Origin of the sequence: Pseudomonas sp. TWI628 (genome assembly GCF_039673865.1) — a bacterium.
Classification (GTDB): Bacteria; Pseudomonadota; Gammaproteobacteria; order Pseudomonadales; family Pseudomonadaceae; genus Aquipseudomonas.
The window spans coordinates 1-57,671 of record NZ_JBDJMM010000009.1 but is presented as its reverse complement, the minus strand read 5'-3'; the positions used below and the strand labels follow the sequence as shown (position 1 = coordinate 57,671).

46 protein-coding genes and 1 pseudogene (1 of these 47 running past the window's edge) are annotated in these 57,671 nt (G+C 63.4%); 12 read left to right on the top strand and 35 right to left on the bottom strand.

Translation table 11 applies throughout. The features are described from left to right. Positions 1-474, top strand: the end of a protein-coding gene (locus ABE528_RS08955) for a dienelactone hydrolase (RefSeq protein WP_152955034.1). The gene continues 561 nt to the left of window position 1, outside the view; the window shows 474 of its 1,035 coding nt (coding positions 562-1,035); its start codon lies off the left edge, out of view; the stop codon is at positions 472-474. Here ABE528_RS08955 and ABE528_RS08950 read toward each other — a convergent pair. From ABE528_RS08950 to ABE528_RS08940, 3 genes and pseudogenes are all read right to left on the bottom strand, one after another. Further along, a complete protein-coding gene (locus ABE528_RS08950; RefSeq protein ID WP_346652710.1) occupies positions 445-1,638 on the bottom strand; it encodes an MFS transporter in 1,194 nt (397 codons plus the stop codon). The two genes, ABE528_RS08955 and ABE528_RS08950, sit on opposite strands and share 30 nt — an antisense overlap. Positions 1,639-1,798: 160 nt before the next feature. Beyond that, on the bottom strand, positions 1,799-3,385 hold the full coding sequence (locus tag ABE528_RS08945; protein WP_152955030.1) for an ABC-F family ATPase: 1,587 nt from the start codon (positions 3,383-3,385) through the stop codon (positions 1,799-1,801). Positions 3,386-3,405: 20 nt separating this feature from the next. Then, positions 3,406-3,652: pseudogene (locus tag ABE528_RS08940) on the bottom strand (site-specific integrase); the annotation flags it as partial. A 151-nt stretch (positions 3,653-3,803) separates the two neighbouring features. Here ABE528_RS08940 and ABE528_RS08935 point away from each other — a divergent pair. Beyond that, complete coding sequence (locus ABE528_RS08935; protein ID WP_256669065.1) at positions 3,804-4,103, top strand: hypothetical protein; 300 nt, start codon at positions 3,804-3,806, stop codon at positions 4,101-4,103. 120 nt (positions 4,104-4,223) lie between these two features. On the opposite strand, the gene ABE528_RS08930 is transcribed toward ABE528_RS08935, so the two are convergent. Continuing rightward, complete coding sequence (locus ABE528_RS08930; protein ID WP_346652709.1) at positions 4,224-4,868, bottom strand: hypothetical protein; 645 nt, start codon at positions 4,866-4,868, stop codon at positions 4,224-4,226. A 212-nt stretch (positions 4,869-5,080) separates the two neighbouring features. Continuing rightward, on the bottom strand, positions 5,081-5,323 hold the full coding sequence (locus ABE528_RS08925; RefSeq protein ID WP_152954943.1) for a helix-hairpin-helix domain-containing protein: 243 nt from the start codon (positions 5,321-5,323) through the stop codon (positions 5,081-5,083). Positions 5,324-5,977: 654 nt separating this feature from the next. On the opposite strand from ABE528_RS08925, the gene ABE528_RS08920 reads away from it, so the two are divergent. Beyond that, on the top strand, positions 5,978-6,826 hold the full coding sequence (locus tag ABE528_RS08920) for a helix-turn-helix transcriptional regulator (protein WP_346652708.1): 849 nt from the start codon (positions 5,978-5,980) through the stop codon (positions 6,824-6,826). An 85-nt stretch (positions 6,827-6,911) separates the two neighbouring features. Further along, on the top strand, positions 6,912-8,306 hold the full coding sequence (locus tag ABE528_RS08915; protein ID WP_294337433.1) for an aspartate aminotransferase family protein: 1,395 nt from the start codon (positions 6,912-6,914) through the stop codon (positions 8,304-8,306). Positions 8,307-8,344: 38 nt separating this feature from the next. Here ABE528_RS08915 and ABE528_RS08910 read toward each other — a convergent pair whose 3' ends face one another. From ABE528_RS08910 to ABE528_RS08900, 3 genes are all read right to left on the bottom strand, one after another. Beyond that, the gene (locus ABE528_RS08910) at positions 8,345-10,345 is read right to left on the bottom strand and encodes a U32 family peptidase (RefSeq protein ID WP_346652707.1); all 2,001 of its coding nucleotides are present in this window, start codon (positions 10,343-10,345) and stop codon (positions 8,345-8,347) included. 108 nt (positions 10,346-10,453) lie between these two features. Beyond that, complete coding sequence (locus ABE528_RS08905) at positions 10,454-12,550, bottom strand: TonB-dependent receptor (protein WP_346652706.1); 2,097 nt, start codon at positions 12,548-12,550, stop codon at positions 10,454-10,456. A 59-nt stretch (positions 12,551-12,609) separates the two neighbouring features. Further along, positions 12,610-12,969 carry a Rid family hydrolase gene (locus ABE528_RS08900; RefSeq protein WP_152954937.1) on the bottom strand — a complete coding sequence of 120 codons (360 nt, stop codon included), beginning with the start codon at positions 12,967-12,969 and terminating at the stop codon, positions 12,610-12,612. A gap of 140 nt (positions 12,970-13,109) precedes the next feature. On the opposite strand from ABE528_RS08900, the gene ABE528_RS08895 reads away from it, so the two are divergent. Next, positions 13,110-13,805 (top strand): tRNA (adenine(22)-N(1))-methyltransferase TrmK, encoded by a 696-nt coding sequence (locus tag ABE528_RS08895; RefSeq protein ID WP_152954936.1) that lies wholly within the window; start codon positions 13,110-13,112, stop codon positions 13,803-13,805. Between the two features lies 1 nt (position 13,806). On the opposite strand, the gene ABE528_RS08890 is transcribed toward ABE528_RS08895, so the two are convergent. Next, positions 13,807-14,067: a DUF2790 domain-containing protein gene (locus ABE528_RS08890; protein ID WP_152954935.1), complete on the bottom strand. Its 261-nt coding sequence runs from the start codon at positions 14,065-14,067 to the stop codon at positions 13,807-13,809. A gap of 123 nt (positions 14,068-14,190) precedes the next feature. Here ABE528_RS08890 and ABE528_RS08885 point away from each other — a divergent pair, with 123 nt between their 5' ends. Next, complete coding sequence (locus tag ABE528_RS08885; RefSeq protein WP_152954934.1) at positions 14,191-15,123, top strand: LysR family transcriptional regulator; 933 nt, start codon at positions 14,191-14,193, stop codon at positions 15,121-15,123. A gap of 1 nt (position 15,124) precedes the next feature. Here the strand turns inward: ABE528_RS08885 and ABE528_RS08880 are convergent, their stop codons facing one another. From ABE528_RS08880 to ABE528_RS08770, 23 genes are all read right to left on the bottom strand, one after another. Next, positions 15,125-15,676 (bottom strand): YbhB/YbcL family Raf kinase inhibitor-like protein, encoded by a 552-nt coding sequence (locus tag ABE528_RS08880; RefSeq protein WP_346652705.1) that lies wholly within the window; start codon positions 15,674-15,676, stop codon positions 15,125-15,127. A 48-nt stretch (positions 15,677-15,724) separates the two neighbouring features. After that, positions 15,725-16,030 (bottom strand): hypothetical protein, encoded by a 306-nt coding sequence (locus ABE528_RS08875; RefSeq protein WP_152954932.1) that lies wholly within the window; start codon positions 16,028-16,030, stop codon positions 15,725-15,727. A gap of 112 nt (positions 16,031-16,142) precedes the next feature. Beyond that, positions 16,143-17,441, bottom strand: a complete 1,299-nt coding sequence (locus ABE528_RS08870) for an MFS transporter (RefSeq protein WP_346652704.1) — start codon at positions 17,439-17,441, stop codon at positions 16,143-16,145. A gap of 321 nt (positions 17,442-17,762) precedes the next feature. Beyond that, positions 17,763-18,395, bottom strand: coding sequence for a hypothetical protein (locus ABE528_RS08865; RefSeq protein ID WP_346652703.1), 633 nt, complete (start codon positions 18,393-18,395; stop codon positions 17,763-17,765). 114 nt (positions 18,396-18,509) lie between these two features. Continuing rightward, positions 18,510-19,652 carry an HlyD family secretion protein gene (locus ABE528_RS08860; protein ID WP_346652702.1) on the bottom strand — a complete coding sequence of 381 codons (1,143 nt, stop codon included), beginning with the start codon at positions 19,650-19,652 and terminating at the stop codon, positions 18,510-18,512. Further along, positions 19,649-21,298, bottom strand: coding sequence for an MFS transporter (locus ABE528_RS08855; RefSeq protein ID WP_152954928.1), 1,650 nt, complete (start codon positions 21,296-21,298; stop codon positions 19,649-19,651). The genes ABE528_RS08860 and ABE528_RS08855 overlap by 4 nt, the downstream gene beginning before the upstream one ends. A gap of 88 nt (positions 21,299-21,386) precedes the next feature. After that, complete coding sequence (locus tag ABE528_RS08850) at positions 21,387-23,141, bottom strand: L-lactate permease (protein WP_346652701.1); 1,755 nt, start codon at positions 23,139-23,141, stop codon at positions 21,387-21,389. Positions 23,142-23,323: 182 nt separating this feature from the next. Continuing rightward, the gene (gene uvrA / locus ABE528_RS08845; protein ID WP_346652700.1) at positions 23,324-25,831 is read right to left on the bottom strand and encodes an excinuclease ABC subunit UvrA; all 2,508 of its coding nucleotides are present in this window, start codon (positions 25,829-25,831) and stop codon (positions 23,324-23,326) included. Between the two features lie 88 nt (positions 25,832-25,919). Continuing rightward, positions 25,920-27,017, bottom strand: a complete 1,098-nt coding sequence (gene tssA, locus ABE528_RS08840) for a type VI secretion system protein TssA (protein ID WP_152954925.1) — start codon at positions 27,015-27,017, stop codon at positions 25,920-25,922. Between the two features lie 93 nt (positions 27,018-27,110). Next, positions 27,111-27,629: a type VI secretion system tube protein Hcp gene (locus ABE528_RS08835; RefSeq protein ID WP_085679560.1), complete on the bottom strand. Its 519-nt coding sequence runs from the start codon at positions 27,627-27,629 to the stop codon at positions 27,111-27,113. Positions 27,630-27,773: 144 nt separating this feature from the next. Continuing rightward, complete coding sequence (gene tssM, locus ABE528_RS08830) at positions 27,774-30,266, bottom strand: type VI secretion system membrane subunit TssM (RefSeq protein WP_152954924.1); 2,493 nt, start codon at positions 30,264-30,266, stop codon at positions 27,774-27,776. Further along, entirely contained in the window at positions 30,263-31,171 is a 909-nt protein-coding gene (tagF, locus tag ABE528_RS08825) for a type VI secretion system-associated protein TagF (RefSeq protein ID WP_346652699.1), read from the bottom strand. The genes tssM and tagF overlap by 4 nt, the downstream gene beginning before the upstream one ends. Next, a complete protein-coding gene (locus ABE528_RS08820) occupies positions 31,168-34,968 on the bottom strand; it encodes a type VI secretion protein IcmF/TssM N-terminal domain-containing protein (RefSeq protein ID WP_346652698.1) in 3,801 nt (1,266 codons plus the stop codon). Before ABE528_RS08820 ends, tagF begins: the two co-directional genes overlap by 4 nt. Positions 34,969-34,998: 30 nt before the next feature. After that, positions 34,999-35,715 carry a type IVB secretion system protein IcmH/DotU gene (gene icmH, locus ABE528_RS08815; protein WP_346652697.1) on the bottom strand — a complete coding sequence of 239 codons (717 nt, stop codon included), beginning with the start codon at positions 35,713-35,715 and terminating at the stop codon, positions 34,999-35,001. After that, positions 35,712-37,055 carry a type VI secretion system baseplate subunit TssK gene (tssK, locus tag ABE528_RS08810; RefSeq protein WP_152954920.1) on the bottom strand — a complete coding sequence of 448 codons (1,344 nt, stop codon included), beginning with the start codon at positions 37,053-37,055 and terminating at the stop codon, positions 35,712-35,714. The genes icmH and tssK overlap by 4 nt, the downstream gene beginning before the upstream one ends. Beyond that, the gene (gene tssJ / locus ABE528_RS08805; protein WP_346652696.1) at positions 37,052-37,774 is read right to left on the bottom strand and encodes a type VI secretion system lipoprotein TssJ; all 723 of its coding nucleotides are present in this window, start codon (positions 37,772-37,774) and stop codon (positions 37,052-37,054) included. The genes tssK and tssJ overlap by 4 nt, the downstream gene beginning before the upstream one ends. A 24-nt stretch (positions 37,775-37,798) precedes the next feature. After that, positions 37,799-40,396, bottom strand: coding sequence for a type VI secretion system ATPase TssH (gene tssH, locus ABE528_RS08800; protein WP_346652695.1), 2,598 nt, complete (start codon positions 40,394-40,396; stop codon positions 37,799-37,801). After that, positions 40,393-41,463 carry a type VI secretion system baseplate subunit TssG gene (gene tssG / locus ABE528_RS08795; protein WP_346652694.1) on the bottom strand — a complete coding sequence of 357 codons (1,071 nt, stop codon included), beginning with the start codon at positions 41,461-41,463 and terminating at the stop codon, positions 40,393-40,395. Before tssG ends, tssH begins: the two co-directional genes overlap by 4 nt. Beyond that, complete coding sequence (gene tssF, locus ABE528_RS08790) at positions 41,427-43,247, bottom strand: type VI secretion system baseplate subunit TssF (protein ID WP_152954916.1); 1,821 nt, start codon at positions 43,245-43,247, stop codon at positions 41,427-41,429. The genes tssG and tssF overlap by 37 nt, the downstream gene beginning before the upstream one ends. Further along, positions 43,247-43,729, bottom strand: coding sequence for a type VI secretion system baseplate subunit TssE (tssE, locus tag ABE528_RS08785; RefSeq protein WP_110638565.1), 483 nt, complete (start codon positions 43,727-43,729; stop codon positions 43,247-43,249). Before tssE ends, tssF begins: the two co-directional genes overlap by 1 nt. A 26-nt stretch (positions 43,730-43,755) precedes the next feature. Next, complete coding sequence (gene tssC, locus ABE528_RS08780; RefSeq protein ID WP_060511716.1) at positions 43,756-45,258, bottom strand: type VI secretion system contractile sheath large subunit; 1,503 nt, start codon at positions 45,256-45,258, stop codon at positions 43,756-43,758. 14 nt (positions 45,259-45,272) lie between these two features. Further along, positions 45,273-45,812, bottom strand: a complete 540-nt coding sequence (gene tssB / locus ABE528_RS08775; RefSeq protein ID WP_060511758.1) for a type VI secretion system contractile sheath small subunit — start codon at positions 45,810-45,812, stop codon at positions 45,273-45,275. Positions 45,813-45,877: 65 nt separating this feature from the next. Continuing rightward, positions 45,878-46,627: a hypothetical protein gene (locus tag ABE528_RS08770; protein WP_027917412.1), complete on the bottom strand. Its 750-nt coding sequence runs from the start codon at positions 46,625-46,627 to the stop codon at positions 45,878-45,880. 636 nt (positions 46,628-47,263) lie between these two features. Here ABE528_RS08770 and tri1 point away from each other — a divergent pair. Both tri1 and ABE528_RS08760 read left to right on the top strand, forming a co-directional pair. Continuing rightward, complete coding sequence (gene tri1 / locus ABE528_RS08765) at positions 47,264-48,379, top strand: ADP-ribosylarginine hydrolase Tri1 (RefSeq protein WP_346652693.1); 1,116 nt, start codon at positions 47,264-47,266, stop codon at positions 48,377-48,379. A gap of 96 nt (positions 48,380-48,475) precedes the next feature. Further along, complete coding sequence (locus ABE528_RS08760) at positions 48,476-49,177, top strand: hypothetical protein (RefSeq protein ID WP_346652692.1); 702 nt, start codon at positions 48,476-48,478, stop codon at positions 49,175-49,177. 30 nt (positions 49,178-49,207) lie between these two features. Here ABE528_RS08760 and ABE528_RS08755 read toward each other — a convergent pair whose 3' ends face one another. The 3 genes from ABE528_RS08755 to ABE528_RS08745 are packed head-to-tail and all read right to left on the bottom strand — an operon-like array spanning position 49,208 to position 51,550. Next, positions 49,208-49,750, bottom strand: a complete 543-nt coding sequence (locus ABE528_RS08755; RefSeq protein ID WP_346652691.1) for a hypothetical protein — start codon at positions 49,748-49,750, stop codon at positions 49,208-49,210. Then, on the bottom strand, positions 49,737-50,081 hold the full coding sequence (locus tag ABE528_RS08750; RefSeq protein WP_178120033.1) for a hypothetical protein: 345 nt from the start codon (positions 50,079-50,081) through the stop codon (positions 49,737-49,739). The genes ABE528_RS08755 and ABE528_RS08750 overlap by 14 nt, the downstream gene beginning before the upstream one ends. Positions 50,082-50,089: 8 nt before the next feature. Beyond that, positions 50,090-51,550, bottom strand: a complete 1,461-nt coding sequence (locus ABE528_RS08745; RefSeq protein WP_346652690.1) for a DUF6861 domain-containing protein — start codon at positions 51,548-51,550, stop codon at positions 50,090-50,092. Positions 51,551-52,265: 715 nt separating this feature from the next. Here ABE528_RS08745 and ABE528_RS08740 point away from each other — a divergent pair. From ABE528_RS08740 to ABE528_RS08725, 4 genes are all read left to right on the top strand, one after another. Then, entirely contained in the window at positions 52,266-54,119 is a 1,854-nt protein-coding gene (locus ABE528_RS08740) for a type VI secretion system Vgr family protein (RefSeq protein ID WP_346652689.1), read from the top strand. An 11-nt stretch (positions 54,120-54,130) separates the two neighbouring features. Beyond that, positions 54,131-54,718: a hypothetical protein gene (locus ABE528_RS08735; protein ID WP_346652778.1), complete on the top strand. Its 588-nt coding sequence runs from the start codon at positions 54,131-54,133 to the stop codon at positions 54,716-54,718. 39 nt (positions 54,719-54,757) lie between these two features. After that, complete coding sequence (locus ABE528_RS08730; RefSeq protein WP_346652688.1) at positions 54,758-55,219, top strand: DUF1795 domain-containing protein; 462 nt, start codon at positions 54,758-54,760, stop codon at positions 55,217-55,219. Between the two features lie 4 nt (positions 55,220-55,223). Then, positions 55,224-57,671: DUF6531 domain-containing protein (locus ABE528_RS08725; protein ID WP_346652687.1), on the top strand; the 2,448-nt coding region annotated here is incomplete at its 3' end.

Here is a 57,671-nt window from a genome sequence, read left to right as displayed (position 1 = left end):
CTGGAGCGCCCAGGTGACGCCGATGCCTGCAAGACCCACGGCGTGCTGATTGCCGACCGCAGCGAACTGGCGCCCAAGGCCGACTCCCGGGTGGGCGCGGTGATGCTGATGGCGCCGCTGAGCCTGATGTTCGGCCGCCATGCCCTGGCCGGGGTGAAGGTGCCGGCGCTGATCTACAGTGGCGACAGCGACCAGCTGGTTGCGGTGGACCGCAATGCCGAGGAACTGGCGCGCAAGCTGCCGGTCACCCCGGACTACCGTTTGCTGGCTGGAGCCGGGCACTTCGTGTTCATGGCTCGCTGTGACGAAGAGCAGCATGCGCGCATGCCAGCACTGTGCGAGGACGCCGATGGCGTCGACCGGCGCCACATCCACCATTCGCTGCAGCGCGACACGGCGGCCTTCTTCACCCAGGCCCTGGGCGCACCGGAGCACGCCGAGCGTTCAGCCGCGGTGGCTGCGCCGCGCCAGTAGCAGGGTCAGGCCGACGCCGACCAAGGCCAGCAGGGCCGCGACGCAGAAAATCGAGGCATACCCCAGGTGCACCGCCACCGCGCCCATCACCGGGCCGGCGATGGCCAGTGCCATGTCGAAGAACACGGCATAAGCCCCGAGCCCGGCACCGCGGCTGCTGCTCGGCACCTGCTTGATCGCTTCGACACCCAATGCCGGGTACACCAGCGACAGGCCAAAGCCGGTCAGGCCAGCGCCGACCAGCGCCCAGGGCGGCGAGGGCGCCAGCCACAGCAGGCTCAGGCCGAGCACTTCGGTGGCCATGCAGGCCATGGCCACGTTGTAGCCACCGAAGCGGTTGACCGCATTGACGAACAACAGCCGCGAAATGATGAAGCACAGGCCGAAGGCACTCAGGCACCAGGCCGCACCGACCCAGCCGCGCTCCAGGTAATAAAGGGTGACGAAGGTGGTCAGGGTGCCGTAGCCGATCGACGCCAGGGTCAGCCCCAGGCCGCAGGGGGCGACGCGGCCGAAGGCCGACCAGAACGGCAGCCGCTCGCCGCGCGTCACCACCACGTCGGGGCGTTTGCGCAGCACCAGCAAGGCCAGCAGCGCGAGCAGCAGCAGGGCAGGGCCGAGTACGCTGAAATCCAGGCCGGCGACTGCCAGCACACCGACCGGCGCACCGATGGCGATGGCGCCGTACGAGGCGATGCCATTCCACGAGATCACCCGCGCGGTGTGTTCCGGGCCCACCTGGCTGATGCCCCAGCTCAAGGTGGCGACGCCGATCAGCCCCTGGGCCAGGCCCAGCAATACCCGGCCGCCGAGCAGCAAGGCCAGGCTCAGCAGCGGCACTTGCAGCGACCAGGCCGAAAGCAGCGTCAGCACCCCGCAACCGGCGATCCCCAGCAAGCCGTAGCCAATCGCTTTTTTGCCCCCCAGGGTATCGGCCACGCGCCCGGCAAACGGGCGGCTGAGCAGGGTCGAAAGGTACTGCAGGCCGATGGTCACCCCGGCAATCACCGCACCAAAGCCCAGCTGGTCGTGCACGTAGCTGGGCAGCACCGCAATCGGCAGGCCGATGCAGAGAAAGGCAATGAAGGTGTAGAAGACGATCGACAGGATCTGCAGGGTAATACTGTAAGTACTGCTGGCGGGGGCGGGCTGTTGCGCAGTCATGGGCTCTTTCGCGGGCGGGCGGTTGGGCGTGCCCTAATCATGGGCGCTGCGCGAAGGAAATGAAAGCAGGCTAACGAATTATTCGTCGGGGAGTGCCACTCTGTGGGATTGCTGATGGCTGCTTCGCGGGCAAGCCCGCGAAGCAGCCATCTCAGTTACCTCAGACCAAAACGCCCTGGCTACGCAGGTAGTCGTCATAAGTGCCGCTGAAGTCCACCACACCATCAGCGCTCAGCTCGATGATGCGGGTTGCCAGCGACGACACGAACTCACGGTCATGGCTGACGAACAGCAGGGTGCCCGGGTAATTCTCCAGCGCCAGGTTCAGCGCTTCGATCGATTCCATGTCCAGGTGGTTGGTCGGCTCGTCCATCACCAGCACGTTCGGCTTCTGCAGGATCAGCTTGCCGAACAGCATGCGGCCTTGCTCACCACCGGAAATCACCTTCACCGACTTGAGGATCTCGTCGTTGGAGAACAGCATGCGCCCCAGGGTGCCGCGGATCACCTGCTCGCCGCTGGTCCACTGGCCCATCCAGTCGAACAGGGTCATGTCGTCTTCGAAGTCGTGGGCGTGGTCCTGGGCGTAGTAGCCCACTTCAGCGCTGTCGGTCCACTTCACCGAACCTGCATCCGGGGTCATCTCGCCGACCAGGGTGCGCAGCAGGGTGGTCTTGCCGATACCGTTGGGGCCGATGATCGCCACGCGCTCGCCCGCTTCGACGGTGATGTCGAAGTTCTTGAACAGCACCTTGTCATCGAAGGCTTTCGCCATCTTCTCGACGACCACCGCCTGGCGGTGCAGTTTCTTGGCCTGCTCGAAGCGAATGAACGGGCTGACACGGCTCGAAGGCTTGACCTCGGCCAGCTGGATCTTGTCGATCTGCTTGGCTCGCGAAGTCGCCTGCTTGGCCTTGGAGGCGTTGGCCGAGAAGCGGCTGACGAAGGTCTGCAGTTCGGCGATCTGGGCTTTCTTCTTGGCGTTGTCCGACAGCAGCTGCTCGCGCGACTGGGTGGCCGCGGTCATGTACTCGTCGTAGTTGCCCGGGAACAGGCGCAGCTCACCGTAGTCCAGGTCGGCCATGTGCGTGCACACGCTGTTGAGGAAGTGCCGGTCGTGGGAAATGATGATCATGGTGCTGTTACGCGCCGTGAGGATGGTTTCCAGCCAACGGATGGTGTTGATGTCCAGGTGGTTGGTCGGTTCGTCGAGCAGCAGCACGTCCGGGTCCGAGAACAGCGCCTGGGCCAGCAATACACGCAGCTTCCAGCCCGGCGCCACTTCGCTCATCGGGCCAAAGTGCTGTTCCAGCGGAATACCCAGGCCCAGCAGCAGTTCACCGGCGCGGGATTCGGCGGTGTAGCCGTCCATTTCGGCGAATTCGGTTTCCAGCTCGGCGACGGCCATGCCGTCTTCCTCGGTCATTTCCGGCAGCGAGTAGATGCGGTCGCGCTCTGCCTTGACCTTCCACAGCTGGCCGTGGCCCATGATCACGGTGTCGATCACGGTGAATTCTTCGTAGGCGAACTGGTCCTGGCGCAGTTTACCCAGGCGGGTGTTCGGCTCGAGCATGACCTGGCCGCCAGACGGCTCCAGGTCGCCGCCGAGGATCTTCATGAAGGTCGACTTGCCGCAACCGTTGGCACCGATCAGGCCGTAGCGGTTGCCGTTGTTGAATTTGACCGAGACGTTTTCGAACAGCGGCTTGGAGCCGAACTGCATGGTGATGTTGGCGGTGGAGATCAAGGAGCTTACCTATCAATAACTTACGTGGCTTCTTCGCAGCTTCGGACCCATTTCGGACCAATCTGGAGCGTTTCTGGCTCCTGCCAGTCGTTAGACGAGTTGATCCTGCGCGCATACCTCGATGAGAGCATCTGCACGCGTTACCCGAGCTGTTGGGCGGTAAATGCGGGGGTTGAGACCAGACATTGAGCGTATTGTCGCATAGGTGTGGCGGCAGTTATACGGGGGGCGGTATCTGATCCCCGATCCTTTGAGGATCGGGCGCCACAGTGGGGGGCGTTCGCCGCACGTGGGTAAAAGATAAATGGAGCTTTTGTCCGTGACCGGTGGTCAAGCTAGTTGGATAGGCCTAATTACAAATGAGTGGCCTGCCCGACCTGGTTTCACCAACAAGCCACCGGCGGTGGAGGAGAGCACCATGCGAAGACGAGGCGGCGTGTACTGGGCTTGGTCAGACCCCACAGTTCATCACCGATCCCACGAAGAAACCCTGCACGGCGGTACCCTTATCGATGTCCAGGTGAGGCTTTCGCGCACCGGCGGCACCCAACTTTTTATAGGCGTCTACGCACACTCCGGCATGGCACTGCATGAAGAGGCTTATGATTCCAGGCCAGGCGAATCGGTGTACCGGTCGTTAGCCTGGGGTATTGGTCGAGCACGTCGAATTGCTGATGAATGTGCCCCTACTGCGCCTGCTAACGCCGCTTCGCACTAAAGTGCTCTGAAGCTTGAGGTGGCAAAGGATACGAACCTTGGCCGAACTGTTCGGATGTGTTCGCCGTGAAATACTCAGCGCCCATGAGATCGAGCGCCGCCCGCGCGGCGCTCGATCTTGCTAGCTTTTGCAGGCCACCTGCGGAGGCGCGGAGGGATTCAGCCTCATGGGAAATATGATTGAGTTTCCAGCCAGGGGCCTCAGCTCGGAAACCGCCACGATGCAAACCAGCCCCTGCCCGCCATCGCTCCTTTTTCCGCTGCCTACACCTACCACCGCTTCGTAGTCTTTCCCTGGCTCCAGCTTGTAAACAGCTGCCTGGTCACTGCAAGCCCTGTAGGTGCTGCCGTAGCTACCGATGGTCGCGCCCAGGGTTGCGATTTGGAACGGTAGATCAGCCCTGACGCGATACTCGGATACGACCTCTTTATAGACACCTTCGCCCATCCGAATAGAGGGGATGTATTCGATCAGTGCGGAAGCGGCTCGCTCGGGCATACCAAGGCTTACCGACTGCTGAGGGTACTGGGGGTAGTTGCTATTCGCCCCGCCGTTCTCTGCGAAACGTCCGGCCTCGGCCATCTTGTGACGAGTGGCCGGGGCACAACTGCCCATGATGCTATCGCCATAAACATCGGAGTTGGTGATTACGCGAAGGCGCGCCACCCCCTCTGATGTAGCAGGCTCCTCATAGGGAACTGAGGGGATACCGGAGCAACCGGCAAGGGTTAAAGCGAAAAGGGTCAGGAAAGGGGCAGCCCGCATGAACACGTCCTTGTAAGCGAAAGCTCAAAAAAAACCCGACTCGATGGTCGGGTTATCCATGTCACTCCTCTACGTGCAGGAATGACAGAAGGCAGAAATAATTGGCTATGTGGCTATTTGATGTCAAGCGGCATTTTCTCTCCCCCGGTACAAAGCTCGCTGAGCTTTGCTCAACAGAGCCTGTGACAACCCAAGCGCTGAGTGAAGATGCGCTATGCGTCATGTGAGCCTTTCGCAAGTTCGACGGCGGCGATGATGGCTGCTCTTGCTTGAGGGCTATTTTTCCAGCATGTCGAGCCCACGGCGGCAGATGCCCGAGCCAGGATGTCGGTAACGCTGGCCGTGCTCAGATCGGACAATGACTCGATACCCATCTGTTCAAGCCTGGCAATGACTGTTGGACCTACGCCCTTGAGGGTTAATAGTGCAGCGCGTTCCTTCGGTGAAAATGGCATCCATGCAGTCCTTTTCTGAGTAGTGAACTGTCCGAAGATTGCCCTAAGTTGGGTGGCGCCGCCACAAGGCCTGGGGTTACGGGTACAGGCCGACTGATACCAGGTCGATACCCAACTAGACTTTGAGAGTAGGGGGAGGTGAGGTGAGTTATGCGCTACTCGAAAATCAGACCGTTCCTGTGGTGGGCTGGCGCCCTGCAGTTTTTTGCGATCGTGGCGGCTATCGAGCACAGGGCATGGGACGTTGTGTTCATTTGCCTGATGGTGATTGCAGTCGGGGTCTGGTTCGCCAGAGACGCTCAACGGCTGGAGGCTCACAAGCAGCCAGGCATCAGGTAGGCTTCGTTGCGCAAAGTCGATTGAAAACATCGTTCAATGTGGAACGGGAATTGCTCCCTCCCTGTAAAACCGGGGAATTGGGGGGGCACTGCGATGACTCAGAACGATTACCGCTACATGATCTTCGTTGTGGTTGCTGTACTGGTCCTGACTGCATTGGCGTCCTGGGTGTTTCTTGAGGCCATCAGCTGAGCCCATCCTGGGGGCCTGCCTTACCCTGAAGCGGGCCTGGGGCTCACCCCGAAGGGTGATGGTCTGTATCCAGGCCCCATGCAAGAATCCCAGCCACAACAACCCTGGCATGGGATCACGACAATGAGCAAAGACCGGCTGAAATCGCCCGACTGGTACGCGCAGATGGCCCGTGTCGTCGACGCCCAGGGCTCGCCGGGCTTCGTCGAGGCGCTGTTCGCCGCACTCAAGCTGATTGCCCCGTGCCAGGCCATCACCGTGTTCCTCTACCCGCGCAAGGGGTTGCCGTCGGCGCTGTTCGAAAAGGACGAGGAAGGCCCCTGGCTGCCGGAAGGCAATATCCACAAGTACCTCGAAGGCTACTACTTGCTGTGCCCGTTCTATCGCGCCTGCATGGACGGTATCGCCCCTGGTTGCTACCGCCTCAGCGATGTCGCCCCCGACCACTTCAAGCGCAGCGAGTACTACCTGGCGTTCTACCAGCACGCCCACCTGGAAGACGAACTCAACTTCATCGTGCCGCTCGACGAGCACCTGACCATCGCCGTGGCCCTGGCCAGCACCCGCCGCCTCGACCGCCAGCAGGTCAATGACCTCAAGTGCGTGGCGCCGTGGGTGGTGGCCACGGTACGGCGGCAGTGGAGCCACCTCGATGTCGATGCCCTGGGCGGGCGCTTCGAGAGCGCCCTGGGCCGGCAGATCAACGCTGCGCTGAACAACTTCGGCTCATCGTTGCTCACCGAGCGCGAGTGCCGCATTGCCCAGTACCTGCTGCGTGGCCACTCGACACGCTCCCTGGCCGAGCGCCTGGGCATCAGCGAGGACACGATCAAGACCCACCGCAAGAACCTCTACACCAAGCTCGATATCGCCAAGCAGTCCGAGCTGTTTTCGCTGTTCATCGACTCGCTCGCCCAGGCCCAGGAAGGCCTGAGCAAGGACCCGCTGGAAAGCTACCTGCGAAGGCGCTGAACGCGCCGTTTCAACCCATCCGATTTTTACTGTCAGCGGTCTGGCAGGGCCAACTGCACGCCGCGTTTTACCCCGGAGAACAACAATGAACGCACCGTTCCAAGCCAAGCTGCAAGCCCAGCGCGATACCCGTGACTATCAGGCCGGCGATGCCGCCCACCACATCCACGCCTTCCTTGACCAGAAGGCGCTGAACGCCGAGGGCCCACGGGTGATGGTCGGTGGCGAGCGCCTGCACCTGTGGGACAGCGACGGCAAGCGCTACCTGGATGGCATGTCGGGCCTGTGGTGCACCCAGCTCGGCTACGGCCGCAAGGACCTGACCGCCGCCGCCGCCGCGCAGATGGACCAGCTGGCCTACTACAACATGTTCTTCCACACCACCCACCCGGCGGTGATCGAGCTGTCCGAGCTGCTGTTCAGCCTGCTGCCGGGCCACTACAGCCACGCCATCTACACCAACTCCGGTTCCGAAGCCAACGAGGTGCTGATCCGCACCGTGCGCCGCTACTGGCAGGTGGTTGGCCAGCCGAACAAGAAGATCATGATCGGCCGCTGGAACGGTTACCACGGCTCGACCCTGGCCGCCACCGCGCTGGGCGGCATGAAGTTCATGCACGAAATGGGTGGGATGATCCCGGATGTCGCGCACATCGACGAGCCGTACTGGTATGCCGCCGGTGGTGACCTGACCCCGGCCGAGTTCGGCCGCCGCTGCGCCCTGCAGCTGGAAGAGAAGATCCTCGAACTGGGTGCCGAGAACGTCGCCGGCTTCATCGCCGAGCCGTTCCAGGGCGCAGGCGGCATGATCTTCCCGCCGGAAAGCTACTGGCCGGAAATCCAGCGCATCTGCCGCCAGTACGATGTGCTGCTGTGTGCCGATGAAGTGATCGGTGGCTTTGGCCGCACCGGCGAGTGGTTTGCCCACGAATACTTCGGCTTCGAGCCGGACACCCTGTCCATCGCCAAGGGCTTGACCTCGGGTTACGTGCCAATGGGTGGCCTGGTGTTGAGCAAGCGCATTGCCGAGGCGCTGGTCGAGCGTGGCGGCGTGTTCGCCCACGGCCTGACCTATTCCGGGCACCCGGTGGCGGCGGCGGTGGCCATTGCCAACCTCAAGGCGCTGCGTGATGAAGGCATCGTGCGCCAGGTCAAGGAAGATACCGGGCCGTACCTGCAGCGCATCCTGCGCGAGGTGTTCGCCAACCATCCGTTGATTGGCCAGGTGCAAGGCGCCGGCCTGGTGGCGGCGCTGCAGTTTGCCGAGGACAAGGGCAGCCGCAAGCGTTATGCCAATGAGAACGACCTGGCATGGCAGTGCCGCACGTATGGCTTCGAGGAAGGGGTGATCATTCGTTCGACCTTGGGCCGGATGATCATGGCGCCGGCGTTGGTCGCCAACCACAGCGAGCTGGATGAGCTGGTGGAGAAGACCCGGATTGCGGTGGATCGGACCGCACGCGGGTTGGGCATTCTGTAAGTATCAGAAAGCGGGGCTGCACAGCAGCCCCCATGTCTTCAATGCATCCCGCGTGGGATGGTCTTGAGCAAGTCTTCCGGGCTGATATGCCCCACCACCTGAGCCACCGCGCTACCCGGGGTCGGCAGGTCGATGATGTGGTTCTTCATCTTGCCGATCACATGCATCTCGCACGGCTTGCAGTCGAACTTCAGGGTCAGCACTTCATCGCCCTGGATCAGCTGCATCGGCGCCACCTTGGTACGCACGCCGGTCACACCCTTGGCCTGCTTGGGGCACAGGTTGAACGAGAAGCGCAGGCAGTGCTTGGTGATCATCACCGGCACTTCGCCGTGTTCCTCGTGGGCTTCGTACGCCGCGTCGATCAGCTGCACGCCATGGCGGTGGTAGAAGTCGCGGGCCTTCTGGTTGTAGACGTTGGCCAGGAACGACAGGTGCGACTCCGGGTACACCGGTGGCGGCGTGGTCTCGGCCTTGCGCGAACCGCGCGGGTGGGCTTTGACACGAGCTTCGGTCAGCGCCTCGATGGCCTCACGGCGCAGGGCCTTGAGCTGCGAGTTGGGGATGAAGAACGCCTGCGGCGCATCCAGCTCGATGCTGTTGGCGTGGTACATCGTGGTCCCCAGCTGGCCGAGCAGGTCGTGCAACTGGTCCAATGCCTGCTGCGGCTTGTTGGCAGCGCCGAACGGGCCGTCCAGGGCCACCTGCACGCTGACGCCTTCTTCGCTGCTGAGGGTCAGCATCAGGCGCTGCTCGCGCAGCACCGCGTGCCACTCGACGCCCACGCGGCGCTCCGAGGAGGTGCGCTGCAGGGCCTGCTGCCAGTTGTGGTCGAGGTTGCGCGACAGCGGGTGGTTCGGCCGCAACTTGTACAGGCCGTCGGGCATTTCGTTGGGCTCGACGCGATAGCGGTAGCGCTTCTGGCCGTCTTCCTCGAACTCGCCACGCAGCTCGGCGATGTTGGCGCGGAAGCCCACCACCTCACGCTTGACCAGCACGTTGAGGCCGTCGCCGTTGGTCAGCGGCACTTCGGTGACCACTTGCATGTCACGCTTGCCGACTTTCTCCACCACGCCGACCGCAAGGCCGGTGAAGGTTGGCGAGTCGAAGGCGCCGATGTCGACCTTGCGGTCGGTGACGAAGTAGTCGGTGCTGCCGCGGTGGAAGGTCTTGTCCGGGTCGGGCAGGAAGAAGTGCTCGGTACGGCCGCTGGAGGCGCGGGCCAGTTCCGGGCGGCCTTCGAGGATGGCGTCGAGTTCCTTGCGGTAGTGGGCGGTGATGTTCTTCACATAGCCCATGTCCTTGTAGCGGCCCTCGATCTTGAACGAGCGCACGCCGGCATCGACCAGGTCGGCCAGGTTGGCGGTCTGGTTGTTGTCCTTCATCGACAGCAGGTGCTTCTCGAACGCCACCACGCGGCCCTGGTCATCCTTCAGGGTGTAGGGCAGGCGGCAGGCCTGGGAGCAGTCACCGCGGTTGGCACTGCGCCCGGTCTGGGCGTGGGAGATGTTGCATTGGCCGGAGAAGGCCACGCACAGCGCACCGTGGATGAAGAACTCGATGGCCGCGTCGGTCTCGCTGGCGATGGCGCGGATCTGCTGCAGGTTCAGCTCACGGGCCAGTACCAGTTGAGAGAAGCCGGCCTGGTCGAGGAACTTGGCCCGCTCCAGGGTGCGGATGTCGGTCTGGGTACTGGCATGCAGCTCGATGGGCGGGATATCCAGCTCCATCACCCCCAGGTCCTGCACGATCAGCGCGTCGACGCCGGCGTCGTAGAGCTGGTGGATCAGCTTGCGCGCCGGTTCCAGCTCGTTGTCATGGAGGATGGTGTTGATGGTGGTGAACACCCGTGCATGGTAGCGACGGGCGAACTCGACCAGTTCGGCGATATCGCTGACTTCGTTGCAGGCGTTGTGGCGCGCGCCGAAGCTCGGGCCACCGATGTAGATGGCATCAGCGCCGTGCAGGATCGCCTCGCGGGCGATCGCCACGTCACGGGCAGGGCTGAGCAGTTCCAGGTGATTCTTTGGAAGGGACATGTCGTTATAGGTTCGGGCTGTCGCGGTTTAGGGCGGCATTGTAGCGGTGAAATGCCTGGCTGGCACCTTCGAGTGCCGAAAGGTGTGCAGCCAGGCCTGGGGCAAATGTCAGAACTGGTATTCGAGCCCGGCCCCGGCATACCAGGACCTGCCCGGCGCCGCTTCGTAGTACCGGCCATTGCCATCGCCGACGATCACCGAGCCCACGTATTGGCGGTCGAGCAGGTTGTCCAGGCGCACCAGCTGGTGGAACGTCCAAGGGCCGACATGCTGCTGGAACTGCGTGCGCCAGTTAAACACGGCATAACCCGGCGCGGCATGCTGGTCGTTGGTGTCCTCGACATACACCTTGCTGCGGTACTGCCCCTCCAGCCCCATGCTGATGCCATCCCGCGGCTTCCACACCAGCTCGCCGAACAGGCTGCTGCGCGGCACGCCGGGCAGCTGGTTGCCCTTGTCGATGGTCGTGGTGCCTTGGGTGAAGGCTTCGTCATAGGTGGCATCGAGCAGGGTGTAGGCCAGGTTGGCCTGCCACTGTGGGCCCAGTTCACGCTGCACGCTCAGCTCGAAGCCGCGGCGCAGGGTCTTGCCGGCGTTGCGGTAGCTGGTGCGGCCATCGGTCGAGGCGGCGACCACGATCTCGTCCCGGGTGCGGATCTCGAAGATCGCCGCGTTGATCCGCGTGCGTTGATCTGGGCGCATCTTCAGGCCCAGCTCGTACTGGGTGCTGGTGGCCGGCTCCAGGCCGAAGTTGAAGCCTTCCAGGGCACCTGGCGCGTAGGCCATTTCGGCCTGGGTCGGGGTCTCGAAGGCCTTGCCGGCGCTGATGTAGCCATGCAGGTCGGGAGTGAAGGCGTACATCACCGACAGGGTAGGCGTGGTGCGCTGGTATTTCTTCGAGCCACTCGCGTCGCCATTGGCCAGGAAGTGGTCGTCCACTTCCATCTCCATGCTGCTGTGGCGCAGGCCGGCATCCACAGTCCAGCGGTCCAGTTCCCAGTGGGCCTGCACATATGGGTCGAGGCTGGTGGCGGTGTCCTTTTCATCGCGGCGCAGGTCGCCTTTCACGCCCAGGGTGTCGCCGCTGAAGTTCTGGAAGCCACGGCGGTCGTCGCGGCTGCGGTCGTAGTCGGCACCAAAGGTCAGGGTCAGGTTGCCGGGGGCGGCGCTGACCGGCTGGATCCAGCGCAAGGTGCCGCCGTGGAATTCGCGGTCGAAGTCGACCACGCCGCCGCCACGGTTGTTCGCGGGCGTGCCCTTGGGGATCGACAAGTACTGGATGACGCTGCGCTTGCCGCCGTACAGGTTGAACTGCAGGGTCGCCTCGCCGAAGTAGCGTTCGTAGTTCATGCCCACCTGCTGGTGGTGGATGCTCTTGCGCGTGTTGTACTGCTCGGCACGCGCCGTCACCGAGCGCGGGTCGTGCTTGTAGGCATCCCAGGTCTGGCCCAGCGGGTCTTGCGTGCCGTTCTGCTCAAGGGTGCTGATGATCAGCGCCAGGCGGCTGTCTTCATCGGGTTTGACGTGCACCTTGGCGAAGGTCTGGTCGCGGCGGGCGGCACTGTGGTCACGGTAGCCGTCGGTGTCCATGCGCGAGGCATCGACCAGGAAGCCGGCCTGCTCGCTGCCGCCTTCGCTGTAGACGTGGTTCTTGTTGAAGCCATCGCTGCCGAAAGTGGTTTCGGCGCCCACCTTGGGCGGCCCGGAACCGTCGCGGGAAAACATCTGGATCACACCACCGGCATTGCTGCCGTACAGGGCCGAGGCCGGGCCGCGCAGCACTTCGATACGTTCAGCCACGTCCAGGTTCAAGGAAGCCGCCTGGCCCTGGCCATCCGGGGTGCTGGCCGGGATGCCGTCGCTGAGCAGCTTGATGCCACGGATGCCGAAGGCCGAGCGGGCGCCGTAGCCGCGCGAGGAAATCTGCAGGTCCTGGGCATAGTTTTGACGGTTTTGCACCACCAGCCCAGGTACGCGGTTGAGCGCTTCGGACAGGTTGACGCCCAGCTGGCCATCGGCGATTTGCTGGCGGTCGACGGTGTCGATGGAGTAGGGCAGGTCGAAGCTTGGGTTGGGGGCATAGGTGCCGGTGACCACTACCGGTTCCAGGAGGTTGAAGGGGGTGGCGGGTTCGGCCTGGGCCAATGGGCATAGGCCGGGAAGCAAGGCGATCAGGGCCTTGCGGCGAAACGGGGGGAATTGCATGCAGCGTCCTGCTTTCTAGAAGAAGGCTCCACCTGCAGGCGGAGCCGGTAAAACGGTAATCAGCGTTTGGCAGCCATGGCGGTCACTTCGACGCGCATCTCTGGGTAGGCAAGTGCGGCCACACCCACGGCGGCCCGTACCGGCCACGGCTTGCTGAAGAAGCGCTGGTACACCTCGTTGAAAGCCGGGCGGTCGGCCATGTCGGTCAGGTAGATGGTCAGGTGCATGACCCGGTCCATGCCGCTGCCGGCCTTTTCCAGGGCATCTTTAAGCGCCTGCAGGGTGCTCTCGCTCTGGCCGGTGATGTCGGCATCGAGATCGGCGGGGATCTGCGTAGTGACAAGGATACCGTTGTATTCAGCGACGTCGGAGGAAATGGACTCGGCGTCGGAATCCGGTGTGTAGATAAGATCTGCCATGGGGGTTCGCCTTGCAACGGAAGGAAAGCGGCAAGCCTACGCGAGCCTGCTGCAAGGGTCGAGCCGGTGGGCGCTTATGCATTGAAATACCGCGCCCCGACCGTCAGAATCGCCGCCGATTGTCGAGCAAGGGGCTGGAGTTGAACGAACAGACATTATCGATGCGCCTGGAGCGTGTGGCGGCGCATGTGCCGCAGGGCGCGCGGCTGGCCGATATCGGCTCGGACCACGGTTACCTGCCGGTGGCACTGGCGCTGCGTGGCGTGATCGAAGCCGGGGTGGCTGGCGAGGTGGCGCAGACGCCCTACGCTTCGGCCCAGCGCAACGTGCGCCGCAATGGCCTGACGGAAACCGTCACTGTGCGCCTGGCCGACGGCCTGGAGGCCATCGAGGCCAACGACCGCATCACCGCCATCAGCCTGTGCGGCATGGGTGGCAAGACCATGTGCGAGATTCTCGAGCGTGGCAAGGCACGCTTGAACGGCACCGAGCGCCTGATCCTGCAGCCCAATGGCGATGAGCGCGAGCTGCGCGGCTGGCTGATGGAGAACGGCTACCGGATCGTCAACGAAGAACTGCTGCGGGAAAACCGTTTCGACTACGAGATCATCGTCGCCGAACCCGCCGAGGTGGTGGCCTACAGTGCCGAAGAGTTGTATTTCGGCCCGGTGCTGATGCGTGAGAAGAGCCCGGCGTTCCTGACCAAGTGGCAGCGCATGCTGCGGCAGAAACAGCAGAGCCTGGCCAACTTCGAGCGTGCCCGCGATGCCATCCCGCAGGAGAAACTGCGTGACTTCGCCCGGCAGATTGGCTGGATAAACAAGGTGCTGGGCTGACTCACTGCTGCGAGCAGTTACCCATTTCGCGGTAGTCGATTTCGCGTTTCTGGCCCTGGTGGTCGACGTACACCATGTGCGCGGTACCGACCTGGCAGTCGGCGGCGTTGCTGGCTGGGGTGATCGAGATGACCTTGGCCACATCCAGTGGCATGCCGTACTCATAGTTGCTTGCGGCTGGCTGTTTGGCCGAGGCATCGGCGAAGGCGCCGAACGAGGCCAGGGCGGCAGACAGGGCGACAAAAGCAATCGAACGTTTCATGGCAGGCTCCTTTTCAATGTTTTACCAATGATGTATTCATTGGTGATCCTCAATAAATGGGCTAAATCGTGATAGATTCCTGCCTGGAACGTACGAATCTGATCGATCAAGGAGCCAGTCCCCATGGACATGCTGCACGCCATGCGCACGTTTGCCCGGGTGGTGGAGTGCGGCAGTTTCGCCGCTGCCGCCAATGCCCTCGACATTTCCGCAGCGCAGGTGTCGCGGATCGTCGCCGAGCTTGAGAACCAGCTGCAGACCCGCCTGCTGCACCGCACCACCCGGCGTTTGCGGATGAGCGAGGCGGGCGAGCGTTTTCTGGAGCGGGCGCGGCAGATCATGGCGCTGACCGACGAGGCCATGGACGAAGCACGCGGCGCTCACCTCACCCCGCGAGGCCGCCTGCGCCTGCATTGCCCGCATGGCCTGGGCCTGTTGCTGATGCCGCTGGTGGCCGGCTACAACGCCCTGTGCCCGGAAGTGGCCATCGAGCTGACGCTGTCCCAGCGCAACCCCGACCCCCTGGCCGAGGGCCACGACGTGGTGATCACCGTGGACGAGGCCTTGCCCGATTCGCAGCTGATTGCCGTGCCGTTGGGTACCATTTTCAGCATCCCCTGCGCGGCGCCCAGCTACCTTGAAACCCATGGCGTACCCGAGCGGCCGCAAGACCTGCACGAGCACCGCTGCCTGCGCATGGCCTATCCGATGCATGAAGGCGACTGGGTATTCCCTCAGGGCGTCGACCACTGCGTGATCGCCCCGCGCGACAGCTTCCTGACCAACGTCGCCGACGCCATGCTGGTGGCCAGCGAACTGGGCATGGGCATTGGCCTGTTGCCGTTCTACACCGCCAGCCAGGCCATCGAGCAGGGGCGCCTGCGGCGGTTGCTGGCGCCGTACCGGCTACGTGAGAATGCGCTGTATGCGATCTACCCGTCGCGGCATTACCTCGATGCCAAGGTGCGGACCTGGATCGACTATCTGAAGGAGCAGCTGCCGGGGGTGTTTGCCAGCCATGAGCGGATTGTCGACGACTCGCAGTTCTGGCGTTGAGTCAGTGGCCGTAACGGCCGACCAGGCTCTGCGCACCTAGCGCATGGTCTTTGAGCAGTGCCATCAAGCCGCCGCGATCCAGCTCCGGCGGCAAGGTGCCCAGCGGCAGGTCGGTGGCAATCAGGGTCAGTGCATAGTGGTGCGGCTTGTCCCCGGCGGGCGGGCAAGGGCCGCGATAGGTCATGGTCCCGTGCGAATTGCGCCCGACGATCAGCGCCTGGCTGGTCTGCCAACCTGCGCCTTCCTCCAGCCCAGCGAGCGCCGGGTCTATGTCGTAGGCGAGCCAGTGCACCACGCCCACGCCCTTGCCGCCGTCCGGGTCGAACATCACCAAGGCCAGCGACTGCGTGCCATAGGGCAGGTTCTTCCAGCTCAACTGCGGCGTGCGCCCCTCACCGGCACCACAGGCCGGATCCGGCCCAACCTGCTGCAGGCCGATGACACCGCCATCGGTGAACGACGACGAGCTGATCGACAGTGCGGCAGAATCGCCGCCGGCAGCCAGGGCAGTGCAGGGCAGCAAGGCGGCGAGCAGCCAGGGTTTGAGGCGCATGGCAATTCCTCGAGAGGGCTTTGCGCCGCAGTGTAGACCAGCTGCCGATCAGCGGCTGTCCTGGTCTTCGGCGGTGCCGCCGGTGTACCCGGCGCCGGAGCCTGTGGCTTCACCGGTGCTGTTGGAACCACCGGCCGCGCCATCGGCAGCGTCCGAGTTGCTGCCGGTGTCGCTGCTGTCATTGTCCTGGCTGCTGCCCGGGCTGTTGACGCTGCTGCCTTCACCGGCGGTCTTGCCACCTTGTTGGTCGGTTTGCGGTTGACTGTCGGTGTTGCTGGCATCGCTGGCAGCGTAGCCGGTAGTGGAGGCGATACCCAAGGCGAGGGCAAGCAACAGCGATTGAATGCGGATCATGGCAAAGTCTCCTGAGAGGATGATCTGTCATTCGTTGGGCTGGCGCAGGGCACTGGGGTGCCCGATGGGCGACGGGCGGTCATGAAAAAGGCCGCAATCGCGGCCCCTTCATTTACTTGGCTTGTGCTTGCGCTGGCGGTGCAGCGGCTGCCACCGGTTCCAGCGGCGGGTGTTCCTGCGCCGCATGCATCAGGTCTTCGGTCACCCTCAGCTCCGCGCCGGTCGGCGAGAAGGTGGTCGACGCCGTGAACGGTGCCGGGTGCTCCGCTGCCGGGCGCTTGCCGCGACGCCAGAGGAAGAAGCAGACCATGCCCAGATTGACCACGGCAAAGGCCCAGAACAGCCCCACTTCGCCGAATTCGGTCATCGCCGGCGAGATGGCCAGCGGTGCCATGGCCGAGCCCAGCGAGTTGATCAGCAGCAGGCCCTGGATCATCGGCACCAGGGCATCGGATGGCGCGCGGTCGGCAGCATGGCTGACCGCCACCGGGTACAGCGCGAACACGCCGCCACCGAGCAGGAACAGCATGGCCGGCAGCAGGGCCGAATCGGAAGGCAGGAACACCGTGATCAACGACAGCACCATGCACAGCGCAGCCAGGGCGATCAGCACATCCTGGCGGTCCTTGCGGTCGGACCAGCGCCCCACCGGGTATTGCAGCAGCATGGCGCCGAGGATCACCCAGGCCATCATGTTGCCGACTTGGCCGACATCCAGGCCGATGCGTTGCAGGTACAGCGGCAGCAGCGCGTAGATGCCGGCAATGATCACACCGGAGCCGAAGCAGCCGACCAGCCCCGACGGCGCCACGCCCAGCAGTTGCCGCGGCTTGAGCGGTTCGACCTGGTCCAGCAGCGGCGACACCCGCGGCAGGATCACGATCGGCAGTGCCGACAATGCGGCGAGCATGCCGGCCAGCATGAACGGGGCACTGTCACCCAGCTGGGTGATCACCCCAAGGCCGGCCTGGGCGATCACGCCGGCGCCGTAGAAGGTGATCATGTACAGCGCCAGCAGGCGCCCGCGGATCTTCGCGTCACCGGCCAGCAGCAGCCAGCTTTCGATCACCAGGAATACGCCGACGGCCGCCCAGCCATTGATCAGGCGCAGCACCGACCACCAGGTGGCGTCGTAGAACAGCCCCTGCAGCAGGATGGTCGCGGCGATCAGCGAGGCGAAGCTGGTGTAGGCGCGGATATGGCCAATGCGCAGGATCAGCCGGTCGTTGAAGATGGCGCCGAGGGTCAGGCCGATGAAGTAGGTCGACGAAACGATACCGATGGTCGTTGCCGATTCGCCGGCAGCGTCCAGGCGCAGGGTGGTAAGGGAAGACATGAAACCGTTGCCCAGGGCAATGATGAACAGCCCGAGCAGGGGCGCCAGCGCCATGGCCAGCAAACGCGCAGACATACATACCTCAAGTTGGTGTGGCGATTGAAGGAATGCCTCTTCGAACGCGCACGCCAAACGGACCCATCAAGGGCCGAAGAAAATGCACGGATGTGCCTGGGCTGGATGCGACCTGGGCAAGACTCAACCGCTGGCCCTTGATAAACCGGGCCGGGCGGGTGGGTTGAGCCTATTTCACATGGGCGTCATGTGTTCAGGCCTGGACTCTGTCGTTGCTGCCGGTTGCCACCGTTCAAGGCGACGGGCGAAAAGGAAGCGCGATTCTACGGCTTGCGACCGATTTGCCCAAGGGGCCAGGGCCTGCGACGAGACGACGCAGGGCTATTGGTCGAACAGCCGTTCGTGCACCCAACCCAGGTTGGTCAGTACCATCACCCGCTTTTCCCGGGCCGGTGTTTCATGGGTCGCCACTGCATTGCCCAGGTCACGGATATTGGCCCTGACCTCGTCATTCGCCGCCCAGTCTGGCAACCCGGTGATCTTGTAGGCATAGGTCACATCGGAAACGGTGCGCCCCATCATCTGGCCCGGCTCGCTGAACTGCTCGATCGCCGTCACCTCGGCCTTGCCGAAACACAGCCCGCCGCGGGTCTGGCCGTTGAGCATCTTCTGGGCACCCGCCTTGTAGTACTTGCGACCTTCATCGGTGAGGTCGTAGGCGTAGTAGATATCGGTGCGGGCCGGCTGCCACAGGCGCTCCGGCACTTCGACCCGGGAGATTTCCTTCTCGCTGACGATGCCGACCCTGGCCAGGGCATGCAGCGCCTTGTTGGTGCCGGTGACGTCGAAGTCCTGGGTCTTGGTGGGGAAGTCGGTGACCACGAAGCAATGCGGATACTGCGTGTCGAGGTAGGCCTGGGCCGCCTTGTGGAAATTGGCCTCGCTGGCGTCCTTGGTGTCCGAGCAGCCGGCCAAGGTGGCCAGCAGCGCCAACGGTACGATCGTCCTGTACATGATCAAGCGTCCTTGGATTACGAAGATAAACCGGTGCGCGGGCATTAAAACCCACGGCCTAGAGCGGCGCAATCGTGGCAGTACGGCATCTGGACAGGGTTCACATAGCGGCGGTCAATGATGCCCTTGCGGCTCCCGGGTATCGATGCTGACCACCACCGACATCCCCGGGCGCAAGCGCGCCGCATCGGGCTGATCGGGGTCGACGGTGATGCGCACCGGGATGCGCTGGGCAATCTTCACGAAGTTGCCCGTGGCATTGTCAGCCTGCAACAGGGCGAATTCGGAGCCGGTGGCCGGCGAGATCTGCTGCACATGGCCATACAGCTTGAGGTGGTTCAAGGCATCGACGGTGAAGGTCACCGGCTGACCGATGCGCACGTCGGCCATCTGGGTTTCCTTCATGTTGGCGATCACCCACAGGGTGTCGGGCACCAGCGCCATCAGTTGCGCGCCCGAGTTGACGTAGGCACCCAGGCGCGTGCCGATCTGCCCCAGTTGGCCGTCACGCGGAGCGGTGACGCGGGTGTTGTCGAGGTCGATGCGGGCCAGCTCGACGGCGGCCTTGGCGTTCTCCACCGAAGCCTCCAGCGAGGCGCGGTTGACGATCACCGTTTCGCGGTCCTGGCGGGCGATTTCCAGTGCGGCCCTGGCCTGGGCCAGGCTGGCGACAGCAGCGGCCTCGCTGGCGCGGGCCAGGTCCAGCGAGCTGCGCGACACCGAACCATCGCTGACCAGCGCCTGGTTGCGGCTAAGGTCGGCCTTGGCCTTGGTCGCCTGGGCCGAGGCATCGCCGATCGCCGCCTGGCGCTGGGCGATGGTGGCTTCGGCGCTGTTGCGCTGCTGCAGGTTGTTGGCCAGCGCCGCTTGCTGCTGTTGCAGCTGGGCGACGGCCTGGGCCAGGCGTTGCGTGTAGATGCGGTCGTCCAGCTGCACCAGCAGGTCGCCGGCCTTGACGAACTGGAAGTCATGCACCGGCACGTCGACGATGTAACCGCTCAGCTGTGGGCCGATAATCGTCACCTGGCCGCGCACCAGGGCATTTTCGGTGCTTTCGATGGCGCTGCTGAATGGCGGCAGGTTCCAGGCATAGAGCACCAGCAGGATGCCGGCCAGGGCCACACAGGCGAAGCTGATCGAGGACAGGATGCGCACCCGCCGCGTGCGCACCGGGCTGGTCGGTTCGCTGGGCGGCGTGCTGCCTTCCGGGGTTTCGGCGATGGCGGTGGTGGTCGTGGTGCGGGTTTCTTCGGTCATCGGTTGGCAGTACCGCTGGTGGAGTCGGATGAAGCAGCCTGGCGGGCGACATACCACAGCCAGGAGCCGCGAAGGGTAATCCAGATCATGGTCAGCACGGCGATGCTGCCGATCAGCACGAACACGTCGTTGTAGGCCATCACGTTGGCCTCGCGGGTGGCGGCGCTGGCCAATACGCGCAGGCCGGCCTCGCTGCGCAGCGCCGGGTCGGCGAGGATCCCGGCGTAACCGGAGCCGCCGCTTTGCACGCGGGCGTTGACCAGCGGTTCGAGGTAGCTGAGGCGGTCGATCAGGTGGCTGGAGTGGAACTTCTCGCGCCAGGTCTGGAAGGTGCCCAGCAACGCCGCGCCGATCAGCCCGCCGAGGTTGTTGCAGATGCCGAACAGCACCGAGAAACTCACCAGGTTGCGCGGGTTGGCGCGCACGTGGCTGATGCCCAGGGCCATCGACGGGCCGAGGAAGAAGGTGCTGCCGAAAGCCAGCAGGAACTGGCTGAGGTACATCTGTGCCGGGCGTGTGAGGTTGCTCGAACTGCTGTCCATGAACGCCCCGGTAGCCATAGCCAGCAGCGAGATGAACAGCGGTATCACCAGGTGCTTGGGATCGATGGTCATTGCGCTGGTGGCAAGGCCCGCCACGGCGCCGAGCAGCATGATCCAGTACAGCGAGCGCATCTGTTCGCTGCCCATGTTCAGCACCTGCAGAAAGCCCACCGCACCGGTGGACTGCTCCGAGGTGACCATGCGGATCAGGATGACGCACAGGCCCAGGCGGATGATCGCGCCGCTGCCCAGCCAGCGCGTCATCAGCAGCGGGTTCTGGCGGTTGTGCTCGATCGCCAGGCCGGTGAAGATCAAGGCGATCGAAGCGGCCAGTGCGACGCCGATCCAGGGTGCCTCCAGCCACCAGTCGATACGCCCGAGTGACAGTGCGGCGCAGAGCAGGGCGACGCCGCTGGCCATCAAGGTGAAGGTAAGGAAATCCAGCGGTTCGAAGGTCTTGAAGCGGTCGCCGGGCGGCAGCTTGAGCAGCAGTACGCAGCCCAGCGCGGCCAGCGCCAGGCCCAGCTCGAACAGGTACAGGCCGCGCCATTCGGCGATCTGCAGCAGGTCCTCGGAGAAGATCCGCGCCAGTGGCAGGGCCAGCTGCGAGGCACCCAGGCCCAGCACCATGGCCTTGAGGCGCCAGCGCTCGGGGAACGCCTGGATCATGTAGTACAGACCCAGCGAACTGAGCGCCGCGCCGACCATGCCATGGGCCGCGCGCACGGCGATGGCCGAGTTGAGGTCGTTGACCAGCAGGTGGGCGAAAGTGACCACGGCATACAGCACCAGGAACACCTCGGTGAAAGCGCGCAGGCCGAACTGCTGGCGGAACTTGACCAGCAGCAGGTTGATCGACACGTTGGTCATCACATAGGCCGCCGGCAACCAGGCCATCTCGGCGCTGGTCGCGCCCAGCGCGCCCTGCAGGAACACCAGGTTGGCGGTGACCAGTGCGTTACCCAGGCCGCCCGTAATCGCCACCAGCAGGCCGACCACGCCATACGCCAGGCGCTTGGCCGGCGTGTGCAGGGGCGTGGAAGGGGAGCCGGGGAGGCTGGGCTTCTCGTGCGGGAGCCACTGGCGCGGGGTGTATTTGTCCATGGGGCTGACTGTACTTCAGGGCCTGCGGCTTTGACACTGCCGCGCGCGCTTTTTGTGGGAGCGGCCTCGGGCCGCCCCCGCAAAAAATCTAGTGGCCCACCACCATGGCGGTGAACGGCGCCACATACGCCTGCAAGGTCACCAGGCAACCCACCAGCACCGCCAGCACGATCGAGTGGAAGAACACATAACGCAGAATCTCGCCCTCATGCCCGTACCAGCGGGTTGCGGTGGAGGCCACGACAATCGACTGCGCGTCGACCATCTTGCCCATCACCCCGCCCGAACTGTTGGCCGCCGCCATCAGCACCGGGCTCAGCCCCAGCTGCTCCGCCGTCACCCGCTGCAACCCGCCGAACAGCACGTTGGAGGCCGTGTCCGAACCGGTCAGCGCCACGCCTAGCCAGCCAAGCAGGGTGCCGAACATGGGGTAGAAGATGCCCGTGGCGGCAAATGCCAGACCCATGGTCGCGTCCAGCCCCGAGTAGCGTGTGAGAAAGCCCAACGCCAGCATGGCGACAATGGTGATCAGCGAGTAGCGCACCACCCACAGCGTGCGTAAATACTGCCGCCCAAGCTCCAGAGGCGAGTAACCCATCAGCAGCCCGCCGAGGATGGCCGCGAGGAAGATGCCGCTGCCAGTGGCGGTGAACCAGGTGAACTTGTACTGGGCATCTTCTTTCTTCGGTGCGGGCACCACGGGCGGCACTTTCTCGATCTGCTGGTGGATCGAGTCGAAGGTGAACACCGGGGCAAACACCGGGTTGCCTTCACGCAGCGGCTTGCCCTGCGGGTCGAGCATCGCCGCGCCACTGGCCGGGTCGAGCGCCGGGCGGGTGTCGAACAGGTTCTTGAAGCCCGCCGTGCCCCAGGCGAACACGAACACGGTCAGGATGATCCATGGCAACCAGGCCTTGAACACGCTGCGCTGGTCGCTCTGGGTAAAGGTGGCAGCGGTGCCGGCCTTGCCGTCGTCCTCGACCTTGGAGTCGTCCACCCGCCCGGTGAGCGCCGCCGAGGTGTGCACGGTGGCCGGCTTCCACACCCGCAGGAAGCCGGTCAGGCAGGCCATGGAGATCAGCGCGGCGATCACGTCCACCAGCATCGGCCCGTGGAAGTTCGACACCAGGAACTGCGGCACCGCGAACGTGACCCCGGCTACCAGGATCGCCGGCCACACTTCGAGCATCTTGCGCCAGCCGGCAAAGGCCCAGATCAGCCAGAACGGCACGATCACCGAAAAGAACGGCAGTTGCCGGCCGACCATCGCCGACAGCTCCATTTCATCCAGCCCGGTGACCTTGGCCAGGGTGATGATCGGCGTGCCCAATGCGCCGAACGCCACCGGCGCCGTGTTGGCGATCAGCGCCAGCCCGGAAGCGGCCAGTGGCGAGAAGCCCAGGCCGATGAGGATCGCCCCGGTTACCGCCACTGGCGTACCGAAGCCCGCCGCGCCCTCGAAGAAGGCACCGAAGCAGAAGGCGATCAGCAGCAGCTGCAGGCGGCGGTCGTCGGTGATGCGTGCCAGTGAGTCCTGCAGCACCTTGAACGAGCCGTTCTCGGTGGTCAGCCGGTGCAGGAAGATGATGTTGAGCACGATCCAGCCGATCGGCAGCAGGCCGTTGGCCGCGCCGTACAACGCCGCCGAGCCTGCCATGTTGGCCGGCATGCCGAAGGCAAAGATCGAGATCAGCAGCGCCGAGCCCAGGGCGAGCAGGGCGGCGATGTGCGCTTTGATGTGAAAGAAGGCCAGCGCCGCCAGCATCACCACCACCGGTACGGCGGCCATCAGCGTGGAGAGCACGGGGCTTGCGAACGGATCGTAGATTTGCTGCCAGACCATTTGCCACCTCGGTTGTTGTTATGTGAGGTATTGCGATTTTTGGGCAGTCGGCACGCAAGATGCCAAGGAGAGTATAGGAAGGATTGTTTTACCTGCACCGGCCCTTCGCGGCTGAAGCCGCTCCTACAGGTAATGCAAATCCCTGTAGGAGCGGCTTCAGCCGCGAAGGGCCAGCACAGGCGCTACAAGGCCCGGGCAAGAAACTCGGCAGTACGACTGTCCCCACACCCAGCCACCACCTGCGGGGTACCACTGACCACCACTCGACCGCCAGCATCCCCAGCCCCCGGCCCGATGTCGATCACCCAGTCACTCTGCGCCACCACGCGCATGTCATGCTCGACCACCACCACACTGTGCCCGGCCTCGACCAGCCGATTGAGCTGCACCAGCAAGCGGTCGATATCCTGCGGATGCAGCCCGTTGGTAGGCTCGTCCAGCACGTACAAGGTCGCGCCACGGGCCACCCGTTGCAGCTCGGTGGCCAGCTTGATCCGCTGCGCCTCGCCGCCGGAAAGTTCGGTAGCCGGCTGCCCCAGGCGCAGGTAGCCCAGGCCGATATCCTGCAGCACCTGCAGGCAACGCCGCGCCGCTGGCTGCTCGGCGAACACCTCAAGCGCCTGCTCGACCGTCAGTTGCAGCACCTGGGCGATGTTCATGCCCTGCCAGCTCACCGCCAGGGTCTCGGGGTTGTAACGTGCGCCGTGGCAGGTCGGGCAGGGCGCGTAGACGCTGGGCATGAACAGCAGTTCGACGCTGACGAAGCCTTCGCCCTCGCAATTTTCGCAACGGCCCTTGGCTACGTTGAACGAGAAACGCCCGGCATCGAAACCACGTGCCTTGGCCTGTTCGGTGGCGGCGAACAGCTTGCGCACATGGTCGAACAGCCCGGTGTAGGTGGCGAGGTTGGAGCGCGGCGTGCGGCCGATCGGCTTCTGGTCCACCTGCACCAGCCGCTTGATGCTGTCGAGCCCGGCGGTGACACGCCCGGCGCTGAACTGCTCGGGTTCATCTTCAAGGCTTTGCTCTTCAGCTTCGGCCTTTTGCTCGGCATGACCGAGGTGAGCGCCGACCAGCTCCAGCAGGGCCTGGCTGACCAGGCTTGACTTGCCCGAACCGGAAATGCCGGTGACCGACGTGAAGCAACCCAGCGGGAAACGGCTGCTGAGGTTGTCGAGGTTGTTGCGAGTGATGCCTTCCAGCGCCAGCCAGTCGTGCGGCTGTCGTGGCGTGCGCGCATGACGCTGCTGCTCGGCGAACAGGTAGGCGGCGGTGCGCGAGGCCTCGACCTGCGCCAAGCCGCTTGGTGGACCACTGTAGAGGACTTGCCCGCCGTGCTCGCCGGCAGCAGGGCCCACGTCCACCAACCAGTCGGCGCGACGCATGGTATCCAGGTCGTGCTCCACCACGTACACCGAGTTGCCGGCCTGCTTGAGCCGCTGCAAGGCCTCGAACAGCGCTTCGCTGTCGGCCGGGTGCAGGCCGGCGGAAGGCTCGTCGAGCACGTAGATCACGCCGAACAGCTGCGAATTGAGCTGGGTGGCCAGGCGCAGCCGTTGCAGCTCGCCAAACGACAGCGTCGGTGTGCTGCGCTCCAGCGCCAGGTAACCCAGGCCCAGGTCGATCAGGGTGTCGATGCGCTCCAGCAGTTCGTTGGCGATGCGTTGTGCGGCCAGGCGCTTTTCCAGGGTCAGGTTGTCGTCGTGCTGCTCCAGGTAACCTGGCGCTGCGACCTGGCGGAACACCTCGGCCAGCCCCTGCAACGGCAGCCGCGACAGCTCGCCGATGTCGCGGCCGGCGAAGGTCACCTCCAGCGCCGCACGTTTGAGCCGCTTGCCCTGGCACAGTGGGCACGGGCTGGGGCGCATGTATTGCGACACGCGCTTGCGCATCTGTGCGCTCTGCGAGTGCATGAAGGTATGCAGCACGTAGCGCCGGGCACCGCTGAAGGTGCCCTGATAGCTCGGTTCGAGCTTGCGCTTGAGCGCGGCGCGGGTCTGTGCCGGCGTGAGGCCGGCGTATACCGGCACGGTGGGGGTTTCTTCGGTGTAGAGAATCCAGTCGCGCTGTTTTTGCGGCAGGTCGCGCCAGGGAATATCGACGTCATAGCCCAAGGTCACCAGGATGTCGCGCAGGTTCTGCCCCTGCCAGGCCATCGGCCATGCTGCCACGGCACGTTCGCGGATGGTCAGCGACGGGTCGGGGACCATGGTCGCCTCGGTCACCTCATAGACCCGCCCCAGCCCATGGCACTCCGGGCAGGCGCCTTGTGGGGTGTTGGGCGAGAAGTCCTCGGCGTACAGCATCGGCTGCCCGGCCGGGTAGCTGCCGGCGCGCGAGTAGAGCATGCGGATCGAGCTGGACAGGGTGGTGACGCTGCCCACCGACGAGCGCGCGCTGGGCGTGCCGCGCTGCTGCTGCAGGGCCACGGCCGGGGGCAGGCCTTCGATGGCATCGACGTCCGGCACGCCGACCTGGTCGATCAAGCGCCGGGCATAGGGGGCGACCGATTCGAAGTAGCGGCGCTGGGCTTCGGCGTAGAGGGTGGAGAAGGCCAGCGAGGACTTGCCCGAGCCGGACACGCCGGTGAACACCACCAGCGCGTCGCGGGGGATATCGACGTCGATGTTCTTGAGGTTGTGCTCGCGGGCGCCGCGGACGCGGATGAAGCCTGGGGGAGTGTGCGTCATGAGGCGGTCCTTGGCAGGGAAGAGTGCTCAAGGTAGCAGTATTTATGTGCTCTGTGCCCGCGAAGAGGCCCGCGAGCCTGGCGCAAGGTCAGGACCTTGGCTCGCGGGTACCCAGCACATCGCGGATGTTGTCGACCACGTTGCTGTCCTTGATCACATCGCTCAGCCAGCCTTCCAGCGGCATGTTGCCCCATTTGATGGCGCGTTCGATCAGGTACGGCACCGGGCTTTGCGGTTCGCTCTGCTTGAAGAACTGGGCGATGCCGGCGAGCATGGTGAAGGCCTCGTCGCGGGTCAGTGGCGTGGTGCGCATGGGCGCAGGCGCGGTGGCCTGGACGGGCGTGTTCATCGGTTCACCTGCTTCGCTGGAGGGGGCAACGGTGGCGACGGGTTCTGCTACCGGCACGGCCACCGGGTGCAGTTCGACGCCGCGGTCCTTGAGCAGTTTCTCGGCCAGCTGGCTGGCCCGCGACAGCATGTCGGCGAGGCTGGCAAAGCTTGGCGCTTCGTGGCCGAACAAACGGTCGGCACTGGCCTGCAGGCGGTTGCAGGCCTGCAGGCAGGCGGCAATCTGCAAGGCCTTGGCGCGCAGGTGTTCGGTATCGCTGAGGGCTACCGAACGCTGGAAGATCTCGGCGTTGATCTTGCCTTCGTTCAGTGCGGTCTGCATCGCCTTGGGGTTCTGCAAGGCGAGGTTTTCTACATGGCGTGATTCGTCATAGCGCAGCACGCCGAAATGCTGCCCTTGGGTAATGGGCAAGCCACCGGCAATGTCGGTGAGTGTGGTCTTGAGCCAGGAAAGGCGCGCGGCGCGCTCGTCCAGGCCGTCTTCGAGCGACGGGTAGACGCTGTCCCAGAACGTGTCGAGGATGCGTTCGGTCAGTTCCAGGCCGAAGCTGATGCCTTCGAAATGTTCGCGTTGGGCCAGGCCTTCGCTGAGCCAGGCGACCAGCATCAGGTCCTTGCTCTGTTTTGCCAGCCCCTCGGCCGCCAGCTGGATGACCTGTTCCCAGTCGGCGGTTTTCAGGTCGGTCTGCCAGTCGCCCTGGGTCAGGTAGTCAGGGTCTGCCCGGCGCGCCTCCTTGATCTGGTCGAACAAGGCAGAGAAGCTCAAGTCTTCGCCACTGCCACCGTCGATCGGTGCGGCCAGTTCGGCCAGCGATAGGTCGTTGAGGATTTCAGGCATAAAACACTCTGGTCAGGGGAGGGAGCAGCGTCCCGGCAAGCCGGCACGCTGTGGAACATGGGCCGCCTGCGCGGCCCATGGACAAGCAGTTGCTTAGGCGAACACTTTGTTCGCGGTGCGGTCCCAGCCACCGACGATGTTGCCGCCAGCCTGGCCGTCGGTGCGGTTCTGCTGGGTGTAGGTGGTCTTGATGCGGGCGAAGTTGAAGCTGATCTCTTCGATCGGCAGGTCGCTCACGGCCTTGTCTTCACCGCCCTGGTTGCCACCGGCGACGAACTTGACAGACGACACCACGACTTCTTCCATGTCGATGGTCAGGTAGGTGACCTTGTCGCCACCGGCACGGTTGACGTTCAGCTTCAGCTTGGCGATGTGCTTGCCGGTGCAGCAGTGTTCGAACAGCTTGGCCGAAGCCTTGTCGACTGCCTTGCGGATCTTGAAGTCGCTCAGGGCAACACGCTCGGAGGACGCACCGCCCGAGGAGCTTGCGGTCGCCGAGGTGGCCTGGGTGGCGCCGTACTCGTAGCCCAGCACTTCGATCCAGTCCTTGTGTTTTTCATCCAGTACTTCGCCTGGGATGCCGTCGATTTGGATATACGCGTCAAAAGCCATTGTGAAACTCTCCATTAACATCATTTGAAGGGCTGCTCATGCACCCCTTGGTTTTGACCTCGCCGCACACGTCGGCAGAGGTAGCTTGCCGCCCTCCGGGCCTCCTCCTGTGAGGCCCGGGTGGCCGGTTCTTGCGGCGCGGCCTCAGTTGAGCCCGCGCACTTCGATTTCCACCCTGCGGTTGGGCTCCAGGCACTTGATCAGCTGCGCCCGAGGTTGCTGCAGGTCGCAGTTGACCAGCGGCTTGCGGCTGCCTTCGCCCTGGGCGACCACCAGTTCGGCGGGCACGCCCTTGCCGACCAGGTAGGTGCGGATGGTCTGCGCCCGTTGTTTCGATACCTGCAGGTTGCCCTGGCTGTCGCCGAGCTGGTCGGCGTGACCGGAGATGACGATCTTGCCGATGTTGGGCGTGTTCAGCAGTTTGCTGGCGATCGCGCTCAGCTGGTTCTGGCCTTCGTTCTTCAGGCTCTGGAAGTCGGCGCGACCGAAGGCGAACAGCGTGTCGGACTCCAGCGTGATGGTCTCGATCGCGCGCAGCGACTGGGCCCGCAGGCTGTCGATGTAGTTGCGCGAACTGGACATCAGGAACGCGTTGTCGAGGATGCGTGGCACGTCCGGTTCACGGATCTGGTCGCTGTAGAAGGTGATCTGGCGGCTGGCGTACAGGTAGTCCTGGTTGCCGCCTTCGCTGCTGGCCGCCGCCATGCTCTTGCCGGTCTGGCGGGCGATGGCCGGGTACCAGTAGTCCGGCAGGCGCGCCTTGAGGAAGGCCGGGTCGGCTTTCTCGCGCTGGGCCGGCGACAGCATCACGTAAGTGTCCAGGGTCGCCTTGCCGAAGTCGGCGATCGACTGGGCGCGGTTGTCATGGGGCAGGGCTTCGGCCTGGACGCTGTCGACGCCGCTCACCGGCTGCAGCTCACGGGCGTTGCGCTGGTAGACCTTGAGCGTGGTCAGCAGGTACAGGGTGCGGGTCAGGTTGTCGGCCGTGGGCTTGAGCATCACGTTCTGCAGGGTGGCGAAGTAGCGTGTGCGCAACATCGGCTCCACCTCGTGGCCTTGGTAGAGGCCCAGGCGCATGCCCAGTGGCACGCCCTGTTCGTGGTGCTGCTGGTAGTAGTGCGCCGTCCAGAAGCGCAGGCGGTCGAGGCTGCGCCAGGCGGTGTACTGGCCGCTGGCGTTCTTGTCTTCGGCCTTGGCCTGGGCCAGTTCGGTGGAGATGCTGGCCAACGTGGCGCGGTTGTTCAGGTACGACCAGCCCCACAGGCTGCACAGCACCAGCCCCGCCAGGCTGGCAGCGCCCACCCAGGCAGCCTTGCGCCGGCGCTCGCGATGGTTGCTGGTGTACAGCGCCACCAGATGCTGGTCGGGGATGATCACCTTGCGGAACAGGCTGTTGATGAACAGTGGCGCGGGGTGGCTGCCAGTACCGGCGGCGTCTGCGTCATGTTCCAGGGCGAAACGCTCGGCCACATGCTGGCCGTGGCTACCCCATTGGGCTTCGTCAGCCTCCAGCGCGGCAGTGAAATAGAAGCCACGGAGCATTTGCGCATTCTGGTAAGGGTTGGCTCGCAGCAGGCTGTCGACGAACTGTTGCAGGCGCGGCTTGAGCGCCGCCAGCTCCAGCGGGAAGCGGTAGGCGGCATCGTTCTGCCGGGTCACCTGGATGTCCTGTTGCACCAGCTGCTGGCTCGCCACGTGCTGCCAGTAGCCGGTCAGCTCGTCCATCGCCTTGCCGAAGCGCTGGCCCCAGTCGGCCTGCTCGTAGCCCTTGTGCGAGAAGGTCTTGCCCATCACCTCGCCGCGTGCGGTATCGTCCAGCTGGCGGTAGAACGGGGTGAAGCCGGGTATCAGGTCGCACTTGGTGAACACCAGGTAGATCGGCAGGCGCACTTCCAGCAACGCGCAGCTTTCCTGGATGCGCTCGCGCAGGCGTTTGGCCACGCGCTCCTGGTCTTCGGCCGAACCGTGCAAGATGTCGGCGATGCTGACGCTGACGATCAGGCCATTGAGCGGGCGGCGTTGGCGATGTTGACGCAGCAGTTGCAGGAAGCCGCGCCACTTGCCGGCTTCTTCGGGGCTGTTCATGTAACGCCCGGCGGTGTCCAGCAGTACCGCTTCGGAGCTGAAGAACCAGTCGCAATTACGCGTGCCGCCCAGGCCCGAGACCCGTGCGCCTTCGCGTTCGGCATAGGGGAAGTTCAGGCCCGATTGCAGGATCATGGTGCTTTTGCCTGCCGCCGGCTGGCCGATCACCAGGTACCAGGGCAGGGCGTACAGCGCATCCTTGGCGCTGCTGCCACGCGGCTTGTTGCTGTGCAGGCGCTCGATGCTCTGCAGCAGGCGCTCGCGCAGCAGGCTGATTTCCTCTCGGTCGGCCGGGGTGGCGTTGAGCACGGCCTGGTCGGCGTCGTCACGCAGCAGCCCTTCGAGGTTGTGGTGCTGGCCGGCCCCCCGGTACAGCAGCAGTACATAGCCTGCCGACAGCAGCAGGAACACGCCGATACCTGCCAGCAGGCTGTGCAGCGAAGCGAAGCCCAGGGCGCGGCCGATGGCCCAGACCAGGAAGATCCCGAGGAAGAATGCGACCCCCAGCAGGTAGGGTTGGTAACGCAGGCAGTAGTACTTGATCTTGTTCATACAGGCGTCGCATCCGGCGCATCGACGAACTGGTCGATGACGTGTTCAAGAGGTCGGTCGTAGTCGTGTTGGCGCGGCGCCGCCGTCAGCGGGCCGAGCAGCGCCAGGTGCTGATGCGGGGCGGCGCAGCCGCTGAGCAGGCGATACGCGCTGCTGGCGTGGCGCGACGGGAAGCAGTACAGCCGCGGGTGCATGAAGTCGTCGGCCAGCAGGCTTGCCGCCGGCATGCTCGGGTACCCGCTCATGCGTGTCAGCCAGGTCAGCCAGAGGTCGGCCGTGGGGTTTTTCAGGCCGCGTTCGGCCGGCAGCGGTAGTTCGATGCCGCCATCGAAGTCGCCGTGCAGCGTGGCCCGGCTGGCCTGTAGCCGCGCCAGCGCAGTGGCACTGTCGAAGCTTGGCCAGGAGCCCTGCAGGGCACGGGCGACATCGGCAAAGCTATAGTCGTGGAGGAACTTGGCGTGCACCCGGCGGAACAGGTCGAGGTCCTGGGCCTGCAACGGGCGCAGGGCCTTGATCCGTTCGAACAGGCTGGTGCGGTCGGCGCCTTGCACCGCCTGGTGCAGCAACGGCTTGATCTGCGCGCTGAACAGCTCACCGAGGGTGAACGGGTTGAGCAGCGCTGTACCTTCCTCGCCCTTGAGCAGCTGGAAGATGAAGAACGGGTAGCGCCGCTGGCTGGCGTCACGCGAGCTGAGCAGGCCACCAAGCAGCCAGTTGCCATTGCGCGCACGGTAATTGAAGAAACACATCGGCAATGCGTCGAACAACGCCTGCCAGTCTTCGCGGTGGCGCATGGCCGCCAGTGAAGACTGCAGCCAGGCGTCGAACTCGCAGACCTCTTCCGCCGCGCCATGCAGGCTGACGAAGTCCGCGCTCGACGGCAACTTGCCGAAGCAACCGATCATTGCGCGCCCCTGCCGTTGAGGGCGCTGAGCGCCTTGACGTCACCCAGGTCGGTCAGCTTGACCCCACCGAAGTTGCGCACCACCAGGCTCACGCGGCCGTTGGCGGTGTTCCAGCTGAAGCGCTGCTGGATACCGTCGAGGTCCTCGACCCGGGCGCTTTCGTTCATGCGCAGCAGGCCCCAGCGCCCCGGGAAGTCGAACACGGTGACCCGTGCGCCGCTCAGGGTGACCACGTCCAGGCGAGCGCCCGGGGCATTGCTGGTGCCTGGCCAGGCGAAGCGGTTCCAGCTGCTGCGGCCGTTGCGGTAGTGCTGCTCCTGGCCATCGAGGGTGAACACGATGTCGGTGAAGTTGGCCGAAGGTTCCAGCATGATCTCGAAGCCGTTGTCACGGTCCGACAGGCTGGCGATCACCTGGCCTACGGAGCTGGCCTTGTCGATGCTGTTGAGCATGCCCGGGTTGACCAGCGCCGGCCCCTTGCCGTCGCCAGCCCCCAGGCCTTCACCGCCGGCCAGGTTGCCGATTTCGTTGCGCTTGAAGGCCGGCAGCAGGCCGCTGTCGGGGTCGACGAAGCGCTGCAGGTCTTTCACCGAAGCTTCGTTGCGGCTGCCGCCAGCAATCGGGTAGCGGTGCGCCATGACCTGCTCCCACGGCTTGGCGATCTGCTGTGCCCAGGCCTTGGCGATTTGCTGGCCGGCCGGGTCGCGCAGGGTCGCCCAGGCGTATTGGATCGGCAGGCTGAACAGCCCCTGCAGTGAGCGCGACAGGCCGTCCTGGCTGGTGTCGACGCTGCTTTCCACGTAGTTGCGCACGGTGGTGACTTCGCTCGGCTGGCCTTCCAGGGTTTCGCTGATCAGCTGCTTGCTGCTCTTGCCGACATCCTGCGAGCGCTGGATGTTGTTCATGCGCACCTTGAGCTTGCGCAGCGCCGCCAGGTAGCGGTCCATGATGGTGCTGTCGGCGCCTTCGGCGTTGTTCTCGGCAAACACTCGTGCCACCGGTTCGAAACGCTTGGCCAGGCTACCGTCATCGACCGCCGGCAGGGCCGGAGCGACGCTCACGGGCAGGGCGTCCTGGTTGTCGAGCAGGCCGCTGACCTTGCTCCAGAAGCCGTCTTCGCGGGCAGCACCCGGGGTCGGGATGGCGTGCTTGAGCGGCAGGTCCCACTGGGTGTTGTCGTTGACCGCCGCCAGCAGGTTCTTCACTGGTGAATTCTGCACGTCGCTGAGCAGGCCCAGCTGCTCGGTGGCCGAAGCCAGGTCGGCGAAGTGGCGCACGCCGACGCTGCTGACCATCTTGTACCAGGCCTGGGTGTAGTCGCGCTTGTAGCGGGTCATGAACTCGCGGACGAAGTTGGCCTTCTGCACGATGGCATCGCCGCCTTCGCCGTCCAGCACCCAGTCCGACTCGTTGCGCAGGTTACCCGACACCAGCTTGATCAGCTCGGGCTTGACGAAGGTGTCCCAGCCCTGGCGGGTATAGATCGCCGGGACGCCAGCGGAGCCGTACAGCAAGGCGCGGCCCGGTTGCGGCACCAGGTCGTTGAGGCTCAGCGCCGGGAACTGGCGGCTCGACTCGAGCTGCAGGCGCAGGTATTCGCGATCGACCAGGGAGCTGGAGATCATGAACGACTTGAGGTTTTCCCGGGTTTCGTTGATCAGTTGCTCATTGCGTGGCAACGACGGTGCCTGGCCCTGTTCCAGCAGCTGCACATACAGCGGGGCGTTCTCGTCGATCACGCCGGCATCGGCCAAGGTGCCTTCACCTGCGGCGCTGGCCCAGGCCTGGGGCAGGCTGGCGGCGACGAAGGCGGCGTCCGGATGGGCCTGGGGTTCGGTCAGCAGCAGGTACAGCTTGAGGGTGTTGTAGGCATCGATGATCGACGCCACCTGTTGCTCGTCGAGGCGCCCGAGCATTTCCTCGGACAATGACAGGCCACCGGTGGTGGCCGACAGGTCGGCGGCATCGCTGGCGGTGGCCAGGTTGACTTTGGCGGCATAGCCACCCATGCGGGTATTGCTCAACGCAGCCTGAGCCTTGGCGGCAACAGCCGGTGCCAAAGGCTTGCCATTGCGCTTCTTCGGCGGCGCCGGGGTGAATTCCAGTTCCTGGTTGATGCTGCTGGCGAAGGTATTGAACGCGCGCATCTGCACTTGCAGGCTGCGGGCGATCGGCTCCAGCGCCTGGCTGCGCAGTTGTGCCAGGTAGGCGGTGCGGGTCACCTGGTGGATGGCCTCGCCGTGGTACAGGCCGGCACTCAGTTGCAACGGCACGCCCTGCAGGCGATGGGCCTCGACGGCGGCCATCTGTTCACGCAGCACTTCCAGGCCCTTGCCGGCAGCCAGTAGCTGCTCGCGGTCTTCTGCCTGCTCGATCTGCGCCAGTTGCCCGCGCAGGCTTTCCAGCCACTGGCGGTTGTTGGCGAACGACAACGCTTGCCAGCCGATGAACAGCACGCCAGTGGCAGCCGCCAGGCCCAGCAGCAGCGGGCTGAAGCCGGCCTGGCGGCCCATGCGCGACTGGAACAGGGTCAGGTCTCGGTCGGGGAAGATCACCCGGCGGAAGGTGTCGGTGATGAAGTAGCTGCGGTTGCCCGCGGCCTTGCCGGCGTTTGCAGTGCCGTCATCGTAGGCGGCTTTCAGGGCGAACTCGTCGGCGATGGCATCTTCGTAGACCTGCCCCAGCTGCTGGTCGGTCTGCAGTGCGCTGGTGAAGTACAGGCCGCGCAGCAGCAGCGGGGCGCCGCCGCGGTGGCCACGGGTGAAGTGTTCGAGGAACTGCTCGAGCACACCGCTGAGGGCAGCGAAGTACTGCGGGAAGTTCAGCAGGGTGCTGTCGGCCTCCGAGCCGAGGGCGATCATCTGCGCGTCGACGTGCTGGCGAACATGGCCCTGGAGGTTTTTCAGGCGCGTTTGCAGCACGGCATGCAGGCCATTGCTGCGGATTTCCGAGAGGCCGAAAGTCATGCCCAGTGGTTGCTGGCGCTCGTGCAGGTCTAGGCCGTCGAAGGCCTGGTTGAAGCCAGGCAGCTGGTCGGTCTTGCTCAGCATCAGATAGATCGGTGGGTTGGCGTCCAGGCAATCCGCGTACTCTTCCACCCGCGCCACCAACTGGGCGGCCAGGGCGTTGCGATCTTCACTGTTGGCGGCGAGCAGCTCGGGCAGGCTGACCACCAGCACCAGGCCGTTGATCGCCGCCTTGCCGCGCTGCTTGCGCAGCATGCGCAGGAAGGCGGAAAACTCGCTGGCCGACTGGTCGTCGCGCAGGTAGCGGCCGGCGGTGTCGATCATCACCGCTTCAGGGCTGAAGTACCAGTCGCAGTGCTGAGTGCCGCTTTCGCTGTCGTTGGCCGTGGCGATGCTGGCCGAAAGGCCCGAATGGGTCAGCAGCGAGGTCTTGCCGGCAGCCGACATGCCAAGCACCAGGTACCACGGCAGGTCGGACAGCGCCGCCTTGCCGCCACCGCCGGCCGAGCGGTCGGTGCGCAACATGGCGATGGCGTGCTTGAGGCGCTCGCGCAGCACCTGCTGGTCACGGAATTCGCCGGTGGAATTCCACGAGCGGTCGACCTCGATCTGCAGCATGTTCTCGAGGTTGTGCTCGGCGCGAATGCGCTGGTACTGGCGCAGCACGATCACCAGCAAGAAGCAGGCGCTGATGATCGCCAGCGCTTCGGGCACGTGATGACGCAGCCACGGCAACAACGGCGCGGCCAGCCAGCAGATCAACAAGCTCGCCAGCCACAGCAGTGGCAGGAGAATCCAGAAACTTTTCAACAGACGCAGTAATGTTTTCATGTCTTCCTGACTCGGCTACCTGAGGTGTGCTCAGGCACTGAACAGCTGGAGGATTTGTTCGGAAAGGGCGGCAACGTCCTTGTCCAGCAACCAGCCGAGCGTCAGGTACACGGCGACGCAGACCAGCGCGATCAGCGCCAGGTACACCCACAACGGCACTTCGTGGCGCAGCATCTGCGACACCTGGTCGGGCAGCGCCCAGTCCGGCGACAGGGCCTTTGGCGCCTTGCGGTAGCGGGCGATGTCCTGGCCGAGGGTGTTGGCCAGGTAGCGCAGCTGGTCTTTCGGGCCGATGCTGAACTTGCCTTCGAAACCCAGGGCCAGGCACAGGTGATAGACCTCGAGCACGTCGATGTTCTGCTTGACGTCGGCGCGCAGCGCCTCGATTTTCTCGAAGAAGCCTTCACCGGCCAGGTGCACGCCGAAGTAGCGGAACTGCAACGGTTGCAGCTCGAAGTGCCGGCGCAGCTCGTTGTCACTGGCGCGCAGTACGCTTTCGTCGAGGAATGCGCACAGCGCGTACTGGGTGTCCTTGACCTGCTCGACGCTGTAGTTGGCGGCGCGGGCATCGCGTTCGAGGTTGGCGAAGAAGCGCTCGACGCTGCCTTCGAAGGCCTGCACCGAGGTGACCTGGCGGCCACGGCGCACGATCAGCGCCATGCTGATGAAGTCCTGGACCAGGTCCTTGAGCGTCGGTTTTTCGCTGGCGGCCGCGACGGCGCCTTGTTGCAGTACGGCTTCGGTCATTTGAGCACCGCCATCAGTTCAAGCTTGAGGTTGGTAAAGGCGCTGGGCGCGTAGAAGCACACGGTCTGGGCATTCATCATTCGCTCATACACATGGCCGTGCGGCTCGATGGCGAAGTACTGGTTGTCCAGGCGCACCGGGATCGCGTTGGGCAGCCGCGCGGCGTGGTTGAGGGTGACGCCGGGCATGGCGCTGTTGACCACCACTTCGATGTCTTCCGGCGAACCGACCTTGAACGCCCGCGGCACCAGTTCCAGCAGGCTGGCACCGGGCATGTCGGCCTGTACCGAGACATAGAAGTCGGCCTCGACCAGGCGCGGGTCGCGCAGCTGGCCCTGCCAGTACGACGGTTTGGTCTGGGTGAGGTTGATGACGATGCACTGGTTGGGCACGACGTTGTCGAGCATCACCCGGATCATCTCGTCGAGCTTGACCAGCGATGCCGCCGGGTCGTGGTGGTCGTACTCGGGGAGGTCGCTGAGCTGGGTGTCCAGGGTAAAGGTCAGCAGGCCACCGGCCAGGTCGGCGAGGAACAGGTACAGGCGCTCCGGGTGCAGGCGCGGGTGGGCCAGCAGGTGGGCCAGCTGCGGGTGGGCGCGGTTGACCGTGTTCAGCAGCCAGAACAGGGTGACGTCGCTGGAGCCGAACTCGGCGATCTGGTCGGCGCGTTCACGGCGCCGGCCTGACAGCGCCTTGCTCTTGGCCTGCAGCGCGCCAAGCAGACGCTTGCCGATGCCGGCCAGGGTCTCGTGGTTGCCCAGGTGCAGGGTCGGGTGGACGAAATGCGGGTCGAGGTTGAAGCCGCCCATGCTGTTGCGCGTCAGCTTGGCCAGCGGGCAGTGGCTGTAGCCGTCGAGGCTGTCACCGTCGACCAGCAGCACCACGTTCAGGCGCAGGCTGGTGATCTCGTTTTCCAGCTCGCCTTCGTTGAGGTCGGGCAGGGTATCGAACTGCTTGCGAAAACGCCGGGCGGCCTTGTGCTCGTGGCCGTCCTCGACGTAGTTGAGGCCGAACGGCTCGGGCAGCTTGAGCGCGGCATAGACCTTCAGCTCGTTGGCCTTGAGCAGGTCCTTGAGGTCGCGCGCGGCCGGCAGCGGGTCGTGCTGCGGTGCGTCGTACAGGCTGCCGTCAGGGAACACCAGCTTCAGGCGCTTGAGCTGCAGCGAACCATTGGCCAAGGCATCCTCGTCCACCTGCAGTGCCTGCACGCCCCAATGGAATGGAGAACTGCGCAGGGTCGCTTCGGCCAGCTGGTGCTGGTGGAACTCATCCTGGTACTGGAAGTGCTGGGGCAGCAGGAACATGCCTTCCGACCACATCACCCGGCTCTGCTTGCTCATTTGACGCTATCCACTAAAGAGTTGAGGGTTTTATCTGCGGCGTTCTGTGCCGACTGGCCGGCAACATCGGTGGCCTTGTCGAGCATCGCGTCCTGCACCTTGTCGGTGAGGGTCGGTGTGGCCTCCTTGGCCTTCTGCGCGGCCGCCAGTTGGTCGGCGGTCGGCGGCTTGTTCAGCACGTCGACGCCGCGCATGGCGCTGATTTCGGTCTTGTCCACCAGCACCCGCAGGCCGTCGGAAGAGAACCAGATGCCGTCCTTGCGCAGCGAGTTGGCGTCGAAGGCGACCTTCCAGCGTGCGTCCTGTTCGTCACGGAAGAACGCCGCCACACCCACGTAGCGCGCGCTCTTGGCCAACGGCCACTGGTCGATCTGGCCGATGCCCGGCAGCAGGGTGATCTCGCGGGCTTCCACCAAGGTGTTGCCGAGGGCTTTTTCCGGGGTGTCCCAGAGGGTCTCGGCATCCGTCGCGGCGAAGCGTTCGAGGTCGGTCAGCTGGTACACGCGCATCACCACCGACAGCGGTTTGCCTTCGGCGTCAGGGTTGAGCTGGTTGCCGCCGTCGGAGGTCAGGATGACCTTCTCGCTGTCGGCCAGCATGTCGGCCGCCCAGCTGTCGTCCATGCGCTTGCCGATGCGGTCGGTGACCCCGCAGCCAGCCAGCGCCAGCAGCAGGGCGGCGGTGGTCAGGCGCTTGAGGGCGGTGTGCTTGTGTTGCATGACGGCTAAACCTCCTTGTACGGGTCAGGCCAGGCGATAGGCGAAATCGCCATCGCTGCCCAGCTCGATGGTCAGACGCTCGATCGGCGCGTCCTGGGCCATGCGCTCGAGCACGCGCTGGGCGAGTTCGGGCATCAGGGTCTGGGACAAGATGTTGTCGATGTTGCGCGCTCCGCTGTCGACCTCGGTGCAGCGCGCGGCGATGGCCTTGACCAGCGCCTGGTCGTAGCTCAGCTCGGCCTGGTGGTTGCGGGCGAAGCGCTTGGCGATGCGTTCCAGCTTGAGGGCGACGATGCGCTCGAGGATCTGGTCCTGCACCGGGTAGAACGGCACGATGCTCAGGCGGCCGAGGAAGGCCGGTTTGAACACCTGGTTGAGCTCTACGCGCAGGCCGTCGACGATGGCTTGCGGCGTCGGTAGTTCGCTGGCATTGAGGCAGGTCTGCATGATGCGCTCGGTGCCGGTGTTGGAGGTGAGGATGATCACCGTGTTGCGGAAGTTGATCTCGCGGCCTTCGCCGTCGTCCAGCACGCCCTTGTCGAACACCTGGAAGAACAGTTCGAGCACGTCGGGGTGGGCCTTTTCCACCTCGTCGAGCAACACCACGCTGTACGGCTTGCGGCGCACGGCTTCGGTCAACACACCGCCTTCGCCGTAGCCGACGTAGCCGGGGGGCGAGCCCTTGAGGCTCGACACGGTGTGCGCCTCCTGGTACTCGGACATGTTGATGGTGATCAGGTTGCGCTCACCGCCGTACAGGGTGTCGGCCAGGGCCAGTGCGGTTTCGGTCTTGCCGACGCCGCTGGGGCCGAGCAGCAGGAACACGCCGATCGGCTTGTTCGGGTCTTCCATGCGCGCACGGGAAATCTTGATGCGCTTGCCGATCTCGTGCAGGGCGTGGTCCTGGCCCAGCACGCGCTCGCCGAGCAGGGCCGGCAGGCGCTGCACGGTGTCGATTTCGTCACGCAGCATCTTGCCCAGCGGGATGCCGGTCCAGCCGCTGATGACCTGGGCGATGGCACCGCTGTCGACCAGCGCGTGGACCAGTGGCTGGTCGCCTTGCACCCGGGCAAGTTCGGCGCGCAGGGAGTTGAGCTGCGTGGCATCGGCGTCGTTGGTGGCGTCCAGCGCCTTGAGCTGTTCGACCAACGCCAGCTCTTGCTGCCACTGCTCGTTCAGTTGTTGCTCCTGCTGCTGCTCGGCCTGCAGGGCAGCCTGCAGCTCGCCGAGGCGACGGGCGTGGTCGTGACCCTTGCCGGCTTCGTGGCCGAGCACGGCGATTTCGGCCTGCAGGTTGTCGATCTGCCGGCGGCAGTCTTCCAGGGCACCGGGCTGTGACGATTGCGCCAGGGCGATGCGCGCGCAGGCAGTGTCGAGCACGCTGACGGCCTTGTCGGGCAGCTGGCGGCCGGTGATGTAGCGGTTGGACAGGCGCACCGCCTGCACCAAGGCTTCGTCCATTACGGCTACCTTGTGGTGCTCGCGCATTTTGCCGAGCAGGCCACGGAGCATGTGGATGGCCTTGTCTTCGTCAGGCTCTTCGACCTTGACCACCTGGAAGCGGCGGGCGAGGGCGGCGTCTTTCTCGAAGTACTTCTTGTATTCGGCCCAGGTGGTGGCGGCGATGGTGCGCAGCTCGCCACGGGCCAGGGCCGGCTTGAGCAGGTTGGCGGCATCGTTCTGCCCGGCCTGGCCGCCAGAGCCGATCAGGGTGTGGGCTTCGTCGATGAACAGGATGATCGGGTGCAGGCTGCGCTTGACCTCTTCGATCACGGCCTTGAGGCGGTTCTCGAACTCGCCCTTGACCCCGGCACCGGCCTGCAGCAGGCCCAGGTCGAGGGTGTGCAGGGCAACGCCCTTGAGCACTGCTGGCACATCGCCCTGGGCGATGCGCAGGGCCAGGCCTTCGACCACGGCGGTTTTGCCGACACCGGCTTCACCGGTGAGGATGGGGTTGTTCTGCCGGCGGCGGGTAAGGATGTCGACCATCTGCCGCACCTCGAACTCGCGGCCCAGCACCGGGTCGATGCGGCCTTCGCGGGCACTCTGGGTGAGGTTGACGGTGTACTGGTCCAGCGCCGGGGTCTTGCCGCCGGCCTTGGCGGTGCCGGCGACTGCTGCTGCCGGGCTGGCCAGGGCGCTGGCCTGCTTCGATTCGGCGCTGCCTTCGACCAGGGCGGCGAGGTTCAGGCGCAGGTCGTCGGCGTTGATCTTCTCCAGCTCCGCTGCCGACGCGACCACCACGCGGCGCAGTTCGGCGTCGTCGAGCAGGGCTTGCAGCAGGTGGCCGCTGCGCACCTGGCCGACGCCGTATTCGATCGAGGCCAGCAGCCAGGCCTGCTCGATCATGCGGGTGATGTGCGGCGACAGCGCCGGGGTGCGGGTGTTGCCTTTCTTGAAGGTACCAAGGGCGGTGACCAGCTGCGCCTGCAGGCGCTCGGCGACCACGTCGTAGTGGCGCAGGATCGGCGTCAGGTCGCTGTCACCGTTGTCGAGCAGCTGCAGCAGCAGGTGCTCCACCTCGACGTCGTAGTGGTGCTCCGACAGGCACAGGGCCGCCGCGCTTTCAGTGGCCGTGCGGCTGGTTTCGTTGAGCTTGGCGAACAGAGACTTCAGGTTCACAAGGCGACCCCATCGTAAGGAATGTGGAAAACGGCGCAACGCGAAGGCTCCGCGTCACGGCCAGGGCGTTTGAGCCAGCCCAGCCAGCCCAGCGCGACATTGCCGCTGCGGCCCAGCTGGGCGCGTGGTACGGCCTCGCGCTTGAGGCGCGGGGCAATTTCGAAGTCCAGCTCGGCACCTATATAGAAGCGCACCAGTTCGACCAGCTTGCGGTAGCACGCGGTGCCCGGCTGGAAGCGCTGGTAATCGGCCAGGCTCAGCGGGTCCAGTTCGATGCGGATGCACGACTGGTAGTCCCAGACCCGCTTGCCGGCGACGGCACTGTGGCCCAGTTGCGCGTTCTTGCGCCCCAGCTGGGTGCATTGCTCGGGCTCAAGGTTCAGCCAGCGCCCGGCGAACTGCTTGACCTTGATCGGCAGCGAGAAATAGAAGCCGAGCATCACTTCAAGGTTGAGCGCGTTGCGCGGCTTCTGGCTGAGCAGCCCGGCAAAGTAGCTGAACAGTTCGCGGCGCAGCGCTGACGGCTGTTCTTCGAACTTGAGCTTTTGCGCGCGCGGGCCCAGGCCGACCAGGTTGAGCAGGTAGCCATCAAAGCCCGAGGTGCCATTGCGCTCATGCTCGATATGGAATTTGTACTTCTGCCAGGCCTCGTAGAACAGCGTGGTCATGCGGTGCGAGAAGATGTCGAGAAACGCATGGGCGGCATCGTCGCGGTACTGCACGTGGCGTTCGAGCAGCAGCTCGGTGTACGGGCGCGGCAGCACGCCGGATGGCCCGACCAGGCCCATGAAGGTGACCTGCACCTCCGACAGCGGCAGGCCGGCCGTGGACACCTTGCCTTCGCGCTCGAAGTGCAGGTCGCTGACCTCGCTGGCCGGGAACGCCAGCGACAACTGGGTGCGAAAACGCAGCGGGTCTTCGTGCGGCCGGGTCGCCAGGTCCATGCGCCCGGTACGGCTGTAGTGCAGGCGGAGCAGGCGCACCAATTGAAAGAATTCGAATCGGTGCGGCTCGGCTCGGGCCTGATCGATCAGACCAGGGGCTGATCGCCAGTGCGTGCTGGCCATTGGACGATTCTCTTTTCTCGTTGTTGGGAGCGCAGGCTGAGTCGGGTGAAGCTGTTCATCGAGCAGTACTGGCCGAAGAAGTGGTCCAGCACCATGCCGAACAGGAACACGCCGCTGCCGGTGAACTGGCTTTCGTCGAGGGTCAGGGTGATGCCTACCCCGCGGACGAAGTTCGGCCGTGGGTGGCCGATGCGTGCGACCACCGGCTCGCTGCTGATGGCCTTGATGCCGTTGATCTGTTTGCGAATGGCCGAGACGTTGCGGTAGTTGTACAGCGACAGCAGTTCGAGCAGCACTTCGCGGCCCTGGCTGACCAGCGACAGGTGGTTCAGCGACAGGTGCGCGATCAGCCGCCAGATCAGGCCCTTGCCCAGCGGCACACGCACGGTGGCGGTGGGTTTGCGCAGGCAGCGGATGTCCTTGATCACCGAGTTGGCCGGGATGATGAAGTCGCCACGCTCGCCACCGAATGGCAGCATCAATGGCACATCGCGGTTGCTGCAGGTCAGGCCGATGCTCAGGGTGTCGCTGCTGCCATCGATCAGTTCCAGGTCGCGGTCGACCACGCGGATGCTCATGGCCGTGGCATCACCCTGGTTGCGCCGGCGAGCGATCCAGAAGCTGGTGTGCGGGTCTTGCTCGCCACGCGGCTCGAAGAACGGTTGGCAGGTGGCAACCTGGTCGATGCCACCAAGCTTGCGCACCCGGCGCACGCGGTCGATCGACACCACTTCGGCGGCATTATGCAGCCGGGTGTCGGGGGTGACCGGGTATTCGTGCTGGGTGTGGGTCAGCTTGATCGGCTCGGCCTGCTGGCGGAACAGGTTGATGATCGGCGTGCAGTTGAGCTTGAAGTTGTTGCGCCCGATGTTCTGGGCCAGCCGCGCCAGGCGCTCGCTGAGGTCGTAGTCGGAGAAGTAGAAGTTGATCTCGACCTGCTCGATCGCCTTGCCCTGCAGGATGCGGGCAAAGCCACTGAGGTCGAAGAACATGAATTTGTCGGGGAAGGTGAAGTACTCGTGCAGCAGGCGATAGCCCAGGAACGAGCGCTCGGAGTAGTCCACCAGGCCTTCGTCACGGGCATAGCCGACGGCCTTCAGGGCGGTGGCCGGCAGCGCGACTTCGCGGCTGCGGCCTTCGTCCTGGAAGCTCAGGGTGGCTTTGGCCAGGTTGTTGAACAGCAGCTCGTACAGCTGCAGCATCAGCGTCGCTTCACCGTCGAGGAAAAACCGCAAGGTATCGATTTCCAGCTGGCCGAACAGCACATCGCTGGTGGCTTGCAGGCGGATGCGCAGGCGAGCCACCAGGTCGGCGCTGTGGCCGTTGAAGGCCGAACGTTCCATTTCCGCGAACGACGCCTGTTGCACGCTGATCGGCCACAGCTCCACCGGGTAGCAGGTGCGGAACTTGCACACCACACCTTCCACGGCATTGGCATGCATCTCGGTGTGGCGCGCCACGCGGTAGGCTTCGGTGACCTTCTCGTGCTTGCCCAGGCTCAGCTCGGCGATCGACATCGACGGGGTAGGGCGCAGGTAGTGCGGGTACAGCACCTCAAGGAAGGATTCGACGATTTCCGGAAACTCGTCATCGAGCTTCTTGTGCACCCGCGCAGACAGGAAAGAGAACGCCTCGATCAGGCGCTCGGTGTGCGGGTCTTCGCAGTTGTCGCCCTCGATCAGCAGCCGCGAAGCAATCTTCGGGTACTGCGCGGCAAACTCCTGGCCGAGGAAGCGCAGGTGCGACAGTTCCTTTTCGTAGTAGGGCAGCAGTTCGTCGAGCATCAGTTGAGGTTCTGCACTTTGTATTCCTGGGTGTTGACCTGCAGCACGGCGTCGAACGACACCTGGCGGCTGATGTCCTGCAGACGCAGCACGGCGTCCACGCGGAAGGTCAACATGCGGTGGCCGTTCTCCTGGGCCAGCAGCTGCACCCGCACCCGGCGAAAACGCCGGTCGCCGGTGCTGATCGCCCGCTCCAGCTGTTGCTGGATGAGCCGGCGATCATGGGGGTCGAGCACGCTGCGGCTGATGAAGTCGGGCATGCCGTATTCAAGGATGGAACCACCGAGCTGGCTGAAGCCGTCGAGCTCCTCGGCGACCAGGGACTGGCGGGTATTCACCAGCACCTCGAGGTCGCGGACGATGCTCGCCTTGTACTCGGCCAGCGAACAGGTGCGCTGCGCGGCCGCTTCGGCCGACTGGTAGGGACGGTCGTCCAGCAGTCGGTCGAGCAGCGAGGGCAGCAGGCGGGCCTGGTTACTCATGTGTCATCCCTGTACACAGCGGCCGGTCAGCCGCGGGCGCCTTGCGGCAGTTCGGCGACCAGGCGCAGCGAGGCGGTCAGTTCGTCGAGCTGGTAGTGCGGGCGCAGGTAGGTCACGGCCTTGTACACGCCTGGCTTGCCGGGCACTTCGAACACCTCGGCACGGGCTTCGCGCAGCGGGAACTTGGCCTTGGCCTCCTGGCTTGCGGTGTCGTCGAGCAGCACGTAGCTGGCCAGCCACTGGTTGAGGAAGCGTTCCACATCCATGCGCGAGGCGAAGCTGCCGATCTTGTCGCGCATGATCGCCTTCATGTAGTGGGCGATACGCGAGGTGGCGAAGATGTACTGCAGCTGCGCCGACAGGCGTGCGTTGGCGTTGGCGATGTCGGTGTTGTACTGCTTCTGCTTCTGCGCCGACTGGGTGCCGAAGAAGGCCGCGTAGTCAGTGCCCTTGCAGTGCACCAGAGGGATGAAGCCGAGGTCCGACAGCTCTTTTTCGCGGCGGTCGGTGATGGCGATCTCGGTCGGGCACTTGAGGGCGATTTCGCCGTCATCGGTCTTGAAGGTGTGAGTCGGCAGGCCTTCGACCAGGCCGCCACCTTCGACGCCGCGGATCGCCACGCACCAGCCGTAGCGCGAGAACGCATCGGTGACGCGGGTGCCGAGGGCGTAGGCGGCGTTCATCCACAGGTACTTGTTGTGGTCGCGGCCGTCGACGCTTTCGACGAAGTTGAATTCTTCCACCGGCGTGGTATCCGGGCCATACGGCAGGCGGCCAAGCACGTGGGGCAGGGTGAGGCCGACGTAGCGCGAATCTTCCGAGGCGCGGAACGACTTCCACTTGGCGTATTCGACGGTGTCGAAGATCTTCGCCAGGTCACGCGGGCCGGACATCTCGGTGAACGAGTCCCAGCCGAACAGCTCGGGCGAGGCCGCCGAGATGAACGGCGCGTGGGCCGCAGCGGCGACGTGCGAGATCTCTTCGAGCAGGTACATGTCTTCGGGGCTGCGCTTGAACTCGTAGTCGCCGATCAGCATGCCGAACGGGGCGCCACCGAAGGTGCCGTACTCTTCTTCGTAGACCTTCTTGAACAGCGCGCTCTGGTCGAATTCGCTGGCGGCCTTGAGGTCGCGCACCAGGTCTTTCTTCGAGGCGTTGAGCAGGTGGATCTTCAGCGTGGTGCTGGTTTCGGTCTGGTCGACCTGGTACTTCAGGCCGCGCCAGGAGGCTTCCAGCTGCTGGAACTCACGGGCGTGCATGATCTCGTTCATCTGCTCGGAGAGCATCGAATCGATTTCGGCGATGCGCGCGTCGAGCACGGCGATCAGGTCTTTGCTCGGGGTCATTTCGCCCTCGAGCACCTGGTTTACGAGTTCGCCGATCAGGTCGCGGGTGCGGTTGCGCTCGGTGTCGGAGCGGGCCACGCGGCTTTGCGAAATGATGCTGTCGAGCAGCGATGGCTGCGGGGCGAAGTTTTCCACTTCGACCAGGTCGCCGGCCTGTTGCGGTGCGGTTTGCTTGTCGGTCATGTTCGGGCTCCTGCTCAGGCGCGATCGTCGCTGGACGGGTCTTTCACTTCGGCTTCACGGCCGAATTCCTGGCCCAATGTCTTGAGCTTTTCGGTGTTCTGCAGCACGTCCATCAGCAGCTCTTCGAGCTTGTCGTTGCCGCCCATCTTGTTGCGCAGGTCGGCCAGTTTGTTACGCACTTCCAGCAGCTTGCGCAGCGGCTCGACCTGCTTCACCACATTCTGTGGCTCGAAGTCTTCGAGGCTGTTGAAGTTCAGCTCGACGCCCAGCTGGGTGCCGTTCTTGGCCAGGGTGTTGTCGACGCGGTAGGTCAGCCGCGGCTTGATGCCCTTGAGCACGCCGTTGAAGTTGTCGCGGTCGATGAAGACGAACTTGCGGTCCTTGAGCTTGGGCAGCGGCTCCAGCGGGTTGCCGGAGAAATCGCCCAGCACGCCGACGACAAAGGGCAGCTCCTTTTTCTCGATGGCATCGCCGATGTCCACGTCGTAGGTGATATGGACCCGAGGCGCGCGAACGCGGTCGAGTTTGTGCTGGGTGCTTTCCTTCTTCGCCATCGTGTTCTCCAGTGCGAGCAATTCGCTGCGAATCATTGCGCGGCCCGTGACCGGGCCCTGCGCGTTTACAGTCCTTCGATCGTCAGCAGCAGGCGCTGACGGATGTCGTCGTTCATTTCCAGGATGTTGTCGCGCCCCACCAGCTCTTCGAAGCTGGTGTTGCCGGCAATCTGCGTGCTGCTACGGATGACCGAATCGTCCGGAAGTTCCGAGCGCACCGGTGAGCTGATGACGCAGAACGGCAGGTCGCCAAAGCCCTTCAGGCGCTCGAAGCTCAGCCCGTAGCGCAGGCCTTCGAACAGCCGGCCCAGGCCTGGCGACTTGCTCAGGCAGTAGAACAGCACCAGGTAGTGCACCACGAAGCGGTACAGCTCGGCGCTGCTGCGGTTGGGGTCTTTGATGACGTTGCGAAACTGCGCCAGGTCGAACGCGTGGAAGCCCACCACCCAGCGCGTCGGGCTGGTGATACGGATGACCTGGCCGCTCTGTTCGAGGACCTTGTCGTATTCCAGCGGGAACAGTTCGGGGGTAGTGCTGATCAGGTTCAGCGGCACTTCCAGCTCGCTGACCAGCTGGAACGGCGCGGCCGATCCAATGCGCTCGTAGAGTTCGATCAACGACTGGAAATGGCCTTGGGTTTCGCGCCCGCTGCTGCGCTGGGCGCCTTGCAGGTATTCGCCAAACAGGGTTTGCGGACGGATCAGCGGTGCCACGGTGGCAAGGTAATCCGCCGCCTGCGCCTTCAGCGCATCGGAGATCGCCCGCGTCTGGCTACGCAGCTTGATCAGTGCTTCGACATCGAATGTCTGTGTCATCGGTACATCGTCCATGAGCCTGCTTGATCGTCCTGAAACGCCAATGGCGTGGACCTGAAAATCGCGCCTCTCGGCTGCGGCAATTTGAGTGCTGGCACATGAATATCGTGTTGCCAGCAATGCCGAGTAGGGCACCCCACTGCGGAAGAAGTTCCGGTGAGGGGCGCGATTTTTTCCCTGTTTTGTGATGCGGCGCAATGATGGCGCCATGCCATTGGTTGAAGGTTTCGAGTACGTGAAATGGGGCTTTGGCCCCTAAAGTCAGGGGGCGGAAGTGCTAAGGGAGCGGTAAAAATTGGCGTGAAAAGTTTTTTTCAAAAAGTGAAGCGGGTCTCATTTTTTGCCGTCGAGCCGCTGGCATTGAGCTTCCATCGCGGCGCCTTTCAATGATGGCAATGCGACGGAATATGCCGCGCCGAAACGGTTTTGAGCGGGCACTTACAGCGGCTTTGCGCCCATCATTCGCCCCTCGATTCCCCGCTCCCACAACCACCCGAGCAAGGCATGCAATTCATCGCCTGCGGGGTGGGCTGCAAGTGGCCATTCAAGTGGTTTCGGCCTGTACACGTTGCCTGTGAGTAGCATGTTCAGCAGAATGTTCGCATGGATGAGCGCAGCCCACAGCAAGGAATGAGCATGATCGATCTGAGAAGCCCGGATGCAACCCTGAGCGAGTACGCCCAGCGCTACGTCGACCTGCTGCCCGAGTGGTCGCCGCAGTTGCAGCAGCGCATGGACTACACGTTGAAGCCCGATGCCCCCAGGCTGCCGCGTATCAAGCCTGCCTGGTTGAGCGACAGGCCGTGCACGTTGTCACCGGAGCAAGCATTGGACCGTGCGCAAGGCGCACTGTTGGGGCTGGCGATTGGTGATGCGGTAGGTACGACCCTGGAGTTTCAGCGGCGCGATCAGGGGCATGTCAACGATATGGTCGGCGGCGGTCCTTTCCGCTTGGCGCCGGGTGAGTGGACCGACGATACCAGCATGGCGCTGTGCCTGGCAGACACCTACGCAAGCCAAGGCAAGTTCGATTTCGCGACCTTTGCCGATGCCATGGTGCGCTGGTATCGGCAGGGCGAAAACAGTGTCAATGGCCGCTGCTTCGACATCGGTAATGTCACCCGCCGAGCCCTGGAAGGATGGGAGGCCCAAGGGCTTGGGTGGATGGGTAATCTCGAGGCCTCGACAGCAGGCAACGGGTCGTTGATCAGGCTCGCGCCCACGGCCATTTTCCGACGCCATTCACTGTCGGCAACCTGGTGGCAGAGCGTAACGCAGAGCAGTGTGACTCACCGCGCGATTGAGGTATCGGAGTGCTGTAAGTTGTTCGGTGCGCAGTTGCATTTGGCGCTCAATGGCGCGGACAAGCAAGAGGCATTGTCGCCGAAGGTACGCCCCCTGCAGCCCCGGGCCTTGATCATCAATGCCGGCGAGTACAAGCACAAAACCCGTGAGCAGATTCGCTCGTCCGGGTATGTGGTCGATACCTTGGAAGCAGCGCTCTGGGCTGTGTGGAATACGGACAATTTCAGGGATGCGATTCTGTTGGCGGCCAACCTTGCCGATGATGCCGACAGTGTGGCGGCGACGGCGGGGCAGATTGCCGGAGCCTTGTATGGCGTGTCGGGCATGCCGCCGGAGTGGGTGGCTAAAGTTGCCTGGTCGCAACACATTCGTGATTTGGCGAGTCGAATATTTGAACTTGCGCCACCGGGTGATGAGTTGGATGAGCTTACTTACGACCGGCAGTGAAAGTTAACGGTATGTCGGTTGCCTGCTCTCTGGTCGAGACGCGCAGGTTAGGCACGATTGGCGTGCTGCGTCCGATTGATCAAATGGATTGAACTCATGTTTACCGTTGAGCGTTTTTTTGCAAAAATTTGGTCGGCATGGCTACTGATGTTAATCATAGCGGTGTTGATGATTGGCGTTAGCCCGCCATTTTTTATCATCCTGTCAGCCATTGCGGTGGTTGTGATGAGCGTGTGGTGCATTGAATGTGCCTTTCGAACTGAACGCTTTGTTGTCTATGCTAATCTGCGGCTTTTCTTTAACCTTTCTTTCGCTCCGTTGTTCGCTGCCCTGCTAACGATGGCCATCAGTTACAAAAAGATGAAACTAGGCGGTTTTGCCTCAACTGCGCTGTGCCTTGCCCCTGTAGTTCTTACCCTGTTGGCATATGGCCTGGTTTGCGTCTGGCCTGGCAAAAGCAGCGTGCTTCAGTTTGAAGGGCTTTGCGTAGAGTCCATTGAGCCTCCGGAGCCGGTGAGGTGGTGGCAAGCCGGGCTGGGTGCGGGGCTGAGCAGTTTGACCTACCCACTGATGAAAGCCCATGATGCGCCGATGACCGGGTTGATCTACTTCTTCATGTTCATAGCCTTGTTCATGGTGTTCTACAATCGTGACAAAATTTGGGCTTTGAGGGCGCTGAAGGCACGTGAGGCAAAAAAGAACTGTCGATACACCTTCAAGAATGTAGATGCCATTAGAGACCTGCGCGCCGCTTCGTGGCTGGGGAGGCTTTTTGCTGTCAGGACGAACGGCGAGTGAGGCGTATTGCGCTGCGCTGGTGGGCCCTGCTTATTCATCCATGTTGATGCATAACTGCTTGCCCTCTACATTTTTGCAGGGCCACCTGTTTTCTGTATAGCTGTCAGGGACAAAGCAAAAGCCAGGGTGACTTACCCAATAGGTTTGCCAGGCCGAGCCAGATTTTCTGAGTTGGGGGCAACTTGTATAGTCGAGTTTGTTGAGCGCTACCGTGGTGAGAATGGCTGCGAGGGGTGCGACCGCAATTAATGAGTAGACAGAGGCTTTCAGCATTGCGGTCTGGAGTTTTCCGAACGCGGACTTGTTGTGTGGCGCGAATCGTTCGCCTGTATATATCGCAAAAGCACTGGCAACGACACAAGCGAGCATGACAGGCGGGGCCATGAGCAAGCCAAAAGCCATATACGGGACTTCGATAACAGAGGCGAGACGCCACATCTGGCCGTAAATGGGAAGCACGTGTGTGATTAGCCAATAGACGGCGAACAGACCCACGCTTGCACAGATGAGTAAGGTCAGAACAGCTCGAAGCCTGAATGCTATTAATCCAGTTTCGCTGCTAGCCGAGGTCATTGGGTTCGCCTTGAGATCCCAGCGAAGGCTTCTCCCCCATGCGCGCCTTGAGCTTGCGCAGGGTAGGGGACTCGCCCCCCGTCAGCTCAATGCGGAACTCGGCGAAGGCGTGCTCGAGATCGGCATACTGCTGCAGCCCTTCTTCGGTGAACAGGTAGCGCCCAGGGATGTCGCGCCACTCCATCGGGGTGCGGATGCGTTCCTGGTCTGCTGCTTTCAGCAGTGGCTCCAGTTCGACGCTCAGCTTCATCGCGGCAGGGTCTTGCGCCTTCAGGCTGTCGATGATCAAGCGAAGCTTGAGTGACTTCTGTTTGAGTGTTTCAGTGTTCATGGTCAGCCCTAGTTGGAGATGGTGCCCATCAGTTTCGGAGTGCCCCATTCGCCGCGATTGGGCGTGAGGTACTGCATCGCTTCGCCGCTGCGTGAGATGGCGCCACCCAGCTCGGTAGTAGGAGCAACTTTACTCACAAATACCTCGGTTGGCTGCAACGGTGACATTTCAAAGATCGAATAACGTGTCGATTCACTGCCCAGCGGCAAGCCAAAGCTGTCAGCCAGTGTCTTGCCGGATCTGGCCGCTGCCTGAAGCTCCTCGTGGGTGGTGAAGAAGGGCGAGTAGGGCGACACACTTTGCCCTTCGGGCACGATCTTGACCAGCGGGGAGTCGATCATCCTCACCTCGGGGATGGTGGACCCGGACGCCACCTGGTCGAACGCCCGCGAGTAGATGGTAGTGGCGTCGGCATCCGGGGCTGCGGCCTGCAGCTTGCTAAGCAGCTTCTCGCCGTCTGTGGTGTTGAGGAAGTCTTCGATCTGGGCGTTCGACAGGCCCTTGGTCTTGAAGGTGCTGACCTTCTTGATCTGGTCTTCCATCGAGGTGAAATTCGGGTCCTGCTTGCTGTAGAACTCCCGCAGGGTTTGCGGCTCCGCTGGCTTGAGAGGAGTCGCCTCCTTGACCCGTAGTTCGGGGTTCGCCAGTAGCTTCTGCTCGTTTTTCGCCAGCCATGCTGCCAACTGTTTGTTGGATATTTCGGCCTGCAATCGGGCGCTACGTGTGGCAATACTTTCCGCGCTGCTGACTATGCCTGCTTTCAGCTGCCCCCGGGTCAGGTAGGTGACAATGGCCGTCAGCAGTAGCAACACCAACTGCTCCTGCCCGCGGGCCAGTTGGCGCGCGGCGCGCTCGACGCGCTCCTGGGCTTGCGCCGACGAGCCGCCGGTTGGGTCCAGGCCAGCGGGCTTGAGGCCATCCTCGGCAAACCATGCCGTGGCCATGCCTTGCTGAAGTGTCGACAAACAGGCCGGCAGGCCTTGGTAGAAGTACTCGGCGATGGCGGACAGCCCAAGCCCCATGAGGATCAGGTTGCCGACCTGCAGGCCGATGCCGGCGCCGGCCACCGCGCCCGGCGCCGCGCCGACGCCAAAAGCAAAGGCTCCGGCCACGCCACCGGCCAGCGAGCCAACCGCCACGCTGCCGCCGAGGATCATCGACACTTCTTTGACCAGTTGCAGCAGTACCGGCAGGATCTGCTCGATGCCGATGGAAGACCACTTGCGCTTGAGGTTGTCCTGGATGATCGGGTAGGACAGGGTCATGGCCTGGCGTACGTTGTCGATGCGCTGGCCACCCAGGTAGCCATAGGCCTGATTGGCGCCATTGCTCACGCGGCGGCTGAAACCGTCCCAGGCTTCGTGGGCGCTGTTCAGGCCGCTGTCGACGCTCTGGTTGAGCTCGCTGAATTTCTGCTCGAGATTGCGTTCGATGTCGCCCCAGCTGGGGATGTTGGTCAAAAGATCCATTTTCGCTTCACTGTCCATGGAGGTAGGCGGCGCTTCGGCGGCGAGCGCAGCGTGTCGCGTCAGACCTCGAGATTGGCGGGAAGATCCGACGGAGCGTTCATTGTTCTCAGGACAGGGGTGTGGGGCAATGATGGCAATTAAGCATCATCGCACGAATCATGGCTGTTCGCTTGCCGCAAGTGCCAGTATGGCCAGTGCCTACGCTAGCCATTTGCCAGAGTGGATGAATGTCGAAAAATTTGAACCAATCCACGTTATGAAACATTTTTCTCCGCAAGCGCCGTGGACGCAAACGGTAACGGATAGCTCGACTTGGCGTGGTCAGCTATGGGCTCCGTTCACCCCTTGAAAAACCTTCTGCTACGGGCCATTCGGCGATGGCCCATAGCGCTTTGATGCAGCGGTGACGGTTGCGAAAAGTGGCGATGTGATATCGCTTTGCGGGGCTCTAAGCTCGGCGTTTCAAGGCCTGCGATGTGTTGACAGGGCATCATTTGCCGGTGTCTCCTTTTGGGCGCTTCTGCCTGCCTGGCATTCGGTAATGTGAACCAGGTCGCATTAAATTCAACGCATGATGGCACTTTCCGTCATGCCGGCAGTCGCATGATTCCGCAGGGCACGCGCGTGATGCGCGCATGCCGAATACGCCCGCAAGAACAGAGTTGTAGCTGAGCATCGCATTAGCGTGCTGGCCGTGTTTTCAAGGAGATTTCGCATGATCATGGACCTGGCCTCCGCGCTGCTGTCGCCGCAGAACCGCCGCCTGTTCAAGTTCCACAACCTGGCCAACCCCGAGCAGGAACTGCTGCTGGAAACCTTCAAGGGCGTCGAGGGCCTGTCGCGGGCGTTCAACTACGAACTGCTGCTGGTCTGCGAAGATTCTGGCGTGGCGCTGAAGTCGATGATGGGCCAGCACGTCAGCATCGAGATCGAGCTGGCCGAAGGCGGCCCACGCTACATCACCGGTTACCTCACGCGCTTTGCCAGCATCGGCAGCGACGGTGGCATGGCGCGTTACACCGCCACCCTCAACCCATGGTTCTCGATGCTCAAGAACCGCTTCGACACGCGGATTTTCCAGGGCAACACGGTCGAGGAAGTGGTCACCGAAGTGTTCGCCCTTTGCCCGGCGTTCTCCCGCCACGAATTCCGCCTGACCCGGCCACAAAAGCGCTACACCTACATCACCCAGTACCGCGAAACCGACTTCAACTTCGTCCAGCGCCTGCTGGAGGAAGAGGGGATGTTCTACTACTTCGAGCACACCGCCGAAGGCCACACCATGATCATCTGCGATGATTCCAGCACGCTGGTGGACATCCCCGAGCAGCCTCAGATCCGCTTCCACAGCGCTTCGGTCACCGAGACCGCCGACTCCATCACCCAGTGGAGCGGCAACCGCCAGCTGCAGTCCGGCAAGATGGCCACGCAGACCTTCGACTACCGCCAGCCCAACAACCGCTTGCCGGTGGCGATGAACAGCGTGAACAAGCAGGGCGACGTGGAAAACTTCGAAATCTACGACTTCCCCGGCCAGTACACCCACGGCACTTATGACGAAGGCGAAACCCTGCTGCGCCTGCGTATCGAGGCGCTGGAACTGCGTGGCAAGAAGTTCGAAGGCGCCAGTAACTGTCGGGCCATGAAGCCCGGCTATACCTTCGAGCTGCTGCAGCACTACACCCACGACCAGGGCGCCGTCGAAGACCGCCAGTTCCTGCTGATGAGCGTGGAGAGCGAAGGCCACAACAACTACCTCAGCGGTCAGCAGGCCAGCTACTTCAACACCTTCAGCTGCGTGCGCAAGAAGATCCCGTTCCGCCCGCAGCTGAGCACGCCAAAGCCGACCATCGCCGGCCCACAGACCGCCATCATCGTCGGCCCGCCAGGCGAAGAGATTTTCACCGACGAACTGGGCCGCGTGAAGATTCAGTTCCACTGGGACCGCAAGGGCCAACACAACGACCACAGTTCGTGCTGGGTACGTGTCGCCCAATCCGGTGCCAGCGGCGGCTTCGGCAGCATCCAGATCCCACGTGTAGGCGACGAAGTGGTGGTGGTGTTCCTCGACGGCAACCCGGACCGCCCGCTGATCATGGGCAGCCTGTACAACAGCGTCAACACGCCGCCGTGGTCGCTCCCTGCGAACAAGACCCAGAGCGGCTTCCTGACCCGCTCGATGAAGGGTGATGGCGGTACCGCGAACTTCTTCCGCTTCGAGGACAAGGCCGGCGCCGAGCAGATCATCATGCACGCCGAGCGCAACATGGATACCGAGATCGAGCTGGATGAGTCCCATGATGTGGGGAACAACCGGACGATCACGGTGGGTGGAGCACATACGGAAATCATCAAGAAAGACACGGTGGTGAACGTCAAAGAGGGTGCTTACACCTTGCAGGTTGACAACAAGTTCATCCAGGTGAGCGCCAAGGAGAGCATCCTGCTGCAAGTCGGTACCAGCAAGATCACCCTCAAACCGGATGGCATCACCATCGAAGCAGACAGCATCGACATTCTGGGCAAGAACACCTTTGTCAAAGGTGACCGGGTCGATATCAACGAGTAGGGCTTAGCGTGATGGTTAGAGGAAATATCTACGACAGGCTCTCGCAGAGGCGAGAGGCCGCCGAGGCGCTTGCCCGGCAGCAGGCCGAGGAAGCACGCATCGAGGCGCAAGCTGCGCTAGAGGTTGCACCAGCGCCACAGCCACTGCAGATGGACGCAGAGCAAAACGCATTGCGCATTGCAGGCTTGAATATGCTCATGCCTCAAGGTTTCGCTTTTCGTGATATCGATACCACGCTGGAATTTGCCGGTTGCCACGTGCAATTCAGCGCCCGCCGCCGCCCTGCGCCTGACGGGCTTGAACTTGATAAAGCGGTCGAGTTGTTTATCAAAAAACTGAGCGAGCGGCATGCGGAACTGATCCCGGTGCGTCAAGCCGAAACCTTGTTGGCTGGCCACCCTGCAATCAGTCTCGACTACCAGTTCAATGTAGGTCAGGAGCGCCGTCACGGCCGCGCCGTGTGCACGATCATCGTTTCTGCGGACGGCAACAAACGGCAGTGGATGAACATGTCTACGGTAATCAACCCGGACCAATCGCAACTGGCCGATTGGCTGATCGCGTTCGATGCCATGCTGGCCGGGATGACCGCGCAGTAAGGCTCAAATCTTTTCACGTTTTCATGGAACACTCAGACAATGGACTATCAGCTGCAGGAAGGATCTATCACGTTGCCGGAAGGCTTCCAGGATCGCACGGTCAACATGTTTATCCTCGGGGACAGCATCCCGGCACCGCTGAACATTACGCTCTCACGTGACAACCTGATGCCCGGCGAGGACCTCAAAGCCTATATCGAGCGCCAGGTGAAGCTGATCGCATCCAAATTGCGCGGCTACACCATCCTCGGCAAGAAGCCAGCCACCCTGTCTTCAAGCCAACCCCAGGCGGGTATTCAGGTCGATGGCTACTACCTGAAGGATGGCCGGCCGGTCTATCAACGACAGGCGGCTTTCGAGGTCGCGCCTGGGCGCATTCTGGTTTTCTCCACGACCAGCCAGGCCGACTTCAATGGCAAGCAGAACGACAGTTGGCTTGGGCTGTTGAACAGCTTCGAACCACGCCAACCAAGCTCCCCAGAAAACACCACGCAGGGTTGAACCTATGTTCGAGGCTGCGCGGCTGCACGACGAGATTGAACACACCAGTGCCCTGGCAGGTTTTCTTGCTGGGGCAGTGATTGGCCTGGCGATTGCTACGGCTGCTGCCTTCACCATCTGCACCGCCGGCCTCGGCGGCTTCTTGCTGGGGGCAGTGATCGGTATCGGTGCCGGCATGCTGCCGATGTTGGGCGAAAAGATAGGCTCGATGTTCAGTTCGCCCGCTGGGCAGATAGAGTTACCCGGTTGTTCGACAGACGTATTCATCAACAATCGCAATGCAGCCCACGCCACATTGAGTACTGCCAAATGTGACAAGCATCCGGCGCCGGTACTGGTTGCAGAAGGCTCCACCAACGTATTCATCAATGGCGTTGCAGCGGCACGCAAAGGTGACAAGCTGACGTGTGGCGCCAAGATTTCGGGCGGTTCGAACAACGTCTATATCGGTGGCGGTACTGAGCGGTACTTGCCCGTGGATGATGAAGTACCGGAATGGCTGCGCGTCACGGTCGATGTGTTGATGATCGTCGCCTCGATGGGGCGTTCGGTTCTGGCAGTCGGTCGCCTCGGGCTTCAGGCCGGCCTCAAGGCCGCCGGCCCGTGTGCACTTCAGACCGGCGCTACCATTGCAGCCAGCTATCTAGCAGGGCGCTTCATCATCGGCCCGGCTGTTGGTCGGGCGATCGAGGGCTTTACCGGTAATCCGGTGGACATGACCACCGGCCGCAAACTGCTGGCCAATGAAACAGACTTCGTATTGCCTGGCCTGATGCCTATCGAGTGGTCGCGGTTTTATGCCAGCGACCTTACCGTCAACAGTGCACTGGGCCAGGGCTGGATCTTGCCTTGGGAGCAAAGCCTTCGTCGTAGCGGCGGATTCGTCTATCTAACCGACAACCAGGGGCGCAGCGTCCCATTCGTCGATCTGGAGCCAGGCGAAAGCATCTACAATCCCAACGAGCGCATCCACCTCGTGCGTACCGAGGGCGGCCACTACCTTCTGCAAACGCTCGATAACCTCTTCTTCTACTTTGGTGAAGTGCCGGACGGCAATACACGCGTGCCTTTGCAACGCCTGGAAAATGCGCTGGGCCATTACCTGCACTTTACCTACAGTGCCGAAGGGCGACTCACGGATATCACCGCGCCAGGTGCCGTGCGTGTCCACCTGCACTATGACAACCCGCTTGGGCGTTTGACAGACGTCAAGCGCGTGGTCGATGACACCGCTGTCGAAACGCTGGTGCGTTACCGCTATGACGATAACGGCCAGCTCACTGAAGTGATCAACCGCAATGGCGACTCTGTTCGCCATTTCAGCTACGCCGAACACCTCATGGTCCGGCACAGCAATGCCCTGGGCCTGATCTGCGAGTACCGTTGGGAATCCCAGGATGGCAAGCCGCGCGTGGTCGAACACTGGACCAGCGACGGCGAGCACTATCACTTCCGTTACGACCCTGCCAAACGCACCAGTTGGGCAACCGACGTGCTGGGCCGTGAACTGCAGATCCAATACAACGAAGACAAACGCGTCATTGCCAGCCGCGACTTCGGCGGTGAGCGCTACGGCATGGATTTCGACGCAACCGGAAATCTGATTGGCATCGATCTGCCCGATGGCAACCACCTGGCGCTCAAGTACGACGAGTTCTCCCGGCTCATCGAGGAAACCGACCCGCTGGGCCGCAAGATCAGCTACAAGCACCACTTCGCCACGCCACTGGTCACGGAGACCCGCTTCCCCGACGGCAGCGTCTGGCAGTCGCGCTACGATGATAAAGGCAACCTGATCACCGAGATCGATCCACTGGGCCACAAGACTCAGTACCTCAACAGTGATGACGGCCTGCCGCACACGATCATCGATGCCAACTTCAAGTCCAAGTACCTGTGGTGGAACGCCTATGCGCAGGTCGAACGTTTCCAGGACTGCTCCGGCAAAAGCACCTACTACCGATATGACGAGCGTCAGCACCTCGTCGCAGTGACCGATGCACTGAACCAGACCACCACGCTGGAACGCAAACCGGACGGCGAAGTACTACGTATCAACCACCCGGATGGCACTGCAGAGACCTTCACCTACAACACCCTGGGTCAGGTGTTGACCCACACCGATGGCAAAGGCCAGACCACCCGCCTGCAACGCACCTCGCGCGGCCTGCCGAGCAGCCGTCAGGATGCCAAGGGCGAGTGGGTACGCTATGAGTACGACAAGGCCCTGCGCCTGACCGCACTGGTCAACGAGAACAGTGCGGCGTACCGCTTCGCCTACGACGCATCTGACCGCCTGAGCGAAGAAGTGCGGGTAGACAACCTGACCCGACGCTTTAGTTACGACGCTGGCGGGCATCTGGTCCGCCTGGACGAAATCGGCTACGGCGAAAACGGTGAGCGCCCCGAGCGCAGCACGCTGTTCGAACGCGATGCCATCGGCCGGTTGATG

Bases quoted from the DNA above. Each gene is read 5' to 3' on its own strand.
- tri1 (WP_346652693.1), top strand. From the start codon at position 47,264: ATGATCGATCTGAGAAGCCCGGATGCAACCCTGAGCGAGTACGCCCAG.
- ABE528_RS08835 (WP_085679560.1), bottom strand. From the start codon at position 27,629: ATGGCTTTTGACGCGTATATCCAAATCGACGGCATCCCAGGCGAAGTA.
- tssK (WP_152954920.1), bottom strand. From the start codon at position 37,055: ATGAGCAAGCAGAGCCGGGTGATGTGGTCGGAAGGCATGTTCCTGCTG.
- ABE528_RS08930 (WP_346652709.1), bottom strand. From the start codon at position 4,868: ATGCGGGCTGCCCCTTTCCTGACCCTTTTCGCTTTAACCCTTGCCGGT.
- tssA (WP_152954925.1), bottom strand. From the start codon at position 27,017: ATGCCTGAAATCCTCAACGACCTATCGCTGGCCGAACTGGCCGCACCG.
- ABE528_RS08855 (WP_152954928.1), bottom strand. From the start codon at position 21,298: ATGGACAAATACACCCCGCGCCAGTGGCTCCCGCACGAGAAGCCCAGC.
- ABE528_RS08865 (WP_346652703.1), bottom strand. From the start codon at position 18,395: ATGTACAGGACGATCGTACCGTTGGCGCTGCTGGCCACCTTGGCCGGC.
- ABE528_RS08910 (WP_346652707.1), bottom strand. From the start codon at position 10,345: ATGTCCCTTCCAAAGAATCACCTGGAACTGCTCAGCCCTGCCCGTGAC.
- tssB (WP_060511758.1), bottom strand. From the start codon at position 45,812: ATGGCGAAGAAGGAAAGCACCCAGCACAAACTCGACCGCGTTCGCGCG.
- ABE528_RS08920 (WP_346652708.1), top strand. From the start codon at position 5,978: ATGAGCAAAGACCGGCTGAAATCGCCCGACTGGTACGCGCAGATGGCC.
- ABE528_RS08735 (WP_346652778.1), top strand. From the start codon at position 54,131: ATGGTTAGAGGAAATATCTACGACAGGCTCTCGCAGAGGCGAGAGGCC.
- ABE528_RS08900 (WP_152954937.1), bottom strand. From the start codon at position 12,969: ATGGCAGATCTTATCTACACACCGGATTCCGACGCCGAGTCCATTTCC.
- ABE528_RS08870 (WP_346652704.1), bottom strand. From the start codon at position 17,441: ATGTCTGCGCGTTTGCTGGCCATGGCGCTGGCGCCCCTGCTCGGGCTG.
- tssC (WP_060511716.1), bottom strand. From the start codon at position 45,258: ATGACCGACAAGCAAACCGCACCGCAACAGGCCGGCGACCTGGTCGAA.
- tagF (WP_346652699.1), bottom strand. From the start codon at position 31,171: ATGATCGGTTGCTTCGGCAAGTTGCCGTCGAGCGCGGACTTCGTCAGC.
- ABE528_RS08760 (WP_346652692.1), top strand. From the start codon at position 48,476: ATGTTTACCGTTGAGCGTTTTTTTGCAAAAATTTGGTCGGCATGGCTA.
- ABE528_RS08915 (WP_294337433.1), top strand. From the start codon at position 6,912: ATGAACGCACCGTTCCAAGCCAAGCTGCAAGCCCAGCGCGATACCCGT.
- ABE528_RS08750 (WP_178120033.1), bottom strand. From the start codon at position 50,081: ATGAACACTGAAACACTCAAACAGAAGTCACTCAAGCTTCGCTTGATC.
- tssF (WP_152954916.1), bottom strand. From the start codon at position 43,247: ATGCTCGACGAACTGCTGCCCTACTACGAAAAGGAACTGTCGCACCTG.
- tssJ (WP_346652696.1), bottom strand. From the start codon at position 37,774: ATGCAACACAAGCACACCGCCCTCAAGCGCCTGACCACCGCCGCCCTG.
- ABE528_RS08730 (WP_346652688.1), top strand. From the start codon at position 54,758: ATGGACTATCAGCTGCAGGAAGGATCTATCACGTTGCCGGAAGGCTTC.
- ABE528_RS08740 (WP_346652689.1), top strand. From the start codon at position 52,266: ATGATCATGGACCTGGCCTCCGCGCTGCTGTCGCCGCAGAACCGCCGC.
- ABE528_RS08885 (WP_152954934.1), top strand. From the start codon at position 14,191: ATGGACATGCTGCACGCCATGCGCACGTTTGCCCGGGTGGTGGAGTGC.
- ABE528_RS08890 (WP_152954935.1), bottom strand. From the start codon at position 14,067: ATGAAACGTTCGATTGCTTTTGTCGCCCTGTCTGCCGCCCTGGCCTCG.
- ABE528_RS08850 (WP_346652701.1), bottom strand. From the start codon at position 23,141: ATGGTCTGGCAGCAAATCTACGATCCGTTCGCAAGCCCCGTGCTCTCC.
- ABE528_RS08820 (WP_346652698.1), bottom strand. From the start codon at position 34,968: ATGAAAACATTACTGCGTCTGTTGAAAAGTTTCTGGATTCTCCTGCCA.
- ABE528_RS08935 (WP_256669065.1), top strand. From the start codon at position 3,804: ATGCGAAGACGAGGCGGCGTGTACTGGGCTTGGTCAGACCCCACAGTT.
- ABE528_RS08745 (WP_346652690.1), bottom strand. From the start codon at position 51,550: ATGGATCTTTTGACCAACATCCCCAGCTGGGGCGACATCGAACGCAAT.
- ABE528_RS08860 (WP_346652702.1), bottom strand. From the start codon at position 19,652: ATGACCGAAGAAACCCGCACCACGACCACCACCGCCATCGCCGAAACC.
- tssE (WP_110638565.1), bottom strand. From the start codon at position 43,729: ATGAGTAACCAGGCCCGCCTGCTGCCCTCGCTGCTCGACCGACTGCTG.
- ABE528_RS08875 (WP_152954932.1), bottom strand. From the start codon at position 16,030: ATGATCCGCATTCAATCGCTGTTGCTTGCCCTCGCCTTGGGTATCGCC.
- ABE528_RS08770 (WP_027917412.1), bottom strand. From the start codon at position 46,627: ATGACACAGACATTCGATGTCGAAGCACTGATCAAGCTGCGTAGCCAG.
- ABE528_RS08755 (WP_346652691.1), bottom strand. From the start codon at position 49,750: ATGACCTCGGCTAGCAGCGAAACTGGATTAATAGCATTCAGGCTTCGA.
- tssG (WP_346652694.1), bottom strand. From the start codon at position 41,463: ATGGCCAGCACGCACTGGCGATCAGCCCCTGGTCTGATCGATCAGGCC.
- uvrA (WP_346652700.1), bottom strand. From the start codon at position 25,831: ATGACGCACACTCCCCCAGGCTTCATCCGCGTCCGCGGCGCCCGCGAG.
- tssM (WP_152954924.1), bottom strand. From the start codon at position 30,266: ATGAACAAGATCAAGTACTACTGCCTGCGTTACCAACCCTACCTGCTG.
- icmH (WP_346652697.1), bottom strand. From the start codon at position 35,715: ATGACCGAAGCCGTACTGCAACAAGGCGCCGTCGCGGCCGCCAGCGAA.
- ABE528_RS08905 (WP_346652706.1), bottom strand. From the start codon at position 12,550: ATGCAATTCCCCCCGTTTCGCCGCAAGGCCCTGATCGCCTTGCTTCCC.
- ABE528_RS08925 (WP_152954943.1), bottom strand. From the start codon at position 5,323: ATGCCATTTTCACCGAAGGAACGCGCTGCACTATTAACCCTCAAGGGC.
- ABE528_RS08950 (WP_346652710.1), bottom strand. From the start codon at position 1,638: ATGACTGCGCAACAGCCCGCCCCCGCCAGCAGTACTTACAGTATTACC.
- ABE528_RS08880 (WP_346652705.1), bottom strand. From the start codon at position 15,676: ATGCGCCTCAAACCCTGGCTGCTCGCCGCCTTGCTGCCCTGCACTGCC.